The following is a 54727-nucleotide window of genomic DNA, read 5'->3' on the forward strand; positions in this document are numbered from 1 at the left end:
TATCGATCCCCCACGACCAAAGTGCGAGGGCGACCAGCGGGACGGTGAGCATCAACGTCCGATTTCGGCGGCGGCTTGCTGGTCTGGCGGCATGCTTCGTCATCGAATTCTCCTCCCGTTTAAGTTGGGAGCAATATTCGACACCTCCATTTGGGCCGAAGATGGGTCATCCTGCCGCTTATGGCTGCGGGTTGTCGCGCCGCGGCAAAAGATGGTCGAGCAGGCCCATCGGCAGCGGAAAGACGACGGTCGAGGACCGTTCGCCCGCGATGTCGTGCAGGGCCGCGAAATAACGTAGCTGCATCGCCTGAGGCTCCTGCGCGAGAATCCGGCCGGCCTCGACGAGCTTTTCGGCAGCCTGCTGCTCGCCCATCGCATTGATCACCTTGGCCCGCCGCAACCGCTCCGCCTCGGCCTGCTTGGCAATCGCGCGCACCATGGTTTCATTGAGATCGACGTCCTTGATCTCGATGCCGGTGACCTTGATGCCCCAGACGTCGGTCTGCTTGTCGAGGATCTCCTGAATGTCCGCGTTCAACCTGTCGCGCTCGGCAAGCATCTCGTCGAGCTCGTGCTTGCCGAGCACCGAGCGCAACGTGGTCTGGGCGAGCTGGCTGGTGGCGGCCATGTAATCGCCGACCTTGATGATGGCCCGTTCGGGGTCGACGATGCGGAAGTACAGAACGGCGTTGACCTTGACGGAGACGTTGTCCCGCGAAATCACGTCCTGCGGCGGCACGACCTGCACCATCACCCGCAGGTCCACCTTCACGAGTTGCTGCACGATCGGAATGAGGATGATGAGGCCCGGGCCCTTCACGCCCGTAAAGCGGCCGAGCGTGAAGATGACGCCACGCTCGTATTCGCGCAGGATTCGAATAGCCTGGGACAGGAACATGATGACAAGCAACGCGAGCGCCGCATAGGTCAGATATTCCAGCATCATGATGTACCTCCATCGCCTGTTGGTGCGCGCCGTATCAGCAGCGTCAGGTCGACGACGTTGGCGACTTCGGCCGTCTCTCCGGGCTTGAACGTTTCGGCGCCGCGCGCCTGCCAGCGCTCACCATGGGCGAAGACATGACCTTCGTTCCCATTCCAGTCGAGAACCTCGGCGGGCAGACCTCGCATGGCCTGCGCACCGACCAGTGCAGGGGCCCTGCCGACGCGCCGAAGCGAACCGAGCACGACGAGCGCAAAGCCGGCGAACACTGCCGCAGTGATGCCGATCACCCACCACGACAGCTGGTAGCCCGGCGCCTCGCCCCTGAAGAGCATCAGCGCTCCCAGCACGAAAGCGATGATCCCTCCGAGCCCGATCACCACGGTCGGGTTGAAGGCTTCGATGGTGAGAAGCACGAGTCCAACCAACATCAGGGCGAGGCCGGCATAATTGATCGGAAGCAGATTGAGCGCATAGAGGCCGATCAGCAGGCAGATCGCGCCGACGACGCCGGGGGCGACGGCACCGGGAGACATGAACTCGAAGATCAAGCCGTAGATGCCGACCATCAGGAGAATGAACGCCACGTTCGGATCGGTGATGACCGCCAGGAAGCGGGATATCTGTCCGGGATCGATGGCTTCAACGACGGCATCCTTCGTCACCAGGCGTTGCGTCTTGCCGCCTGCAACCTCGACCACGCGACCATCGAGCTGCCTCAGCAATTCAGCCTGATCGCGCGCGACGAGATCGATGGCATGAGCCTCCAGCGCGGCGTTGGCAGAGAGCGTGGCAGCCTCACGGACCGCCTTCTCTCCCCAGTCCGCATTGCGGTTGCGCAGCTCCGCAAGGCTGCGGATGAAGGCAACCGCATCATTGGTCGCCTTGGCCGTCATCGCATCCTTGGGCTGATCCTTGAGCTGATCCTTGGACTCGCTCTGCTGGTCGCCGTCCTTCTTGTCCTTGCCGCCCTTGTCCGCTGGTCCGCTCGGAAGTCCCGGCACCGGCCCGCCAATCTGCACCGGCGTCGCGGCGCCAATATTGGTGCCCGGCGCCATCACCGCGATGTGGGTCGCATAAAGGATATAGGTCCCCGCGCTCGCCGCGTGGGCGCCGGAGGGCGCGACGTAACCGACGACAGGGATCGGCGAGGCCAGCACATCCGCGATGATCTCGCGCATGCTGGAATTGAGACCGCCGGGCGTGTTCAGTCTCAGAAGCACCACCTCGGCGCGCCGTTCGCTTGCCTTGGCCAAAGCCTCCTTCACGTAGCTGGCGGACGCAGGGCCGATGGCTCCGTCTATCGAAACGATCAATGCAAGACGGCCGTTCTCCTCCGCTGAGCTGGGAAGGAGGCAGCAGATCAAAGCCACGACGCCAATCGCCGCAACGAGGGCCGCCTTCATGGTCTGCACGGCAGGGCTCCCTTGCAGAGCATATGGTGCGCGTCTTGCGAACCTCAATGTGGCTGCGTGCAGGCCATGGTCGTGATTGTGCGATGCAATGGAAATCGCCCCGCAGATCGATTGAGCACAGGGCGGTGGCGAACCACGCCCTTGGGCTGGTCCGCCCGCGCTCGCTGCGCTGCTACGGCCGCGGGACCCGCACGCCATCCGTGCCGATCGTGCCGAACATACCGGCGATGATCTCAGGCGTCGGCTGCATGCCGCCGAGCGACCAGTGCGCCGGCTCCTGCTCCTCGATCCTGACCCAGACGTTGCGGCGGAAATCCGGGTTGCCCTGCCCTTCGACCTCGACCAGGAGATCGGTGACGCGCTCGAGCAGGGTCTTCTTTTGCGCGGCATCCAGGATGCCGCGGACGGTGGAAATGGTGACGTAAGGCATGTCTCTCTCCAATCATGTCGTGTGACGACGGCACGAGACTGGACCTGATAGCGCCGGCAAGGCAGTGGCGGATGAGACAGAGATCGGGCAATTTCCGCCACGCAGCCCCGCGCCGATCGGATAGGATCGCCGCGCTGTCCTGGAGGTCTCATGAAGCTCGCAATTCTCGCGCTTGAAGGCTGCATGCATTCGGCGATCGCCGGGATCGCCGACATCCTGTCGCTCGCCAATCACGTGATGCAGCAGAGCGGTACGAAAACGCGCTTCGCCTGGGAGGTGCTTTCGCTCGACGGCAAGCCGGTGCGCGCCGGCGGCGGCCAGATGGTCGCCGTCGATGGCGCGGTCGGCAAACGCGGTCGCTTCGACGCGATCCTCGTCCCCGGCAACCTCGTCGATCACGTCACGGCGGAACGCCTGCAACCGCAATATGCCCGCGCTGGCGCATGGCTTCGTCAGCAGCATGCGAGCGGCCGGCTGATCGGCGCGTTCTGCAGCGGCGTGTTCCTGCTTGCCGGCAGCGGCCTGCTCGACCACCGCCGCGCCACCATCACCTGGTGGCTGCAAGGCGAGCTGCGGCAGCGCCACCCTACCATCGACCTCGCTGCCGACGCCGTCATCACCGTCGCGGACCGCATCGTCTGCGCGGCCGGACCGATGTCGTGGGTCGACCTCCTGCTCAGGCTGATCGAGATGGTCGACGGCAAGGCGATTGCGAAGCTCTGTGCGGATTACGTCGTCATCGACACCGCGCAACGCACCCAGTCGATCTTCATGCCCGTCGGCTATTTGCTGTCGCAGGACCCGCTGCTGACCCGGGCCGACCTGCTGGTTCGCCGCACCGGCAAGAGCCCGATGACGGTCAAGCGCCTCGCCGATGCGCTCGGCCTCAGCGAGCGCACGCTGAACCGGAAGTTCCAGGGCCTCACGCGCGAGCCGCCGCAAGCCTTCATCATGCGTCGCCGCGTCGAGCACGCGCGCACGCTGCTGGAGACGACCGCGCAGCCGATCAAGACCATCGCACGCACGGCCGGCTATGAGGACGAGAGCAGCTTTCGCAAGGCCTTCCGCAAGCTGACCTTGATGTCGCCGCAGGCCTATCGCGCGAGACGAATGGAGCGGACGGCGTAAGCTGCGAAACCACGGCGCCGTTCAGTGGAGAGGTGCGAGCGAGCTTCTTGTCACACCGTCGCACGCTGGCGTACGACCATCGCCTCGCCGAACGCTTCGAACAGCTTGCGGTTGATCGGATTGCGCTGCGGGTCGTATTCGGCGTGCCATTGCACGCCAAGCGCGAAGGTCGGGGCTTCGGCGATGCGGATCGCCTCGATGGTGCCGTCCTCGGCGATGCCCTCGATCAGCACGCGCTTGCCGGGGTCGAGAATGCCCTGGCCGTGCAGCGAATTGACCCTGATCTTCTCGCAGCCGAGCAGCTGCGCGAAGGCGCCTCCGGGCGTGAGGTCGACGTCGTGACGGTCGGCGAACACCACGGTCGGATCGGGATGAATCTCGCCGTTCTCAAGCCGCGGCATCCGATGGTTCATGCGACCGGGGATTTCGCGGATCTCCGGATGCAGCGAGCCGCCGAAGGCGACGTTCATCTCCTGCAGGCCGCGGCAGATGCCGAACAGCGGAATACCGCGGGACACGCAGGCGACGGACAGCGCCAGTGCCACCTCGTCGCGGTGGATGTCGTAGGGCTCGTGCCGCTCGCACGGGTCGACATTGAAACGGGTCGGATGGACGTTGGCGCGGGCGCCGGTGAGCACGATCCCGTCGACCACGTCGAGCAGCGCGCCGATATCGGTGATGTCGGGCGCTCCCGCAAACATCATCGGCAAGCCGCCCGAGACCTCGGCCACGGCGCGCAAATTGCGCTCGCCGACCATCTGGACCTGAAATCGATTTTCGACGCGATGGGCGTTCCCGATCACGCCGACGACCGGCTTTCTCATCTCCCGTTCCGACCTCCCGCGTAAGAACATTCTCCAAACATGCCCTTGGGATGGAACAAATTCAACAGAAGGGATCGCGGGACGGCAATGCTATTTTCGCGCAAATGCCTCCCCGGCGTCGGTTGTCCCCACGAGGGGCAGGCCGGCGGCCTTCAGCGCGGTTGCCGCCGGATCGTCCGGCGTGGCCAGCCAGGGCAATTTCGCCTCGATTCCGCGCGTCACGGGCTCCCCGAGCACCCCGCCGAAATCTATCGGCCAAAAGCCGTTGGGCACCACCTCGGCGGTGAGGCCGCGGATGGCGTAGCCGTCACCCAAGACCGTATCCGCATGGTCGCCGGCGACAAGGCGCGCGGTCCGGGGATCTCGGGGATCGCCAAAGCTCACGAGCAGGGGGATCAGCTCCCCCTGCACCGGGACAATGCCGGCCTGCCGGCTGATATCGTTGAACGAGACGCGGTTGCCGCGCGCGGCGCCATAGGCACGGAGCGCGACATAGTTGATGTCGTCGAGGTCGAGCTTGCCGCCCTGCTGATGCGCCAGCAATGCCACCAGGTTCTTGCCTTTGCCGTGGTCTTGGCCGAGATCGACGAACACAGCCTCCCCGCGCATCGTGGTGCGGCCGCCACGGTTATAGTTGCGGTCGGGCACGACAGCGAGAACGCCGGACCCGGTTTTGATCCCGTCAGGCGTCGTCACCTCGACCGTGAGGCGGTATTTGTGGCCGGGCCGGTTGATCCGGATCTGGTCGCCGATCACGATCACGGCCAGAAGCCCGAGCAGACCGGCCCACTTGCTGATGAAACTCAAGCGCCCCCCACCTGTTTTCTCCTCATCGCTCTGCACCGTTCGCGCGACAGCGTCAAACCAGCGCGTTGACGCGGTCTTGATCGAAAGCGCGTTTGTCGAAAGAGTGCCCCGCCCGCAGCCGCCGAAAAGGACATGATGTGACCATCCGCGCAGACCAACGCCCCACGACCCGCACCGATCTGGCTTGGGCAATTTCGGTCGGTGGCATCGGCGTCGTGCTGTTCACGGCGATGCTGGTCTTCACCTGGTATTTTGCGACCACGCTGCTGCTGATCTTCACCGGCATGCTGCTCGGCGTCGGCCTCAATGCGCTGACCAACGCGCTCGGCCGCCGCGTGCACCTGCCGCATCCGGTCCGGCTCGCGATCGTCTGCGTCGTGCTTGCGATGCTGCTTGCAAGCGTCGCCTATCTCGGCGGCGCCACCATCGCCGAGCAGGCTTCGGTGCTGAGCAAGACCATCAAGTCGCAGATCGGCAACGTGAAGACCTTCCTGGACAGCCACGGGATCGACACCAGCTTCTTCGATCTCGGCAACGCTGCGTCTGACGCCTCGACCAATCCGCCATCGGACTCGACACCCTCGCCAGCAGCGCCCCCGCGCGGTTCCTTGCCCGGCGCCGGCGCGCTGGCCTCCAGCGGTGGCGCGATCGTGAGCCAGACCTTCAAGCTGCTGCTCGGCACCATTCACGGCGTGGGAAACATCTTCATCGTGCTGTTCCTGGGGCTGTCCTTCGCCGCCCAGCCCAGGGTCTATCACGACGGCCTGTTGTTCCTCGCGCCGGCGAGGCATCGCACCCGCGTCACCCTGATCATCGACCGGACAGCTGAGACGCTGGAACGCTGGCTGATCGCGCAGATCGTCGTGATGATTGCGGTTGGCATCGTGACCTGGATCGGGCTTGCCATCATCGGCATCCCCGGCTCGTTCATCCTGGGGATTCAGGCGGGCCTGCTCGCCTTCATTCCGACCGTCGGCGCCATCATTGCCGGCGTCGTCGTGGTGCTCGCGAGCCTCGCCTCGGGCTGGATTCCGGCGCTGTCGGCCTTCCTCCTCTTCATGGGCGTGCACGCGATGGAGAGCTATGTGCTGACGCCGATCCTGCAGCGGCAGGCGCTCGACATCCCGCCGGCCACGCTGTTCGCGTTCCAGATCCTGCTGGGCGTCGTGTTCGGTATCTGGGGCCTGGCACTGGCGCTTCCACTGGTCGCCATCGCCAAGGTCATGATCGACCATTTCAAGACGTATGAGGCGCCGCCCCTGGCAGCATGATCCGGAAAAGTGCGCAGCGGTTTTCCGAAAAGATCATGCTCAAACGACAAGAGGCGGCGTAAGGCGTCGTGCAACAGCTCAGGTCGTCAGCACGGTCTCGGTGTGCTCGACCTCCGGGGGCGAAGCAAAATACTGGCCGACGAGGCCGCGCCATTCGGTGAAACTCTCCGAGCCGCGGAAATCGACGGTGTGGTTCTCCAGCGTCGCCCACTTCACCATCAGCCGGTAGCGCTGCGGCTTCTCGATCGACTTGTGCAGTTCGAAGCCATGAAAGCCCTTGGAACCGCCGAAGGCAGCCTTGGCCTTGGCGACAGCCGCCTCAAAGTCCTTCTCGCTGCCCGGCTTGACGTCGATTTGCGCGATCTCGGTGATCATCGGTTTCCACCCTGTTTGTTTGATGGATGTGTCTAGCGTAGACCGCAACGAAGAAAAAGGCACCGAATCGGCGCCCTGACCGGTCAAAAATGCGTGCTCTCAGGCGAACAGCAGAGCGGTGCCTGCCACGATGAGCGCGCAACCGATGAACAGCGCGAGCGGCCAGTAGCTACGGCTTTGCGTGTAGCGCCCCTGGGCGCGGCGCTCGGTGATCAGCGCGCGCTCGTATTCATCCGCGGTGGAGAACACGCAGGCGAAGCCGCCGCGTGCCGAGGCCGCAGCGGCTTCGAGCGACATCAGGGCAGCCTGCGGGTTCTGTCGACGGATCGATTCCATGACCGCAATGGTAGGGATCGAATGGTAAACAGCGGATTACCGAAGGCGCCCCTTGAGGCCCCTCCTGGCTTCAGGCGGTGGCCGGACGCGCCTGCGGCGCACCGACCCGCGCCGCGCTCTGGCGGCGCCAGTTCTCCAGCGACAGCGGCAGCTCCTCCGCCGCCTCGACCCGGTTACGGCCACCGCGCTTGGCCTGGTAGAGCGCGGTGTCGGCCGAGGCCAGCAGCACCTCGAGCTCGGTGCCGGCCGGACCGCCGGCGACGCCGATGCTGACGGTGGTGTCGACCGGGCCCTCATCGACGACGACGCCGGAGGTCTCGAACGCCTCGCGCACGCGCTCGGCAACCAGCACCCCCTCCTCCAGCGAACACGGCAGCAGCGCCGCGAACTCCTCGCCGCCGATGCGGCCCGACATGTCGGTCATGCGCAGGTTGCTGACGACGACGGTCGAGAACAGTTTCAGCATCTCGTCGCCGGCGGGATGGCCGAAGCGGTCGTTGATCGACTTGAAGTGGTCGATGTCGAAGATCATCACGGTCACGGGACGGCCGGCCTTGGCTTCACGCTCGATCACGCGCCCGCAGGCTTCCGAGAAGCCGCGGCGGTTGAGCATGCCGGTCAGGGGATCGGTGGACGCGGCGGTCCGGTGCGCCGTCACCGTGCGCTCCGACACCAGCATGAAGATCACGAACACGGTGCCGACGGCATAGAGGATGAGCTCGACCGCAAACACCGTGACCCAGATGCTGCCGGAGAAGCCGGCATCGTTGGGTCGCAGGAAGCTGCCGAGCACGATCGGCAGCATCAGCACGCAGCCGTGCATCACCGGCACCACGAAGGCCGGCCAGCGCCGTTGCAGGCTCTTGCGCCGCTCGACCCAGAGCTCGCTGGCGGTCAATGCCGCATAGACCGAGACGATGCCAGCGCCGACGATCATGCGCAGCATGGACGCGGCGGGATCAAGCAGCGTCACGGCGGCGGCCCAGGCCAGCGCGCCGACGAGGAGACCCGGCCAGTTCGGCTTGCGGCCGTGGAAGACGCGCGCCGCATTCCACACCATGCCGCAGGCGACGAAGCCGACCGCGTTCAGCGCAAGGTAAAGATGCGGGCCGAGCTTGTCGCCGGCCGCGGTCCATAGCGCAACGGATGCTGCACCGAGGAGATACGCCGTGCCCCACCATTTCAGCGCGGGGCTGTTCTCCTGCGTGCCGAAAAACACCATCATGGCGCCGAGCAGTGCGGCAACCATGGTGGCGACCAAATAGAGCGTGATGCTATCGAGCGACATCATGTCGGCCCCCTTCTAGACATAGCAAGTTACGCGATCGGCCCAGCCGACTTGCGCGCCCTTCCAGATGCGACGCTATGTCCCGCGAGTTCCATTCAGGTTTTCATGCAGGGCCAAGTTTTCGGGAAACACGCCATCAATTTGCATACAAACGAACAACAAAAAGGGCGCTGAAATCAGCGCCCTTTTGCATCTCATTGAAGCCGCTTTCGCGGCGAATGTGACCGAAGCGATTAACGCTTCGAGAACTGGAAGGACCGGCGGGCCTTGGCCTTGCCGTACTTCTTACGCTCGACCACGCGGGAGTCGCGGGTGAGGAAGCCGCCCTTCTTGAGCACGGTACGCAGCTCCGGCTCGAAATAGGTGAGCGCCTTGGAGATGCCGTGACGGACGGCACCGGCCTGGCCGGACAGACCGCCGCCGGCAACCGTGCAGATCACGTCGTACTGGCCGGAACGCGCGGCCACGGAGAACGGCTGCTCGATCATCATCCGCAGCACGGGACGGGCGAAATAGACCTCGACCTCGCGCGAATTGACCGTGACCTTGCCGGCGCCCGGCTTGATCCAGACACGGGCGACCGCGTCCTTGCGCTTGCCGGTGGCGTAGGCGCGGTTGAACTTGTCGACCTTCTTCTCGTGCTTGGGCGCGTCGGGCGCCGCCGCCGTCTTGAGCTGCGAGAGCTGGTCGAGCGACTGGATGGATTCGGCCATGTTATGCGGCCCTCGTGTTCTTGCGGTTCAACTTGGCGATGTCGATCTTCTCGGGCGTCTGGGCCTCGTGCGGATGATCGGCGCCGCCATAGACGCGGAGGTTGCCCATCTGCACACGACCGAGCGGACCACGCGGGATCATGCGCTCGACGGCCTTCTCGAGCACGCGCTCGGGATGCTTGCCCTCGAGGATCTGGCGCGCGGTGCGCTCCTTGACGTGGCCGACGTAACCGGTGTGCTTGTAGTAGGTCTTCTGCTCGCGCTTGCGACCGGTGAGGACCGCATGCTGCGCGTTGATGATGATGACGTTGTCGCCGCAATCAACGTGCGGGGTGTAGGTCGGGAGGTGCTTGCCGCGCAGGCGCATGGCGACGATGGTGGCGAGACGGCCGACGACCAGACCCTTGGCGTCGATCAGGACCCACTTCTTCGTCACCTCAGCCGGCTTTGCCGAAAAGGTTTTCATATCGGAGTTTCCGTGGACGGGAGATATCGGCGCGAACACCGCACCGGACTGGCGGTTTTCTAGAGAAGAGACGCGCAACGGTCAATGCCCCAGAGTGGGAATTAAAATAGCAAAATCAATATCTTAAAAATATGGTGCTATATTACCTGCCAAAAGATCAAACATTTGGAATGGAATAGGTGGAGGTGACATGGGCGATCGGATCGGGCGAGGTGCCGGACAGCAGCTTCACCTCGCCGACCGCCAGGCGCTTGCCGAGCTTGAGCAGCCGTGCCTCCGCCAGCACGTCCTGACCGGGCTGGCCCTTGCGCAGGAAGTTGATGTTGAGATTGGTGGTGACCGCGAGCCCGATCGGCCCGATCGCGGACAGCAGCACCACGTACATCGCGAAATCGGCCAGTGCCATCAGCGTCGGGCCGGACACGGTTCCACCCGGCCGCAGCATCCTTTCGCTGTAGCGCTGGCGCAAAAGGCAGGTCTGGCCGTCGGCGCTCTCGATCGTGATGTCATCGCCACTGAAGGCCTGGGGAAACTCGTCACGCAGAAACTGCTCGACCTCCGCCACGCTCATTTTCGCTAACGCCATGCTTCGCCTCACCCTCGCTTCACGTCCCCTGTTACATTAAGTTATCTGCGTCATCCAATTGCAAGAATCCAACCGGAAACGCTTCGATGTCCGCCCAGGCCGCCCACGCCCCCTCCCCGCAACCGTCGATCCTGCTGCGCGAGACCGTAGGCCCCATCGCGGTCCTGACGCTGAACCGCCCGGCCGCGCGCAACAGCCTGTCGGCGGCGATGATCGCAACCCTCCATGCCGAGCTCAACGAGATCCGCGACGACAAGGCGGTCCGCGCGGTCGTGATCGCCGCTAACGGCCGTGCCTTCTCCGCCGGCCACGACATGAAGGAGCTCACCGCGCGCCGCACTGACCCGGATCGCGGCCGTGCCTTCTTTGCCGAGATGATGAACGCCTGCTGCGCGATGATGCAGGCGGTCGTGCACCTGCCGAAGCCCGTGGTCGCGGCCGTCCAGGGCATCGCGACCGCGGCCGGCTGCCAGCTCGTGGCAAGCTGCGATCTCGCGATCGCCTCGGAAGCGGCGAGCTTCGCCACGCCGGGCGTCGATATCGGGCTGTTCTGCTCCACGCCGATGGTGGCGTTGTCGCGGAACGTGCCGCGCAAGCAGGCGATGGAAATGCTGCTGACCGGCGAGCCGGTCCCGGCCACCCGCGCCCGCGATATCGGGCTCATCAATCGCGTGGTCGCGGCCGGCACCGAGCGCGACGCCGCAATCGCACTCGCCGAACAGGTCGCGCTGAAGTCGGCCTACACCGTCAAGCTCGGCAAGGAGGCGTTCTACCGCCAGGCCGAGATGAGCCTTGCGGACGCCTATCGCTATGCGGCAGAGGTGATGACCGAGAACATGATGGCGCGCGACGCCGAGGAAGGCATCGGCGCCTTCATCGAGAAGCGCACGCCGACATGGCGGGATGAATAGAATTCGTCATTGCGAGCGAAGCGAAGCAATCCAGAATCTTTCCACCGAGGTAGTCTGGATTGCTTCGTCTCTTCGCTCCTCGCAATGACAGCAAAAAGAAGAGCCAATGAACCACGACGCCTATCCCGACAATTACATCCGCGGCATCCTCAACAGCGTGAAGTCGATCGCGATGGTCGGCGCCTCGCCGGTCAATGTGCGGCCGAGCTATTTTGCGTTCAAATATCTGGCGCAGCGCGGCTATGACATGATCCCGGTCAATCCCGGCCATGTCGGCAAGGATCTGCTCGGAAAGCCGTTTGTCGCCTCGCTCTCCGACATTGGCCGCCCCGTCGACATGATCGACATCTTTCGCAACTCCAGCCACATCATGCCGGTGGTGGAAGAAGCGCTCACGCTCGATCCGCTGCCGAAGGTGATCTGGATGCAGCTTGGCGCGCGCGATGACGCAGCCGCGGCGAAGGCCGAGGCGGCCGGGATCAAGGTCGTGATGAACCGCTGCCCCAAGATCGAATATGGCCGCTTGTCGTCCGAGATTTCCTGGATGGGCGTCAATTCACGCACGCTGAGCTCCAAACGGCCGCCGGCGCCGACGCAAGGCATGCGGCTATCCCTCAATCGGATGAGTGTCGGCGGCGGCGACACCGCGGCATCGGATCGCGCCGCCAAAAACAAGAGCGAGCAAAGCTAACGCAAGCGCGAAGGATTCATTTCGCTCACGCGACAACGCGTAGCACGATCGTTCCGATGTGACGCGGCGCCTTGACGGCGGGCCCGTCGCCGATCAGCATGCCGCGCGATTTCAGATCACAAGAACAGGACGCCCTCAATGAGCGATCGCCTTCCGGGATTTTCAACCCTCGCCGTGCATGCCGGTGCACAGCCCGACCCCACCACCGGTGCGCGCGCGACCCCGATTTATCAAACCACTTCTTTCGTCTTCAACGACGCCGACCACGCCGCCTCGCTGTTCGGCCTGCAGGCGTTCGGCAACATCTATACCCGCATCGGCAACCCCACCAACGCGGTGCTGGAAGAGCGTGTTGCCGCACTCGAAGGCGGCACCGCCGCGCTTGCGGTCGCCTCGGGCCACGCCGCACAGGTCGTGGTGCTGCAGCAATTGCTCCAGCCCGGCGACGAGTTCATCGCCGCGCGCAAGCTTTATGGCGGCTCGATCAACCAGTTCTCGCATGCGTTCAAGAGCTTTGGCTGGAACGTGGTGTGGGCCGATTCCGACGACATCGCTAGCTTCGAGCGCGCGGTGACGCCGCGCACGAAGGCCATCTTCATCGAGTCGATCGCCAATCCCGGCGGCAGCATCACCGACATCGAGGCGATCTCGACGGTGGCGCGCAAGGCGGGCGTGCCGCTGATCGTCGACAACACGCTGGCCTCGCCCTACCTGATCCGCCCGATCGACCATGGCGCCGACATCGTCGTGCACTCGCTGACGAAATTCCTGGGCGGCCACGGCAATTCGCTCGGCGGCATCATCGTCGATGCCGGCACGTTCGACTGGTCCACGGGCGGCAAATATCCGATGCTGTCGGAGCCGCGGCCGGAATATCACGGCATCCGCCTCCAGGAGACCTTTGGCAATTTCGCATTCGCGATCGCCTGCCGCGTGCTGGGCCTGCGCGACCTCGGACCGGCGCTGTCGCCGTTCAACGCCTTCATGATCCTGACCGGCATCGAGACGCTGCCGCTGCGCATGCAGAAGCACTGCGACAACGCCAAGGCCGTCGCAGAATTCCTCGCCGGCCATCCGGCAGTGGCCTCGGTGAGCTACGCGGGCTTGGCAAGCGACAAGTACAATCAGCTCGCGCGCAAATACGCGCCGAAGGGCGCAGGCGCCGTGTTCACCTTCAGCCTGAAGGGCGGCTATGATTCCGGCGTCAGCCTGGTATCAAAGCTGCAGCTGTTCTCGCACCTCGCCAATGTCGGCGACACCCGCTCGCTGGTCATCCACCCGGCTTCGACGACGCACAGCCAGCTCGACGACGCCGCCAAGGTGAAGTCCGGCGCCGGCCCCGACGTGGTGCGGCTCTCGATCGGCATCGAAGACAAGGAAGATCTGATCGCGGACCTGGAGCAGGCGCTGGGGGCGTAGCTTTCCTGATCATTCCGGGGCGTTGCCTCGCCCCGGAATGACGGCCCAGTTAACAGTCGTTAACCATATCTGCCGCATACATCGTCCTTGGATCGCCCCTTTGATTCGGAGCCGACGATGCTGCGCTGGATGGTGCCTGCCCTTGCGGCCATGCTGACGGTCTCAGCCGCCGTTGCCGCCGATCTGCCGGCCACAGCGAGACGGCGCGCTGCCGCGCCGCCGCAGGACCCGCCACAGGTCTATGTCGAGACCGATCCGGATGCGCTGATCTCGCCGGCCTATGGCATCGGCAGCTACATCCGCAACCTGCCGGGCACGCCGCTGCTGCCAGGCTCCAACACCTTGCCGGGCTATTACGGCCGGCCCTGGAGCTACGATTATCAGGGCCCGTACTACGGCGGACCGCAGGTCGGCTATTTCTGGCGCCTGCCCTACGCCTGCGGCGTCTACGGCTATTGCTGACCTGATCAGCCGGCCTGACCGACCGGAACCGCGCGCGGCTGCGCCTGTGCAGATTGTCGCGAGGCCAGCCGCTCCACCTGCATCACCGCAAGCGCGAGCACCACGATCGCAACCGCTTGGTGCGAAAGCGCGAGATCGATCGGCACCTGGTTGAGCAGCGTGAGGATCCCGAGCACAGCCTGCAGGCTGACCGCGGCGAACAGCCAGAGCGCACCGCCGGCCGCCGTGCGCGAACGCACCGCATCGAACGCGTGCAGCGCCGCCAGCACGAACAGCGCATAGGCCGTCATGCGGTGCTCGAACTGCACGGTCAACACGTTGTCGAACATGTTGCGCCACCACGGCGTCTCGAACCATAGCCGCTCAGCCGATGGAATGAACGCGCCGTCGATCTGCGGCCAGGTGTTGTAGGCGCGCCCGGCGCGCAGGCCCGCGACCAGCGCACCGAAATAGATCTGCACGAAGGTCACGACGAGGAGCAGCACGCTTGTGAACCTCAGCCGCGCGGGAGCTGCGATCTGCGGCCGCTCTTTGAGCCGCCGCACCGTCCAGACGATGCCGGCGAAGATCAGCAGCGCCAGCATCAGATGCGTCGCGAGCCGATATTGCGAGACCTCGACCCGTTCCGTCAGGCCGGAGGCCACCATCCACCAGCCGACGGCGCCCTGGAGTCCGCCAAGCGCGAACAGCAGCCACAACCGCCGCTTCAACTCACCCGACAGGCCGCCGCGCCACAGGAAGAACAGGAACGGCAAGAGATAGGCCACGCCGATGAAACGGCCGAGAAAGCGGTGGCTCCATTCCCACCAATAGATCTCCTTGTACTCGGACAGGCTCATGCCCGCATTGAGCTCGCGATATTGCGGAATCTTCTTGTAGGCCTCGAACGCCTCGTTCCACGCCGTTTCTGTCAGCGGCGGAACACTGCCCGTGACCGGCTTCCACTCGACGATCGAAAGGCCGGACTCCGTCAGACGCGTGGCACCGCCGACCAGCACCATCACCGCGATCAGCGCGGCCACGGAAATCAGCCACCAGCGCACGGCGCGATGCGGGTTGGTCGGAGCGAAAATCGTCGTCATTTCAGGGGCAAAACCAAGCCTTGTTGCAAAGAGACTTGAACCGGACTGCGTGCCCCTTATAGTCCCCCGCTCCCGCAGCGCAAGTTACGCGAAGGCCGCAGCATTCCGCCATGACGATCCGCACCCGCAAGTTCCTCGGCGCCATCCTGCTCCTGGTGCTGGCCACCGTCTGGGCGCTGCTCGGCATGGCGCTGGCGCAGATGCCGTGGATAGCCGAATCCGGCTGGCGGCAGGCGATCTACTACGTGGTGGTCGGCATGGGCTGGGTGCTGCCGGCGATGCCGATCGTGAGCTGGATGCAGCGGCCGGACCGGGTCAAATCTAATTCGTAGCGCTGGCGGTCGGTTTCACCGGCGCGAAGGCAACACCGGAGACCAGCACGCGCAGCATGCGCAGTGATTGTATCCGGCCGTCCCAGGAAATCCGCGGCAGCGCGCGCAGATTGGTGCGCCCCTCCGCATCCACGATGCCCGGGATGGTCGAGACGGCGCTGGCAAAGCCGGCCTCCTCCGCCATGACGACGTGGCTGCGCCGGAAAGACGAGCGATCGCCGAACGGAAAGGCCAGATGCCTGATCTCGCGGTCGAAGGCCGCTTCCGCGACCGCCTTGCCCATCGTCATCTCGCGCAACGCGGCGGCGTCCTTCATGTTGGCGAGAACGGGATAGTTCACGGTCGCGCTGCCGACCGTGACCAGCGAATCCGCCGCAAGCCTTGCCAGATCCTCCCAATCCATCGACGCTTCGCGCGAGAGCGCGGCGAGATCGACCCGGTAGCGCGTGCAGAGATCGGCGATCGCAGCCGACAAATCCGCCTGCGGCAACGAGCGCAGCCAGCTCTCGATGAACGAAAACAGCGCCCGCTTCTCGGCGTTGCCTGTGACGGTGAACCGCTGCTCCTTCTCGCCCATCATCAGGTTGATGCGGTTCTCGCGCGCGATCATCCGCTCGAGCCCGAGCCACCAGGCCTCTCCGACTCCATCGGGGAACGCGGTGGGCACATAGATCGTGAACGGCACGGCGTGGCGCGCCAGCACCGGATAGGCGAAGCTGATCAGGTCCTTGTTGGCGCCGTCGAAGGTGAGCGCCACGAAGCGCCGCTTCTCTGGCAGCGTCACCGCGCGGCGGCAGACATCGTCCATGCCGAGGAAGTCATACCCCCACCGCTTCAGCGCACCAATGGCGCGATCGAGAAATTGCGGGCTGATCTCGTTTTCACGCAGCGGCTGAAACGCGCCGCGCCGCCGCGGCCGCACGTGTTGAAAGCGCAGGATCGCGCCGGCGCCGCGGCTGCGCAGCACAGCCTGGCCGGTGAACCAGGCCAGCTCAAGCCGCAAACGCTCCAGCCATCTATCGTCGGATGCCAATATCCCACCTTCGCGTTCGCCTGATTGTCATTACTCTTTGTTGACATTTCTTTGCAAAGGTCGGCCACAGGCCGAACTACGCAAATTTTTCGTTTCTCGACAGGTTTCGTGAATGACCATGGCTGCGGCGATGCAAAGCCGGACGGCAGAATCGCCAGCGCGGTCGAAAGCGAACCGTATCGCGCATGTCGATATCGTCACCGATCTGGCCGAGGCCGAGACGGTCTGGCGCGCGTTCGAGGAGAGCGGCCACCTCTTCACGCCATACCAGCGCTTCGACCTGCTCAGCCCATGGCAACGGCTGGTCGGCAGCCATGAAGGCGCCAGCCCCCTCATCGTCATTGCCCGCGACGCCGAGCGCCAGCCGCTCCTGCTGCTGCCGCTCTCGCTGCGGCAAACCCACGGCGTGCGCACCGCCTGCTTCATGGGCGGCAAGCACACGACCTTCAACATGGGCCTGTGGAACGCCGAGTTCGCAGCCCAGGTCGCCATCGCCGATCTCGACGCGCTGCTTGCGCCGCTGCGCGAGCATGCCGACGTGCTCGCGCTGACGCAGCAGCCGCTGCGCTGGCACGACCAGCACAATCCGTTCGCGCAGCTGCCGCGGCAGAGTGCGATCAACGGCTGCCCTCTCCTGGCGATGGAGCCGGGCGGGGCGCCCGCATCGCGGATCAGCAACTCCTTCCGCCGCCGCCTCAAGAGCAAGGAAAAGAAGCTCCAGGCGCTTGCCGGCTATCGTTATCACCTCGCCACCACGGACGCGGACGTCACCCGCCTGCTCGACTGGTTCTTCCGCGTCAAGCCGGCGCGAATGGCCGAACAGAAACTGCCCAACGTCTTTGCCGAACCCGGCGTCGAAGCGTTCGTTCGCAGCGCGTGCCTGTCGGCGCGCGGCGAAGGCCGCGTCATCGACATCCATGCGCTCGAGTGCGACGAGGAGGTGATCGCGATCTTCGCCGGCGTCGCCGACGGCCAGCGCTTCTCGATGATGTTCAACACCTACACGATGTCCGAGCACGCCCGCTACAGCCCCGGGCTGATCCTGATGCGCTACATCATCGACCGCTACGCCGAACGCGGCTACCGCTCGCTCGATCTCGGCATCGGCTCGGACGATTACAAGCGGATGTTCTGCAAGGACGACGACGACATCTTCGACAGCTTCGTGCCCCTGACCGCGCGCGGAAAACTCGCGGCGATGGCGATGTCCTCGCTCAGCCACGGCAAACGGCTGGTGAAGCAGAACCAGATGTTGTTCGATCTGGCGCGGCGGCTGCGGCAGGCGTTCGGGTAGGCGTACCCTTCTGCGAATATCTAACCACTCGCGGAGCTGCCCCTTACCCTCCCCTGGAGGGGGAGGGTCGTTGCGCATGGAGCGCAGCGCAATGCGCAACGGGGTGGGGTGACGGTCCCTCCACAATCAGTAGTGCCCGTGAGGAGAGATCACCCCACCCCGTCTCGCCCCGCTGACGCGCCGCGAGCCGACCCTCCCCCTCCAGGGGAGGGTAAGAGGCGGCACCGATGTCGCCTTCAACTGAACGATAGACTGAGCCCGCGCCCTCGCCTACGCCGCCACGACCCGCGGCGTCTCCACCGCATTCGACGGCTGCACCGGCCTGCTCAGCATCGTCACCTCGCTGAAGCCGACCGCCCTCAACTGCTCGCACATCAGCGTGCGGGCATCCGCCGCCATCGAAGCATCGGGCACCACGACGGCGCGGGCATGCGCCGTGAGCAGTTCGGCCGGGAGGTCCGAGGCGCTGCCGGCGTCCACCAGCACGTGGTCGTAGGCGCGGAGCAGCGCATCGATCGCGAGCGTCACCCGCGGCGATTGCAGCAGGCTGCGGTCGAAGCCGGGACGGCCGGCCATGACCAGATGCAGCCGCGAGAGCTTGTCCCGGGTGATGATTTGCGCGAACGAGGCCTCACCCTGCATCAGCTCGGCGAGGCCGGGAGCCGAAGCATCGACGGACACCGCGGCTATGGTCGGCGAGGATGCGGCGAGATCGACCACAACGACGCGCGCATCGCGCGCCAGGTGCCGGGCCAGCGTCAGCGTCGACAGCGTGATGGCTTCGCCGGCCGCGGTGCCGAGCACCGTGACCTTCTTCGCCGCCGGTCCTGCAGCTCGCAGGCTGTCGGCGAGATGCTCGATCTCGGCGAATTCAGTGACGTCGGCATCGGCCGTCATCTCGGGCTGAAGCGGCGTAAGCTCTTCCACAACCGGATCGAGCATCGGTTCGGCCACCGGCTGGACCGCCAGCTGGACTACCGGCTGGACTACCGGCTCTTGGCGCACCGGCGCCTGCGCCGGCGTGAACACGGCCACCGCGCGCGGCGCGGTCTGGCGCAGCAGCTCGCCTGTGACGACGACGCCGGACGAGAGCAGCAGCGTCGCGATCGTCGCGATCAGCACGATCGGCAGCTTCTTCGGATAGGCCGGCGTATTCGAGACGATGGCGCGCGAGATGATGCGGCCTTCCGCCGGCGCCGTATCGATGCTCTCGCGGGTGCTGGCCTCGCGATACTTCCCAAGATACGTCTCGAGCAGGTCGCGCTGGGCCTTGGCTTCGCGCTCGAGCGCGCGGAGCTGGACGTCCTGACCGTTGGTCGAGGTCGCCTGCTTCTTGAGCTGATCGAGGCTCGCCGTCAGGCCGTCGACCCGGCCACTGGCGATCCGCGCATCGCTTTCGAACGAGCGAGAGATCTTGGCCGCTTCGTCGCGGATCTGGTTGTCGAGGTCGCCAAGCTGCGCCTTCAGCTCCTTGATCCGCGGGTGATTGCCGAGCAGCGTGGACGATTGTTCGGCGAGCTGCGCCCGCAGCGTCACCCGCTGCTCCGACAATCGCCGCATCAGCTCGGAGTTTACCACCTCGGACGCTTCGATCGGCTTGCCGCTCTGGAGCATCTCCTTGATCAGCCTTGCCCTGGATTCAGCATCCGCCTTCATCGAGCGTGCGTTGTTGAGCTGGGTATTGACCTCGCCCATCTGCTGGTTCGAGAGCGTGGTGTTGTTGGTGCCGACGAACAGCGACGACTTGGAACGGAAGTCCTCGACCTTGGCTTCGGCGTCGGAGACTTTCTTGCGCAGATTTTCGATTTCGCCCGAAAGCCACTGGCTGGCGCTGCGGGCCTGATCCTGGCGCGCATTCTGCTGGAGCACGAGATAGCCGTCGGCGATCGAATTGGCGACGCGCGCGGCAAGGTCCGGATCGGCGGACTGGAATTCGACCACGATCACGCGCGACTTGTCGACGGCGTAGGCCTGGAGCCGCTCGTAATAGGCATCCAGCACCCGCTCTTCCGGCGTCATCGAGAACGGATCGCGACCGATGCCGATCATGGCCGCGAGCGACTTCAGCGGCGAAATGCCTTGCAGCACCGGATCGAATTCGGGGCGTTCCGCGAGCTTGTTCTTTTTGATGATCTCGCGCGCGAGATCGCGCGACAGCACGAGCTGCACCTGGCTGGTCACCGCCTCGGGGTCGAGCGACTGCCGCTCTTCGGTGCTGCGGTCGCTGCTCGGCCGCAGGAACACGTTCTCGCGGCCGTCGATCAGGATGCGCGATTCCGATTTGAAACGCGGCGTCACCAGGTTGACGGCAGCGACGGAGGCGACCAGGGCCAGCACCGTCGGCACGATGATCCAGCCGCGCTTGCGGGCCAGCGCGCCGCCGAGCGCATGGAGATCGATGTCGCCGGATTCGACGGGTGCCTGCTTCGGAGCAGCGGATGCAGGCTTGGCTTCAACCTTGGGCGCGGCTTCGATGACCCTGGCTTCGCCCTTGAGCCTCGAAACAGCCCGCTCGACCACCGCCTTGTCCTTGCCGGCACGCCAGAACGCTAAACGCATCGAACACTCCCGCAGGGCAACGCTGCGACTCTACCTCAACCGGGGCGATTACACTCCATTAAGGTTGCCGCTGGGTTAATCGCCCCTGCCGCAACGAGCGCGCACGGCGCCGACACCGTTTGTTAACCACGAGGGCTCTTAATCCATCTCGATATTTCGAGAATTGTTCGAGCATTCGCCGTCGAGCGCTGGTTCTGATCATGCCCCCCTCTCCCGACCGGCCGCTCCGCATCCTGCACGCCGTGCGCGCTCCCGTGGGCGGCATCTTCCGCCACATCCTCGATCTCGCCAACGGTCAGGTCGATCGCGGTCATCACGTCGGGATTCTCGCCGACAGCCTCACCGGCGGCGAGCGCGCGGACAAGGCGCTGGCCGAGCTCGCGCCGCGGCTGAAGCTCGGCGTGCACCGGCTGGCGATCCGCCGTGAGCCGTCGCCTGACGATTTTCTGGTGTGGCTGCGGATGCGGCGCCTGATCGCCGCGCTCAAACCCGACGTCACGCACGGCCACGGCGCCAAGGCCGGCGCCTTCGTCCGCATGCGGCGGCGATCCAACGACACCATCCGCATCTACACCCCGCATGGCGGCTCGCTGCACTATCCGCTCAACACCTTCAAGGGCGAGTTTTACGCGCGGCTCGAACGCACGCTGATGGACGCGACGGACTTGTTCCTGTTCGAGAGCGCGTTTGCGCGCGACACCTATCAGCGCATCGTCGGCACGCCCAAGGGCGTGGTGCATTGCGTCTTCAATGGCGTGACGCCGGAAGAATTCGAGCCTGTTAGCATCGCCGACGATGCCACAGATCTCGCCTATGTCGGCGAGTTCAGGCACATCAAGGGCGCAGATTTGCTGGTCGATGCGGTGGCGCGCCTGCACGAGGGCGGCAAGAAGGTCACCCTTACGCTCGGCGGCGACGGCGAGGAGACGGCGGCGCTGAAGGCGCAGGTCGACAAGCTCGGCCTCTCCAGCGACATCCGCTTCATCGGTCACGTCAAGGCACGCTACGGATTCTCCAAGGGACGGCTTCTGGTCGTGCCCTCGCGCGGTGATTCCATGCCCTACGTCGTGATCGAGGCCGGCGCGGCCGGCATTCCCATGATCGCGGCCCGCGTCGGCGGCATCCCCGAAATCTTCGGGCATGACAGCCCGGCGCTGTTTGCGGCGAGCAACGCCGAGGCCATGGCGGAAGCGATCGCGGCCGCACTCGACGATCCGCAGGCGACCGCGCAGCGCGCATCCGCCCTGCGCGGGCGCATCTCCGCGCACTTCTCCCAGCAGGCGATGGTTGACGGCGTGCTCGCGGGTTATCGCGACGCATTTGCCAATCATTAACCATCCTTAAGACCGCTTTAGAGAATCTTCCGATTTGTCCGATAATCGACCTGCCAGGGGATGCTCGCCCGGGGCGCAACGCTGCGACCCGCGGGTTGTTTGGAATGGACGTGGACGCCCGTGGAACCGCTCAACGCACGCTCGATGCTCGACGCCGCCACAAGCGCCGCGGCGAAGCCGGCTGACCAACCCTTTGTGGAGCGCCGTCGCCGGCTCTCGCCCGCCGCGCTCGAAATCGTCAACCAGAAGGTCGCCCGCGCCTATTCGCCGATTGTGATCACCGGCTTCGTCCGCTTGGCCGATTTCGCGCTGCTGAGCCTCGTCGGCATCGTGCTCTATGTCGGCTATGTCATGCCGCTCGCCGGCTCCTTCAGCTGGGTTTATCCCGCGGAGATCATCGCCGTCGCGGTCGCCGCCGTGATCTGCTTCCAGGCCGCCGACATCTATCAGGTGCAGCTGTTCCGCGGTCAGATCCGGCAGATGACTCGGATGATCTCCTCCTGGTCGTTCGTCTTCCTGCTGTTCATCGGCGTATCCTTCTTCGCCAAGTTCGGCAGCGAAATGTCGCGGCTGTGGCTTGCCGCCTTCTACTTCCTCGGCCTCGCCGCGCTCATCTGCGAACGTCTGGTGCTGCGCTCGCTGGTGCGCGCCTGGGCACGCCAGGGCCGGCTCGACCGCCGCACCATCATCGTCGGCTCCGACAGCAACGGCGAGCAACTGGTCGAGGCGCTGAACGCCCAGGAGGATTCCGACATCCACGTGCTCGGCGTGTTCGACGACCGCAACGACAGTCGCGCGCTCGACACCTGCGCCGGCGCGCGCAAGCTCGGCAAGGTCGACGACATCGTCGAATTCGCCCGCCGCACCCGGGTCGATCTCGTGCTGTTCGCGCTGCCGATCTCGGCGGAGACGCGCATCCTGGAGATGCTGCAGAAGCTCTGGGTGCTGCCGGTCGACATCCGGCTCTCCGCGCACACCAACAAGCTGCGTTTCCGTCCCCGCTCCTATTCCTATCTCGGCGAGGTGCCGACGCTCGACGTGTTCGAGGCGCCGATCACCGACTGGGACCTGGTGATGAAGTGGCTGTTCGACCGCATCGTCGGCGGCCTTGCGCTGCTCGCAGCCCTGCCGGTGATGGGACTGGTGGCGTTGGCGGTGAAGCTCGACAGCCCCGGCCCGGCGCTGTTCCGTCAGAAACGCTTCGGCTTCAACAACGAGCGCATCGATGTCTACAAATTCCGCTCGATGTACCACCATCAGGCCGACCCGACCGCCTCCAAGGTCGTCACCAAGAACGATCCGCGCGTCACCCGCGTCGGCCGCTTCATCCGCAAGACCAGCCTCGACGAGCTGCCGCAGCTCTTCAACGTGGTGTTCTCGGGCAATCTGTCCCTGGTCGGCCCGCGTCCGCACGCGGTGCAGGGCAAGCTCCAGAGCCGCCTGTTCGACGAAGCCGTCGACGGCTATTTCGCGCGTCACCGCGTCAAGCCCGGCATCACCGGCTGGGCCCAGATCAACGGCTGGCGCGGCGAGATCGACAATGAAGAGAAGATCCAGAAGCGCGTCGAATTCGATCTCTACTATATCGAGAACTGGTCGGTGCTGTTCGACCTCGTCATTCTCCTGAAGACGCCGGTCTCGCTGCTGACCAAGAACGACAACGCGTATTGAGATGAGTTCCTCCGTCATGCCCCGGCTTGACCGGGGCATCCAGTACTCCGCAGCGCCAGCCGTCTTCTGCAACGCGCGCCGCGGAATACTGGATCGCCCGGTCAAGCCGGGCGATGACAGCGTGTTTGTGGCGTACAAGTTGCGTAAGCGTATGGGCATGTGATGGCGTATGCGGCGACAGCCGGTGGAGTGAAATTGGCCGCGCCGGCTGCGCCCGGCGTGCTGGCCATCCAGCGCGCGCTGGTGTGGCTGGTCGGCGCCTCCGGCGCCATCGTCTTCATCGAGCCGAGCCCCTACGAGATCGTGACGCTGCTGGCCGCCGTCACCTTCTTCGCGACCGGCCTGCGCCTGCGGCTCGTGCTGATGCCGCTGATCCTGATGCTGGTCCTGCTCAATGTCGGCTACACGATCAGCGCGGTCCCGCTGTACGAACAGTCCGAGGTGGCGAGCTGGATTGCGACCTCCTGGTACATGGCGGTCACCGTCGTGTTCTTCGCGATGGTCACCTCGGAAGACACCGCGGCCCGGCTCGACATGCTCCGCCGCGGCCTCGTGGTCGGCGCGATGGTCGCCTCGCTGTCGGCGGTCGCCGGCTACTTCCATCTGGTTCCCGGCGGAGACGATCTCCTCACCCTCTACGGGCGCGCGCGCGGCACGTTCAAGGACCCGAATGTGCTCGGCGCCTTCCTGATCCTGCCGGCGCTGTTCGCGCTCCAGAGCGTGGTCTCCGACAAGTTTGCCAAGGCGTTCCGCAACGTCATCGCCTTCGGCATCATGTCGCTGGCGATCCTGCTCGCCTTCTCCCGCGCCGCCTGGGGCGGACTGGTGCTGACCTCCGCCTTCATGCTGGCGCTGATGGTGCTGACCAGCCGCACCAACGCGCAGCGCTCGCGCATCGTCGTCATGGCGATTGTCGCCGCGGTGCTGGGCCTCGCGCTGATCGCGGTGCTGCTGTCATTCGATTCCACCGCCGAGATGTTCAAGCAGCGCGCGAGCTTCGACCAGAGCTATGACGAAGGCCGCTTCGGCCGGTTCGGCCGGCACATCCTCGGCGCGGAGATGGCGCTCGACCTGCCGTTCGGCATCGGCCCCCTGCAATTCCACCGCTTCTTCCCCGAGGACACCCACAACTCCTATCTCAACGCCTTCATGTCCGGCGGCTGGCTCTCCGGCGTCTGTTATCCCGCGCTGGTCTTCACCACGGTCATCATGGGTATCAGGCACATCTTCGTCCGTGTGCCCTGGCAGCGCGCTTATCTCGCGATCTTCTCCGCCTTCGTCGGCACCGTCGGCGAGAGTTTTGTAATCGACACCGACCACTGGCGGCATTTCTGGATGATGCTGGGCGCGATGTGGGGCATGATCGCAGCGGCCCAAATCTACAAGAAGCCTACCGACGAAGCTTCTTCAGTTTGAGATCCGGCCGCTTTTCCGGCGGCGTGTCGAGCAGTCCCTTCAGCGCCTCGGTTGCCGCGAGCACGCCCTTGTAGCCCTCGGTCGCGAAGCGCAGCAGCAGGCGCAGCTCTTCGTCGGAATAGGCGCCAAACACCTTCTCCATCGCCTGCTGCATCGGCACGTAGAGCTGGCCGATCTTCATCGCCGTCTCCGGCACGACGGAAATGAAGACCTTGCGGCGGTCTTTCTCGTCCCGTTCGCGGCGCACAAGCCCGGCCTTCTCGAGCCGGTCGACCACGCCGGTGATGGCGCCCGTCGTCAGCCCCGTGACCTCGGCGAGCCGGCCCGCGGTGACGCGGCCCTCGAGATAGAGGATGTCCATGCATTCGAGGTCGGAATTGGCAATTCCGGCAACGTTCGCAACCGTTTGGCCATAGAGCACGCCCTGCGCGGACGACCGCCGCATCGCCTCCTCGAGCTCCTGCAACAGCGCCGCGCGCGCCTTCGTCCTTGACAAGGTCGGCTCCTTATCTTACTCGATATATATCTTAGTTGCTAAGAGATTTAGCAATCGTAATTTTTCCTAGCACCACGGAAACGTCGGGAGCAAGCCATGTCCAACCGTCCCCGCAAGGCCCTCATCATCGGGGCCGGCATCGCCGGGCCCGTCACCGCGATCCTGCTGCGCCGCGCCGGCATCGAATCCGCGATCTACGAGGCCTGGCCTTATTCGAAAGGCATCGGCGGCGGCCTCCAGATCGCACCGAACGGCATGCATGTCATGGACGAGATCGGGCTCGCGAACGAGCTGATCAGCCGCGGCTCGATCGCCGAATCCTTCGATTTCTATTCGCAGAGCGGCGAACGGCTCGGCTCGATCAACCGCGACATGGCGCGGCGCTTCGGCCAGCCGGCCGTCAATGTCTGCCGCGCCACGCTGAACGAAATCCTGATCGACAAGGCCTGGTGCGCCTGCGTCTCGCTCTATTTCGAGAAGCGCCTGATCAAGATCGAGGACCGCGGCGACCAGCCGATCATCGCTTACTTCTCCGATGGCAGCACGGCCGAAGGCGACTTCCTGATCGGCGCCGACGGCGTGCACTCGGTCGTGCGCCGCCAGGTCGTGCCGGACGGTCCGCAACCGTTCGACACCGGACTGATCGGGTTCGGAGGCTTCGTGCCGCACGCCGTCCTCGATGGCAGGCCGATCGGCCGGCACGTCGAGACCACGTTCGGCAAGAGCGGCTTCTTCGGCTATGGCTATTGCAGCCCGGATCCGAACGACGGCGTGATGTGGTGGAGCACGCAGCCCGCGCACGGCATGGACGCGGCGATGTTCCGCGCGCTCGACCACGCGACGCTAAAGCAGCATCTGCGCGGCTTCCATCACGGCTGGCACGATCCGATCCCCGATATCATCGACGCGGCCGAGAACATCGTGGTCACCGACACGCTCGACGTCGCGACCTTGCCGACCTGGTCGCGCAAGCGCTCGCTGCTGATCGGCGATGCCGCGCATGCGACCAGTCCCCACGCGGGCCAGGGCGCTTCGCTCGCGCTCGAGGATGCGATGCGGCTCGCGCGGCTGATGCAGGAGGGCCAGGAGCTCGGCGCCACTTTCCAGGCCTTCGAGGCCGAGCGGCGTCCGCGCACCGAGAAGATCGTCGCAATGGCCCGCCGCAACGGCAACAGCAAGCGCGAATTCAGCGCCACCGGCGCCTGGGTCCGCAATCAGATGATGAAATGGCTGTTGCCGCTGGGATCGAAGAGCATGGAGTTCATGTACGCGTATGACGCGCGGGCGGCGTAGCGATAAACACTGTCATGCCCCGCGAAGGCGGGGCATCCAGTACGCCGCGACCTCTCACTCCATCACGGCTGTCTCTGGAATACTGGGTCGCCCGGTCAAGCCGGGCGACGACACCGTCATTTAACCGCGCAAGCGCGCCTAACTCTCCACTCCGAACGTCAGCCCAGCATTTTCGCGCAGCCGCTTGATCAGCTTGTGCTGCATCGCCGCGCCCGGTGTCCAGAATCCTGCCGGGACGTCTGTCACATCGCGCAGCATGCACATCGCGCATTCGGAAATCATCTTCGAGGTCGAGCCGTAGCCGGGATCGCGGTCGCCGGTGACGCCGGCGCGAACCATGCGGCCGTCGGGCGCGATCGCGACATAGAGCAGGTCGAAGCGGCCGTTCTCCCGCTCTTCCTTCGACGGCCCCTCGCCCGGCTTCGGCGCGTTCGGACCGGTCTTCTCGGCGTTGGCGGCCACCACGCGCTGCGCGTTGGCTTCGCCCTTCTCGCCGGGACCCGTCAGAACCATCTCGTCGTAGACGAAGTCCTGACCGTAGGGAAAGCCCATCAGCATGTTGGAGCGATGGACGTTGCGCGTGTTGATCAGTGCCATCATGAACGGCGCGGCCCAGGACTGCAGGTCCTCCTCGAGCAGCGACCTGTTGCCCTTCGGCTGCTTCGGGCCGGTGAAGCCCGGCGTCAACGCGAACGGATCGTTCAGGATCGCGATCAGGCTGATGTCCTTTGCGACCGCATCGAAGGTCGCCTTGGCGCTCGCCGCGGTGCCGCCCGAGAGCGTGCCGCGCATGTCGCGCACGCGGCCTTTCACACGCGAGGCCGGAGCGCCGAACGCGCGCTTGGCCTCTTCCTGCACGAAGAACGCACCGAGCTCGAACGGCACGGAATCGAAACCGCATGAGAACACGATACGCGCGCCGCTCTCTTTGGCGCCCGCCTCGTACTTGTCGATCATCTGCCGCATCCAGATCGGTTCGCCGCAAAGATCGAAATAATCGGTGCCGGTGGCGACGCAGGCCGCGAGCAGTTCCTCGCCATAGAGCTGATACGGGCCGACGGTGGTGATCACCGACATCGTCTGCTCCGCCATCGCCTTCAGCGAGGCCGCGTCCGACGCATCCGCGACAATCAGCGGCGTATTCCCGGGCGCGCCGATCGCATCGCGTACCGACTTGAGCTTGCCGAGGCTACGGCCTGCCATCGCCCATTTGAGCGTGTGGTCGCCCTTGTAATGCTGAGTCAGATATTCGGCGACGAGCTGGCCGGTGAAACCGGTCGCACCGTAGACGACGATGTCGAATTTTGCTGAGCTCATGGTCGACCTTTACTTCTTCGCGTAACTCACGCCCATGCCGGCGCGGACGTCGCTTTGAATCCCATAGGGCGGAATCGGATAGCGCAGGCCGTTCTTGGCCAGCGCCTTCATGCCCTCGATCGCCTTGGCGAGATGCGAGGGCTTCAAGGCCATCAGCATCTCCTCGTCCGGCACGCCGCCATAGCGCCGTTCGGCATAGCATGGCAAGGACAGGCTGGGTTCGCCGGTTTTCAGCGCCCGCCCCCAGGAATCCGCGCAGGCGGTCTCACCGACGACGCCCCATTCGAACTTCTTGTAGCCGGTATATTGCAGCCCGTTGATCAGGATGATCATCTGCCCCGGCGTTGCATAGACCAGGCAAATGTCGGGCGGATCGAGCCGCCCGCTCGCGAGCGGACTGACCGCAAGCGCCTGATACTGTCCGAACGGAACCACGTCCAGCGCCTCCTGGCGCTTGCGCGCGTCCTCGGCGGTGCCGTGCCAGACCCCGACATAGTTTTCGCCGGCGAGCCATTTTTCGTCCTGCGGCGCAAGCCCGATCACGGCGCGACACTGCGCGCCGACAAGATCGTCGGCGGTGATGCCGACCGTCCAGCCCAGACGTGCAGCCATGCTGACGATCTGGTCGGTGGTATGGACCGCGTTCGGCCGCCGGATTTTCGGGATCGCCTCCATGTCGGCGGTGCGCGGGAACAGCTTCATGCCGATCACAGTCGTCTTCAGCCGCAGCAGGCTGTTGAGATCGGCGACGAGGCCGGCAAGATCGATCCTGTCTGCGCTCTGCTGTTGCATGGCGTCCTCCCGACCGGCGATCGCGCGCCGGTACTCTGTTCTTGTTTTGCGGCTCTCGTTTTAGTCCTTGCCCGGTCCCGGAAGCAACTCGCCGGTCCGCCCCATGATGCGATAGGCCAAAAGGCCGATCCATTCGCGCACGGCGACGTCGGTCTTGCCGAGACCATCGGCCCCGTTGCGGGTGAAGGCGAAGAGCCCGTCGCGCCCGCCCATCCGCCAATCCACCGGATAGGCTTCGACGTCAAATCCGGCCTTGCGGAAGATCCCCATCGCGCGCGGCATGTGGAAGGCCGACGTGACCAGAAGCCAGCGTTCGCCCGGCTTCGGCGTCACCAGCTGCTTTGTGAAGATCGCGTTCTCCCAGGTGTTGCGGGAGTCGCGCTCGAGGATCAGGCGCTCCTTCGGTATGCCCAGGCTTTCCAGGATCGGCGCGGTGTAGTCGGCCTCCTTCGCCTCCGTCGCGACCAGGTTCGCCGAGCCGCCGGTGAAGACGATACGCGCGTTCGGATAGCGCCGCGCGAGGTCGGCCGGCGCCAGCATGCGATCGGCCGCGTGCGCAACCACGGGCGTGCGATGCGCCGCCGACAGATCGGTGTCGATCGAGCCGCCGAGCACGATGATGCCGTCGGGGGCGCCCCGCGACGGGTCCCACGCCGGGAAACGCGACTCCAGCGGATAGAGCAGAAGATTGCCGATCGGCGAGAACGCGACCAGCGCCAGCAGCACCAGCGTGGCCACGGCGAGCTTGCGGCCGACCGCAGCAAACCGCGTCGCCATCAGCAGCAGCGACAGGATTCCGAGCTCGATCAGGAGATTGATCGGCAGCAGAGCGATGCCGAGGGTCTTGGAAAGAACGAAATACAGGGGAGCCTCGCTGAAATGATCGTGCCGGGCTTGACCGGCCCGTCCATCTTCAGAAATCTTCTTGAAAGAGGATCGATCGCCCGGTCAAGCCCGGGCATAACAGGTTCTCATGACGAGTTCTGATGAACCCGATTGGACGCGGCCAATGACCCATCACCACCTGCATTCAAGCCCCGAGACCTGCCATTGGGGCTTCTTCGAAGCCGCGCTCAAACCCGTCCTCACCGTCAAAAGCGGCGATGAGGTGACGGTCGACACCATCAGCGGCGGGCCCGACATGCTGCCCGACCGCAACAAATTTCACATTCCGCCGGAGATGTTCGAGGTTCACGCCAAAAACGAGCGCATGCTGCCCGGTCACATCCTCACCGGCCCGATCGCGGTCGAGGGCGCCGAGCCCGGCGACGTGCTCGCGGTCGAGATCCTCGACGTCCAGCTCCGGCAGGATTGGGGCTGGAACATGATCAAGCCGCTGTCCGGCACGCTGCCCGACGATTTCCACGAGACGCGCATCCTGAACATCCCACTCGACCGGTCGCGGATGGTCGGCCGCATGCCCTGGGGCCTCGATCTGCCGCTCAAGCCGTTCTTCGGCGTGATGGGCGTCTCGCCGCCGCCGGCCTGGGGCCGCATCTCCTCGCTTGTGCCGCGCGCAATGGGCGGCAATCTCGACAACAAGGAGCTCGGGGCCGGTGCGACGCTCTTTTTGCCGGTGTTCGTCCCGGGCGCGATGTTCTCCTGCGGCGACGGCCATGGCGTGCAGGGCGACGGCGAGGTCTGCGTCACCGCGATCGAGACCGCGCTCCAGGGCCGCTTCCGCCTGACGTTGCGCAAGGACCTCAGGTTCGACTATCCCCGCGCCGAAACGGCGACGCATTACATGACCATGGCCATGGACCCCGACCTCGACCAGTGCGTGGTGCGCGCGCTGCGCGACATGATCGTGCTGCTCGGCGAGACGCGAAACCTGTCGCGCGAGGACGCCTACACGCTGTGCAGCCTGGCCGCCGACCTGCGGGTGACGCAGACCGTCAACGGCTGCAAAGGCATCCATTGCATGATCGAAAAGGCGATCGTGCACGGCTAGCCGCACCCGCCTGCCCGGCCTCGTCTCCGCTCCACCACCGCTCGGCATCCCGCGCGGCGCGCGGAGCTGCGCCTGATTTCCGTAGTGATTCCAATGAGCTAAAACACCGGTCTCGCCCGGATTTGACTCCCACCCCCGAACCTAAATAGAGTCTTAATCGTTACTTTTATGTACCCGAGTAAGAGGCTAGCGTTCGGGCCATGGCCACCGAAAAAGCCGAGACTGACCGCATTCCCGTAACCTTGGCGCTCTCGACCATCACCTATCTGGAAAAACTGGTGAGACAGGGCACCCACGGCACCAGCGTTCCCGGCGTCGCACGCACACTGATCGAGGAAGGCATCCGTCTCGCCATCAAGGACGGGCTTCTGTCGATTCGCGACAACGGCAGAACGTGAGCGCGCGCCGGACGTGAGGCGGACGGATCTCGAGAGGCGGATGGCCGACATCTGCAACCTGGGACCGTTACAATGCCTGTTCTCTCACCAACTTCTTCACCGACTGCTTCTTCACCGACCTGGACCAACGAACGAATTGAGCTTCTGAGGCAGCACTTCGAGGCCGGCCTCACCTGCAGCGAGATCGCTGCCGACATCGGCGTCAGCCGCAACGCGGTGATCGGCAAGCTGTCCCGGCTCAATCTCACGCGCGGCAGGACAAGCGACGAGCGCAAGCTCGAGCGGAGCCTCGCGCCGCGGCGCGGGACGAGAGCCGTACCGCGGCTGCAATATGAGATGCTCGCCACGATCTACGGTGACACCGACACACCTGTGGTCGCGGGTCCGATCGACGATACCAACCGCTGCTCGCTGCTGGAGCTCGCCGAGAATCGCTGCCGCTGGCCGATCTCGACGCCGGGCGCAGACGACTTCTGCTTCTGCGGCAATACCGCGCCCGACGGCCAGTCCTACTGCGTCGGCCACAGCCGCCTCGCCTACCGGCCGAACTCGCGCGCCCGTGTGATGCGCGGCTGAAGGAAAATCCCAAAACGAAAAACCTCCGGCGGGGCATCACCGGAGGTTTCTGGAGGCTTAGCATGAAGCTAAGAGCCGTGACTTTCGTAATCGGCTGAAAACAAGATAGCTGATCAACTCAGGTAAGTAAATAAGTTTGAGGGCGATCGATTCGCATAGCTCGTCTTCGTCGTTTGCAACGTGTTGCCGGATTTTCCGAAGGCCGCTTTCATGAAAAAGCCCCGGCGGTTTCCCGCCGGGGCTCTATCAGATCGGAACGGTCTTCAGCTTACCAGTTGCGCTGGGCGCGCAGCAGCAGGCTGTAGGTGTCCTGGTCCTTCAGCTCGTAGGTTGCCGCAGGCTTGGCAACCGACGCCAGCGCCGGGGTGGTGATCACGCCCGAGTACTTCTGGTCGAGGTGGCTGTAGACGAAGTCAGCCGAGAAGGTCAGGTTCTTGACCGGCGTCCAGCGGGTGATGACGCCGATCTGGCCGATGTTGAAGTCCGGGTTGCAGGTGCCGGTCAGCGAGGCGAACGCAGCGCTGCCGCAGATCAGGCCCTTCGCCGTGCCGCTGTAGTTGACCGCAGCCCACGCGCCGTAGAGCGCCGTATTCCAGTACGGGTTCCAGTTGTGGGTGTAGGCACCACGGAAACCGTAGGTCTTGGTCAGCTCGAGCTGGCCGTTGGGACCGAACACCGCGTCAGACACGCCGGCAAAGCCGATGCTCTGATACGCGCTGCCCGAACCGCCGAACATCGAGTAGCTGGTCGCCGCCAGCGACTGGAAGTTGTAGCGGCTCGCGCCGTCGGTATAGACGCCCGAGATGTTGATCACGTCGCCAGCACCGGTCGGGATGTTCTTGATCTGCAGAGCGAGCTGAACGGCCCAGCCCCACTTGTCTTCCGGATGACCGGTGACTTCGGACGCGCCGTAGTAGGCGACGTGGTTGTCGTGCGCAGCCACCGACGCCTGGAACAGGCCCCAGGCCTGGTCGACACGAACCATGCCGACGATGTCGGGCGACCTAGTGCCGCCGATATCGTTCGAGCCGTAAGCACCGCCGAGGACGCCGCTGGTGGACATGCCGGCGGTGTTCCAGATGTTGGTCGTGAAGAACTGGGTCTGGTCCTGCGCCGAAACGGTCGCGGTCACGCCCTGGCCGAAATCGGCCGTGTAGGTGAACTGGGCGACGCCGTTCACGGAGCCGCTGCCACCAACGAGCTGGTCGAAGTTGTTGCCGGGATAGTTGGTCCAGGGCGCGTCGAACTGCGACACGGACTTACCCATGGTGAAGCCGGCGAACTGGATGAACGCATAGTAGACGCCGAGCGTACCACCCGAGATCGTGCCCGAGCTTGCGTTGTTCGGCGCAGACACGCCCGTGCTTCCGAGTTGCGAGTAAACGGTCGCGCCTGTTGCCGAGCCGCTTCCCGTATAGTTATCGGTCGTCCAGGTGAACACCGCGTCAAAGTAAGTGCGAACCACCCCGTACTCAGTCGCGGTACGGGTATCGATGTTGAGGTCCTCGCGAGCGCGCGCCAAATAGTAGTTCGACAGGCGGTTGTTCGCGCCGGAAACACCGTTGTAGGCGGCGCTGTAGTTGCCGCCGGCATTGAGCGCGACTTCAGCACGCAGATAGCCGCCGAGCTTGATGCAGGTGTCGGTGCCCGGGATGTAGTAGAAGCCCGCGCCGTAGAGCGAGCAGATCTTGACGTACTCGACCGCCTTGGCCTTGACCGGAAGATCGGCCGCTTGTGCTCCGCCGACGGCGATCAGACCCGCCGCAGTGCCGAGCAAAAGGCTCTTCACCACTTTCATATAAAACCTCCAAGTTGCTCATTTTACGGAGACCGGACCGTGAGGCCCCCCAGATCCCCGTCTTTTCAAATCCGCTCGGCCGCTTCGCGCTTTTGGACACACCCGCATCGACGCGAGGGACGTGAGCGAACCACCTGCAACGGGACGATTGAGTACCCCCCACCGTCACGGGCCAATATGCCTGCGCCGTTCCGCTAATCAAAATAGTTTATTTAGTCAGCTTTGTTGTTTCACTAAACCTGTGCCCCGCGCGCAACACCGCGAGCGAGGGAATATGCTGAGCTGATCATCTTTGTAGTTTTAGTGACAAAATTACCCTGCTCTGCACTTGCGTCAGGGCAGACTTGCGTGGACTATGACCGTGCAAGACACCGGCCGGAAAAGAATCAGATCACGGGAGTGACGCTGTGTCAGCGACGAGGAAAGAAGGGGCGCGCCTCCGCTCCATCGGCAATCTCGATATCATCAGGCGTTTCACCTGGGAAATATCGTCGATCAACATGTATCTGGAGGAGTTGCGTCAGTTCTGGGCGAGAACGCTGGGCATCAGCGGTCCGCAATGGCTGATCCTGATGGCGATCTCCGACCTCGACAAGGACGACGGCGTGCCCGTCAACGTGGTCTCCAAGCTGCTCCACGTCGATCCGTCCTTCGTCACCACCCAGTCCAAGCTGCTGGAGAAGAAGGGCCTGCTGCGGCGGCGGCCCTCGCCGACCGATGCCCGCGTGGTCCGGCTGTCGCTGGTCGAGAAGACGCAGAAGCACATCGCAAGCCTCAACGAGCAATACAAGACGATCCGCGAATTCGTCTTCCAGGAATTCGACGAGAACGAACTGACCGAATTCACCGGCAAGCTCGCGACGCTGAAGACCCGGCTCGAAAAGGCCTGCGTCAGGATATCCCTCGACTACTAAAGCATGATCCGGACCCGAATGGCCGCGTTAGCGCAAAGTGCGAAGCGGTTTTCCGAAAAGATCATGCCCGAACGACAAACCTAAAGCGCGATGACGATTCATCCCAATCTCATCGCGCCTTAAGACAGCCGGCGGCGTTCAGATCCGCCGCCCCGTGGCGCCCAGTTGCGATTCCAGCCAGTCGAAGATGTATTCGTTGGCAAGGCTGGGATTGTCCGCGTGGGCCTGTGCCGCGCCGGTCTCCTGCGCGGTGAACACCTTCAGCACGATGTCGGAGCTGCCGAGTCGCGACTTCTGCACGATCTGGCGCGCCCGGTCGGCCTTGAGCCAGCCGTCCTCGCCGAGTGTGATCAGCACCGGACAGTCGACGCTCGAGGCCATCAGCGGCGCCGACGGCACCGGGACGATGCTGAGGTCGCTCATCGCGAAGCGGCTGGCGAAGAAGGATCGTTCGTGCAGGTCCCACAGACCGCCATCGCAGACGGCCGCGGCGAGCCTCGGCTCCTGCAACACCGCGCGCGCGACGAAGGAAGAGCCCCACCCGTCGGCCACGATGGCGACGCGATCGAAATCGACGTCGCCGCGCGTCTCCAGATAATCCATGACGCTGGCAATCGAGCTCTCGAGGTCGCGGCGCTGCAAGAGCGTGTCGGTATAGTCGTCGCGCTGGTCGCCGAGCAGGTCCAGCGCAAGCATCGACAATCCGCGTTCGCGCGCATGCGGCGCGAGCTTGAACAGGAATTCTTCCTTGCGGTGTCCGGGCTCGCCGATGCAGATCACGGTCGGAGTCCGCTTGCCGGCCGGCGACGCAGGCAGGAAATAGCCTTGCAAAACGTGTCCGTCATCGGCCCAGGGAATCGTGACGACCTCGCCAGCCGGACCGCGCGCAGTGAGGAAGCGGCGCGCACATTCCTGCATGGCGAGCACCGCGACCCAGCGACGCTCGTCGGCCTGGTCCAGCGGCATCGCGGCCGCGCCGTAGTAGTTCATCGCCCGCAGCCAGTTGCGCTGCGCGGTCGCCATGTGGCCTTCCGCGAACGCCGCCTCGGCTCGTTGCCGGTTGGCTTGCGCCAGCCGCTTCCACTCGCGGTGCCAGGACTGCTCGCCGCCCTGCTTGAGCTGCCGCGCGATCATCAGGCATTCTGCGATGGTGGCGCCGCCCTCCTGCGCCGCGGTGAGGAGCCGCGTGAATTCAGCGGAAATATCCTCTCTCTCCGGGCAGAGGATCCAGTCGTCGGAGAGGCATGCGGGTATCATCGGAGCTACGCTTTATGATGGCGTTACCCCTGATTGACTAAACTATTTTGGTTCACCAACCAAGCTGCCGTGCGCCGAATGAGACCCGTTTCACATCACCATCACTTGAACATTGCTTGAACGATGGAGCATGTCGCATGCGTGACATTCCAAATCGTCATAAGGCGTCGGAAATTGGCAAGAGGTGGCACGTAAAGTTACCAGCGTAACATGTAAATTACCTGCGTAATAATACGTCCGCACCTCTTGCCATGATGGTCGTCATACCTACATACGCGGACGTTCGTTGACAGTCTCAGCCAAACCGACTCAACCGAGCCGCCAGCCAACTTCCTGCGTAAAGCTTTCATAGAAGGCGCGGTCATAGGCCTGCTCGGGCGTTGCGCGCACGCGTTCGTCAAGGCGCTTTGCGTCTTCGCCCACAAGAATTCGCCACCGCTCCGCCTTGACCCCGTCGAGTATGATCTTCGCGGCCTGCGCAGCCGTCGTCGGCGCGTCCTCGAGGAAGCTGCGGGCGCGTTCGGCGAACGCAGCCTGGATGTCCTCGTCCGACATCTTGTCAGCATCCGGCACGCCGGCCGCGACCATGCGCTTGCGGGTCAGCGCGACCTCGTCGGCATTGAGCCGCTCCGACCCGTCGGCGCTCTGCACCTTGCGCGAATTGGAGACGATCGAGGTGCCGATATGGCCAGGCATCACCACCGAGCATTTGACATGCGGCGCGTGCAGGCGAAGGTCGTTGATCAGCGCTTCGGTAAATCCTTTCACCGCGAACTTGGCCGAGCTGTAGGCGGTGTGCGCCTGCCCCATGCCAATCGAGGCCCAGAAGCCGTTGACGCTCGCGGTGTTGACGATGTGGGCCTCGTCCGCCGCTACCAGCATCGGCAGGAAGGTCCGCGCGCCGAGATAGACGCCGCCCCAGCAGATGTTGAAGGTACGTTCCCACTGCTCGCGCGTGTTGGTGAACAGGCTGCCGCCGCCACCGATGCCGGCATTGTTGAACAGGAGATGGATCCGATCGGTCTTCTGCTGCTCCGCGAGCTCATCGCGAAACCGCTTGAGATGGTCCTCGATCGAGACGTCGGCGACATGGGTCGTGACCCGCAGGCCCTGCGGCAGCTTCTCGACCTCGCACAGCCGTTTGGTCTCGGCCATCGCGGCCTCCGAGACGTCGCACATCGCGACATTGCAGCCCTCGGCGACGAGCTGCCGTGCGAGCTCGCGTCCCATCCCCGTGCCGCCGCCGGTGATGACGGCGATCTTTCCTGCAAAATCCTTCATGGGACTTCGGTCCCTCCCCTTGTCGGTATGTTTCTTCACAGCTAGCGCCGCGCATCGGGGCGCGCGCAAAATGTAGCAGCGCCGCATCCGCAGGTAAAAGCGGAACGGCGCTGCCATTCGACATCAGTAATTTCGGCTGGCGGACTATTCGGCCGCTTCGACGCGCGCCCCGTTCAACGCGCCGAGGGCCTCCAGCGCCTTGCGGGTGGCGGCCTGCTGCGTCGGCGAGGCCTCCGGCATCGGTGCGCGCGGATAGGTCCTGGGCAAGCCCTGGAGCGTCTGGGCGTAACGCGTGCAGGCCGGCAGATTGTCGGCGATAACAGCGTTCCACAGCGTCAACAGCTTCTTGTGCAGCTCGAGCGCGCGCGGATGGTCGCCCGCCTTCACCGCATCCCACAGCGCGACGGAGGCATGCGGCGCCGCGGTCAGGATCGCGGCGATCGAGCCATGGGCCCCGAGCGTATAGGACGGATACATGAGGGCATCGACCGCGCTGTAGATCAGCTTGTCCGGCGCCATCATCATGAGATCCGCGAACAGCTTGAGATCGCCCGCGCTCTGCTTGACGCCGACCACCAGCGGCACCTCGGTCATGATCCGCACCAGCAGCGCCGGCGACAGATAGGACCACGGCACCACGTTGTAGATGATGATGGGCATGCCGGTCTCGTCCGCCATGGCGCGGAAGTGCGCGACCATCGCCTCGTCGTCGGGCTTGAACAGATAATGCACCGGCGTGACCTGGAGTGCGGCGACATTCATGTCGCGCACGAGCTTGCCGCGGCGGATCGCATCGCGCGTGGAGTCCACGATGATGCCGGCGATCACGGGAATGCGTCCCTTCACCGCCTCGACCGTCGCGGCCATCAGGTCGCGATACTCCTCGTGATCGAGCGTGTGTCCCTCGCCGGTCGAGCCGCCGGCCGCAACGCCATGCGCGCCGGCGCCGATCATCCAGTCGACCTGGGGCGCCACGAGCCCAAGGTCGATCTCGCCGTCCTTCCGGAACGGCGTCGTCATCGGCGGGATCACGCCGGTCGGTCGTGCCTTCATGGTCTGCCCTCGCGTTTCCTTTGGTTCTGTGGCGGTCCCGCTCTTTTGACGAGTATCCGCCCGCTTCCGACCCTATCGGCTGCGCAGGCCTTGTGAAGGGGCGGTTCGCGCGGCGCTGCCCCCACAATCGCTCATTACTGCGATCCTTCCGCGCCCCTTTTCCTTGGGGATTACCCGTATTTGCCCGGCTTCGGTTTAGGGGCAATTTTTTTACAATCCGAATCATCGAATGGAGATGGACGCTGGGTCGAGTCGGCCAGGCCAGCGTGTTGTTTGTGTCACAGGCTCTGGCACTCCGCTTGCATCCTCTTCGTGGTCTGAAACTACCGATGAGGTGACAGGAATGTTCGTGACCGTGGTTGCCGTGCTCTGCCGGCTGAGCGCAGCCAGCTCAGGCAGTTGCATCGAGGAAATCGTGACCGACAGCAACATGACGCCCGAGATGTCGATGATGCAGTGCGCGATCGGCGCACAGGCCCCGCTTGCCAAATGGATGGGCGAGCACCCGATCTATCACGCCAATTGGCGACTCGAGCGCTACAAATGCGTGCCGGGTCACTACGAGATCAAGGGCCACGCCTAAGGCCCCGCAAGACTACGGATGAGGAAACGCCCCGGAGGTAGCCTGGTCTCTCCGCGCGGGCACCGCTAGCGCCAGCCCCCATTGCGGCGGCATGCCCCAGTGACGACGATCACGCCTTCCCTTTAAGCCACTGCACGCAGAATGATCGCACGCGCCTGTCGCCCTTCCGGCGTCGGCATCAGCGCGAAATTGTGCGGCTGGTCACGGAGCAGATGCAGCTCGATCGGCACGCCCGCCGCCCTCGCTCGCTCCGCGAGATCGACGCTATCAGGGTAGAGAAGGTCGTGCGTGCCCGAGAAGATCGTCATCGGCGCGAGCGAACGGAAGGCGCCGTTGAGCGGGCTGACGAAGGGATGGCCGACATCGAGCTCGCCGGCATAGAGCCGCCCCGCCTCAAGTATCCCCGCAATGTCCTGGATCGGATCGCGCGCCGCGATCTCGACCTGCTCCGGGCGGCTGACCGAGGCATCGGCCGCGGGCGAGATCAGCATCAGCCGGCCCGGCTGCCGATGCCCGCGGTCGCGCAGCCACTGGCATGCGGCGAGCGCGAGGCCCGCGCCGGCGGAATTGCCGACCACCGTGACCTTTGCGGACCCGACATCCTCCAGCAGCATCCGCAACAGCTCGGCCGTCGCCGGCACGAGATCCTTGGCGGTGGCACGCGGTGCGAGCGGATAGATCGGCACCACGCAGACGACGCGCGCCTTGCGCGTCATCTGGCCGACGAAACGCCAATGCGCCGGCACGATCTCGTTGATGAAGCCACCGCCGTGCAGGAACATCACGTGGTTGCAGCCCTCATGGCCCGAAGATGGCGCCGTGTAATAGACCGGCCATCCGCCCATCTTGGTCAACGTCACCTCGACGCCGCGGCCCAGATTCGGCGGCTCGAACGAGACCGGCTGCACGGCGAGCTTCTGGACATGCGCCTGCACGGCCCCGGCGGACGCGAGCTGTTGCTTGTACGGAAGCTGCCGCAGGAGCAGGTTGAGGGCACGGCTTTGCAGGCTTGGCGCAGGATCGCGCCGGGCCGGGGCGCCGAAGACGCAACCGCCCGGACAGAACTGCAAGGCCGACACGATTCTGGCAACGCTCATGGCCACATCCCCATCTGGCTCTTTCGACACGGCGACAAAGAGGCTTGCCGACCCGCCGCCACTTGCGGATATAATGCGAGCATTCACTCGCTTTTCCTACTCGCATTCAGATCACAAGGCCGTGGCCCGCCAAACCGCCGACAAAACCCCGGAAAAATGCCTTGCAGGCGCGATCCCGCGCCACCGTCGACGCGCTGGTCGAGGCGACTGCTCGCATTCTGGTCCGCGAAGGCTTTGAGAAAGCCAGCACCAACCGCATCGCCGAAATCGCCGGTGTCAGCGTCGGCTCGCTCTACCAGTATTTTCCCAGCAAGGAGGCGCTCGTCGCCGCCGTCATCGACCGTCACAACGAGGAGATCATGGGCATCGTCCGCGCCGCCCTCACCGAGGTCGCCGACCTGCCGATCGACAAAGCCGTGCGCCGCCTCGTCACCGTCGCGATCGAAGCCCACCGCATCGACCCCAAACTACATCGGGTGCTCGCCGAGCAGATCCCGCGCACCGGCCAGCTCAAGGACGTCGAAGCCTTCAACCGCGAGGTCCACACCCTCGTGCGCGCCTATCTCGAAAGCCGCCGCAACGAGATGCGCAAGATCGACCCGGGACTAGCCACCTTCATCTGCGTCAGCGCGATCGAGGCGGTCGCGCACAACACAGTGCTGAACCAGGCCGAGATGCTGTCGGAGAAGACGGTGAGGACGCTGGTGGATGAGACGACGCGGATGGTGGTGGGGTATCTGAGGTAGTTTGCGAAAACGTCGCCCGTGAGCCCATGGCCATGAGTTTTCCATTTTTGATGGCGATCAATTCAGCTTTCCCTATTGAGGACAAAACATATGCCCAAGGAAAATTGCCTGATAGTCCAAGCCGCCGGAAGACAGCTCGACCTACTGCGCGGAGAGGCTTCCCGCATTGCTAAGGGGAACAAGGTCGACTGGTGGATCGATCGTGCCGACGTCGGCACACTTTTTTGCTTTGAAGACGCAAATGCTACAGATGCCTTCGCTCGCACCTGCGACAACCTAGGAGTCCGATACCAAGACGGCTAGCTCAAAAACCCCGCCGACTTTGTGAGCCGGCGGGGTTGAGTGAATACCTACGAAAACCGGCCCATCGCCAAACGCGCGTCGGACGGTGGGGCCGTTCCGGGTGGATGGCGAGACCTTGAGGAGGTCCAGATTCGCCACAGACCGATTTTTCAATCTCTCCCCTGGAGAGTCGTTCCTTCGCCGTGATGCCAATATTTTTGTGATCTGGCGCAAAAGGAAGGCCCCAGCCAATGGGGAAGACTGGGGCCTTTACAGGCCTTGCGATGGATCACACGCAAGACCGATCGCTGGATAGCTGCAGGAGCGCTCGCTCCTCCTGCGAAACCAATCTCGGACCCAAGTTGGCTGCAACTCCAGATGAGTCGCGAGTTTCGCCAGCATTCCAGCAGCCAAATAGGGGCTAGAGTGTGTCCGAAGTTGGAGTGGACGCGGGCGAAACCAACGCGCTGAAGCCGCTATCCAACTCGAGTGTTTCGCAAATTATCGATTCTTCGAAGGTCGAACCCGCGGCGAGCGACTAGGGCGCGTGGGTGAAGATATCCACGCGTCGATTTCGTCTGGCTCTACTCGCCACGAAGGTGAGACGCCATCGGCTGTCCGGGCTGTGACACGGTATCGGCGCTTATGCAGCTTGGCTGCCACATCCTTCGCGCCATCTTCGTCTCGACATTCAATAGAGAAATTACCGTAACAAACAACCCAGCGCCTTCGACGTACTTTTCGTTTAGATCGCGCTGAACGCTCCATCTAAGGGACCCCGCGAGTCCCCAAGCCCGTCCCAGTATCAAGACTCCATTCTTACCAAACCGTTTAAAGCTGTCCGCGACCTCTAGCGGACTACCTACCCATCCTAGCACCCCCCGACGCAAGACATGAGGTCTGGTGAACTTCATCTTCAGCAAGATGTCATTCAATCACCTCGTCTGCGCGGCTCAGAACGGACGTTGGAAGCACCAGGCCGAGCGCCTTCGCAACCGGGAGGTTGACTACCGTGAAACTCGCGCGGCGCGGACGCTACTTGCTTGCCGCCAGGACAGGTTACACATCATAGCGCGGGGAGAAGGCAACTCCGCTCCGGACGTCGCGCCTCCCAAGTCCCTGCGACGCAATGCATTGAAGCAGCTGTCGTGAATATTCCCCCGTCCCACAGGCTTACATGGTGACATCATGCTCCTGTTTTGCCCGACGCGTTAAATCGCTTCGGAAAAACGTCATTCCACCAATGGCTTCGCTCCCGCTACCGGTCGTCGCGCATGCGTCGCGCAGCGGGAGCAGGCTCCACGCCCCCGGTCGATCCACCCGATGATTTGGAAAAAATGGTCGGAGCGAGAGGATTTGAACCTCCGACCCCTAGTCTCCCAGACGAAGGTGATAGGGTAACGAAGCGTAACGAGACTGAACGTCCCTCACCCGAAATACGGCTGATATTCATTGATTTTTTGCGATTTATAGGGCATGTTACGAACACGGGGTAACAGCCACTAACAGCACTAAGGCGTTACCCCACAGCACCTTGGGGTAACGGCATGCCAAAGACTAGGGCGCTATCCAATCTCGCGATCGAAGGCCTTAAACCGCGCGCCGTTCGCTACGAAAAGTCCGACGGCGGCGCCGCCGGCCTGTTCCTAGTGGTGCACCCCTCGGGCGTGAAGTCTTGGGTTTTTCGGTTCCGCTCGCCGGTTGAACGCGACGAGGTCGGTCAGCGCGCGCCCAAGAAGCTGACACTGGGATCTCTGGCGCTCTCGGCGTCCCAGGCCGAGCCGCAAATCGGCCATCCCCTGACACCCGGGCAAGCCCGAATGCTCGCCACGGCCGCCGCGGAGGACGTCCGGCGCGGCATCGACCCCACCCACGTTCGGCGCCAAGACAAGGCCGAAGCCAAGCGCGAAGCCGTCCGCGACAACACGATCGACTGGGCCATGGTCGAGTTCCTCAAACGGTACAAAGGGCGCAAGCGCCAAGGGCTGAGAGAATCGACCCGCTTGCTCACCGCCCACTATTTTGGTCTGAAGCCTGATCCCGAGCAGCCCGGGGAATGGCAGGCCACCAAGAACGGGGTACTTGGCAAGTGGACAGGCCGCCCCCTCTCCTCCATCACCAAACACGACGCAATCGTGCTGCTCGATGCCTTGGTGGATTCCGGGCGCGGTGTGACGGCCAATCGCACCCTGACCACCCTCAAGACGTTTTTCGACTGGTGCGTCGACCGGGACATGCGGGAATCCTCCCCGGTTGCCTCGCTCGATGCCTTCGCGCACGAAACCGAGCGCGAGCGCAAGTTGACCGCCGCCGAACTGGTCGCCGCCTGGAAGGTCGCCGATCGTGAGGGCTACCCCTTCGGTCGCCTTGTGCAATCCTTGATCCTGCTTGGGCAACGGCGCGACGAGCTTCGCGAGCTGCCGCGGGCCGAATTGGACATGCAAGGCACCTCCGTAGTTCTCGACGACGGCAGCCGCTGGAACGAGCCGTTGTGGACGATCCCGAAGGACCGCACGAAGAACGGACGCGAGCACCTCGTTCCGCTCAGTCCCCAAGCCGTCGTCCTGTTCAAATCTCTTCCCACCATCAAAGGTAAAGGTCTGCTATTCACCACGACCGGTCAGACGCCGATTAGCGGGCTCTCTAAGGCAAAGAAGCGTTTCGACGAGGCAATGCTTGCCGAGCTGCGGAAGGCCGATCCGACCGCGCAAATGGAGCCTTGGACGCTGCACGATCTGCGGCGGACTTTCTATTCCGGCTTGCAAGCACTCGGGTTCTCAATCGAGATCGCCGAGGCGTGCGTCAATCACTCGTCGGGCGCTATCCGCGGTGTCGCCCGGGTCTACGCTCGCCACAAGTATTTGCGTGAAAAGACCCAAGCCTTCGCGGCGTGGGCACGATATGTGGACGATCTGGTGAACAACCGTCCCGCCAGCAACGTCTTCCAGTTTCAGAGGGAGCCGGCATGAGCAAGCGACGACCGGGACGGCCCTCCCAAAACATAATAGTGCCGCATCCGCTCAAAGGCGATGAATGGCTCCAAGTCGGCAAGTACGACAAGAACTGGCCAGCAGCAAACCGATACTGGATTCTGGTGCGCGAAGGCATGTCTCGCGCCGATGCCCTGACCACGGCCGCGACTGAGTTCGAAGTCGAAGAGCAAAGCCTTGTCGAGTGGTTGAGGCGCGCCCGCAAGCGTGGGCCGATCGGCCACTACGAAGGCGGTCCTGACGATAATTAACTGCTGCTAAAACGATAATTAGCTGTCGGCGCTTTTCATTGTGGAACGTGAGACCTTGTGACCAACAAATGAGGTCACGATGTCCGCTGACGATCCCAACGCGCTGATCCCCACGTCGCAGCTCCGCGCCCGCTACGGCGGCGTGAGCCATATGTGGGTTGAGCGTCGCCTGAAAGACGATCCCGCCTTCCCTCGCCCGCTTTACATCGCGAAACGTCGCTTCTGGCGCCTCGGCGAACTCGCCACCTGGGAGCGCTCTGTCGCCGCGCGTCGGCAAGTGGCGGCGTAATGTTGACAATCAACATTCGTGAAAACTGACAGCATAGGCGCCTCTCTTGTCTAACAAACTCAAATCGATCGTTCTCGATTTCGAAACCGAGCTGCTGAATGGCGTTCGCAGCGGCGCAGACGAAGCCGCACTGAAAAAGATCCGTGACGAGGCCTTCGATCGCCTGCGCGCGGTCAAGGAAGGCCCGTCGCCACCGTGCCTCGAAACGATCTTCGATGTTGCCGGCGAAATCGGGATCAAGCTCAACATGGCGTTGGAAGCGATCCGGAAATGACGGCCAACAATCTCATTGCGTCCAAAAAGCACAACCGAATCTGGATCGCGACGGACGCGGCCTCCTATGACGATGCGGGCTTTGTTTGCACGATCAGTTCGAAGATCCGCGCCGTTCCGGAGTGGCCAGCGGTGATCACCGGCCGCGGCAACACGTTCGGTTTGGATACGGCAGCTCGTGAATTGACGCGCCGCGCTGCAAACTTCGACGAGTTGGTCGGAATTGCCTCACGCGAACTGCCCCTGATCGTCGATGAATTCAAGCTGGATCGGCCTTTCGAACTCATTTGCGCTGGCTTCTTTTGTGGCCGCCCGATGATCTTTTTCATCCGGACGCCTAGCGACCACAACAGCCCGCGCGATTGGCCTCCCTACCTCGTTTGCCCTGTCGGCCCAACGATGTTTGGCCCCTGGCTAAGCGACGAATTGATTTCGGCGTCAGGCTTCGTCGGGCCAGATCCGGACGACGCGCCCGAGAACATCGTGCGGGGCCTGCGTGAACTGATCAAATTGCAGCGTCGTGTGCCGGCGGATGACGGATTCTCGCGGGTCGGCGGCTTCGCCGAATTGACCACGGTGAGGCCGGACGGGATCGAACAGAAGATCGTGCATCGCTGGTCAGATCGTGTGGGCGAACGTATGCCGCTCAATGGGGAGCACTGAGAGATGGCGCAGATCGGCATTTTCCGGACGTCCGACGCCGCCAAGGCGATGGGCGACAATTTACAGAGCCTGGTTGCACGCGGTCTTTTAGACCCGAAGAACGCCGATGAATGGGCCGCAGCATTGAACAATTCCGCAAAGGCGATGGAAGATGTCGCCGACCAAGCGAAGGTCGCAGGCGCCGCTCTGCCGCAATTCCAGCAAGCCATGAACGACACGAACAACGCGCGGAAGCAGCTCGATGGCCTCGCAACCGAAGCCATGAGCGTCAACCGCGGCTTTTTCACCACGTTCAGCCAGCAAATTCACCAGGGTGCGAGCGCGTGGGACGCGTTCAAGTCATCCGGCCTCGATGCACTCGGGAAGATCAGTGACAAGCTGATGTCCATGGCGGCGGACAAGCTGTTCGCATCCGCCTTCGGCGGCTCGGCGGGTGGTCTCGCGTCTCTGTTCGGACTTGGTGGCGGTGGCACCATGAGTTTCGGCGGCGATCTCGGCGCAGGTACCGGCGGAATGGCGTTCCCGAAATTCGCCAACGGCGGCACGCTGGCCGGCGGCTGGGGCGTGGTCGGCGAGCGCGGCCCCGAACTGATCAACGTCCACAAAGGGGGCGTGACCGTCATTCCGAACAACGTTTCAAAGCCGTTCCTGCCCGGTTTCGCCGACGGCGGAAATCTGGACAGCAACGGCGGCGTGCGGCGCCTGCCGCTCTCGCAGGGCGCCGACACTGTCAGTGCGCCTGTTTCGATAAATATCGATGCGCGCGGAGCAGACGCCGAAGGCTTGGCGCGGGTCGAGGGCCAGCTTCGTCAGTTGAAGGCGGAATTGCCGGGTCGGATTGTCTCGACGGTCGAGGATGCGCGCAAAAAGCGGGTTCTTCGATGACGACTAAGCGAGCGCGGCAGCGTGACCATCGCGACGAACAACGGCCTCTGCCCGGCGACATGCTGACGCTCGACCCGGAGTTCGACGATCTTGACCAAGCGGATGCGGAGTTCTGCGCTTGGCGCTGGCCCAATCGGGAGCGAAACGAATGAAGGACCACGGAATGAAAATCGAACTTCACAACCTACCGCCCGAGATGACCGAGCCACCACCCGAGAGACGCGGCTGGCTCGCTTGGCAACCTTCGATAGGCAAAGCCTGGCGCAAGGTCGATGGCAAATGGCTGCCGATCGCAGAAGCAAATGCAATAGCCAACGCTAGGAAACAGAAATGACCGCACTTGTCAGTTACTCCACCGGCACCATCTCCGTTGCGGCTGACGGGACCACCGTCACCGGCACGGGCACCATCTGGTCGGGGACGAACGTCAAGCCGGGCGACCGATTGGACAGCGGTCATTTCTCCGCGCTGATCGTCGACGTCGTCGACCCCACGCATCTGACGATTACGCCATGGCCCGGATCGACGATCAGCGGCGCGGATTACGATATTTGGCCGAACTACCCGCTGCGCGTGGCTGGCGCGCAGGCAATGGCCACGGTCAACCAACTAGTCGCGGCGTTTCAGACGTCAGGCTTTTTCGTGTTTGTGGACATCGACGCGACCGAGCCGGACCCGTCGCTCGGAGACGATGGTCAGTATGCGTTCCAGCCGACCACCGGCAAGACATGGGCGAAGGTCGGCGGCGTCTGGACGTATCTTGGCATTTACAAGGCGTTTCAGCTTAAGGGCGCATGGAGCGGCGCGACCGCTTACACCGTCAACGACGTCGTGACGCTTGGCGGGTCGAGCTATGCCTGCGTTCTCGACCACACCAACCACACGCCGCCGAATGCGACCTACTGGCAATTGCTGGCAAGCATCGGCGCGACGGGCAACACCGGACCGACGCCGTTGCTGCCGATCGCGACATGGACGACCGCGACCGCTTACGTGGTCGGGCCGCCGGCCAGCTACGTCTCGAACGGTGGTTCGTCCTACATGTGCTTGGTGGCTCACACCTCGGGCACTTTCGCTACCGATCTCGCGGCCGGGAAATGGGGACTGGTCGCGCAGAAGGGCGGCGGTGATCTGTCGAGCACGAACAACCTCTCCGATCTGGCGAATGCGCAGACGGCGCGCGCTAACTTGGGAATTCGGATTACGCCGCAGGGACGCTTGACCGTGACCACTGGCGTTCCGGTGCTGACATCTACGACAACAGGAAATACTGCGGTCTATTACACGCCGTATGTCGGCGACATGGTAGCGGTCTATGACGGCACTAACTATGTGCCGACGATATTTACCGAACTATCCCAACCCCTGACCGACACCACGAAGTCGCCGGCCGCCGCCACCAGTAGCACTAACTACGACCTATTTGTCTGGAATGATGCTGGCACGCTCAGGTGCACGCGCGGGCCAGCGTGGTCATCCGGCACGTCGAGGGGAACGGGTGCGGGCACGACCGAACTTGTACGCGTCAAGGGACTCTTGCTCAACGCACAAGCGATCACCAACGGCCCGGCAGCGCAGCGCGGAACATATGTCGGCACGGTTCGGACAAGGGTTGCAGACGCAACGATTGATTTTTCGCTCGGAAGTGCAACATCTGGTGGCGGAGCGGCAACGATTGGTGTGTGGAATGCTTATAACCGCGTCACGGTGTCGGCGACAGTGGAAGACACGTTTTCAAGCAGCAACGTTAGCGCGGGGACTACCGTTCCGCTTAACAACGGAGGAACCGGAAGCGGACTGAATAACAGAGTCAGCTATGTTGTTGGTTTGCCGGAAGACGTGGTTGAGGCGTCCATGATCGCAAGCGCTTCCTGCGCAGGTTCTGCGGCGGGAGGTGTGGGCATCGGTTACGACAGCACGTCGTCATACTCGAGTCTCAACGGCTCTACTCAGCAAACCGGCCTCACATGTGTATCGGCGTCCCTAGATGTCAACGGAGGCTTGGGATTCCATTTTATGCAGGCGATGCAGTTTTCATTCACCGCGACGACAACGATTTTTGGCTTTGGTGTGGGCACCGGAAATCACACCGGCCTAAAGGTGAAAATGCGAATGTGAACGCGCCAAGGCGGAAAATCTACGCGTTGGTTGACTTACTCAACAGTGCGTCAAACCGATTCACTTTCTTTTCCTCAGGTAAGTCGGTGAACGCCGCCTCGACCCGCAGCCGGTCCCAAATCACCCGGCCATCGATTTTCTTTGGTCGGGGCATGCGACCGTCGCCAACCATCTCGTCAAATTTTGTCGTCCCCACGCCGACGTAGCGGGCCGCTTCGTCGCGGCTCATGCCGCGCGGAGGGTATGAGATAGGATCTGGTCGGAGCGACTTCACGTGGCGGGCTTGCTTTGCTTTCGCGCCGCGACGGGCGGCGGCGCTGGGGTCGGCGGAGGTGCCTCCATACTCAACTTCAATTCATCGAGCGTCCGCTGTGTCCGCACGGCGCCATCACCGCCGTTTACCGGGGTTATGCGCTCGAACGCTGAGCCAGGGTTGGTGACGAACATGCCGGCCGCGACGACGCGCGTTGTGTCGCCGATAGGCGCAAACGTGAACACGATTCGTTCGGCCGGGATGCCGTCATATTTGGATCCGAGTAACAGAGCTGCGCCGAAGTTCTCGGATGGCTTTTCAACCTGCAAAAGGTACTCGGTGTCCTTCGTCACGTTGAAGCGCTTGTCCATGGCAAGGGATAACAGCCGGGCCTTGATTGCGGCGGTTGTGGCGCGGATCGTGACTTCCGGTTTTCCGCTGGCCGTGGCCGGCGCTTCGGCGGCGGTCTGACAGCCGGCGAGAGCGACGGCCAGGACGGCCGCCATTGTGCAATTGCGAAGAAACATAAACGCCCCCTAATCCGCCCATGAAAGCGCAGCCGGGCGGAAAGCACAACTATAAATTTTCTGTGCAAACAGATGCTTATGTAGATTGTCAACATAAGCCGGTCTGGGAGCGTGCTATTCGCCCGCCATGAGCGCACCTGAACCACGTTTGATGACCGGAAGGGAAGCCGCCGCCTACTGCGGTGTGACCGTGGCCACGTGGGCGAAGTGGGTAGCGCTTGGCATCGTGCCGCCGCCGCTCCCCGGGACACGCCGATGGGATCGGAAGGCGCTCGATCTGGCCTTGGACAAGATGTCGGGGATTGAGTCGGCGATAGCGCCTCAAGAAGAGGATCCGCTGGAGAAGTGGATACGCAAGGATGCGGCTAAGCAGGCAAGAACTTCCATTAACGATCGTCTAAGGCCGCGCTACCGTTGGGAAGACGACTTCGACGCCGCATGGTCCGAGCACTTGGCTGAATACGCAGCGTCTTATGCCAACAAGCCAGCGACTGAAACGGAGAAGCTGAGGCAAGGTCTTTGGGACATCTGGAAAGACCTGAAAGGGACCGCGCTCGCTGCAAACAAGAAAAAGCCAACACGATGACCGATGATGACGTCCTGATCACCCTCGACGAAGCGGCCAAGCTTATCCCTGGTGCCGACGCTGACACCCTGAAGCGCATGCACCGAGCCGGAAAGCTGGTCTGCTACCGGCCGGGAAAGAAGCTCCTCACGACCGCGGCGAACGTCATGGAGGCGGTTCGGACTAACTATCGGGTAACGAAGGTCACACCGACGGGCCGGCCGGACGCGGCATCTATGGAGCGATCGCGCGCGGCACTTGAGCAGGTCCGCACCGAACTGAGAACAACGCGCAAATAGGCGGCACGAGCAAAAGCCCGGCCGCCGTCCACCGAGAAGCCCGATTAATGTGTCCGGCGCTTGCGCAACTCATCCATGAAGTGGAAATGGCGGTCGCGCCGGCCGCGGCGGGCAGCATGCCACCGGATCTCGCTTTCGCCGTACCCGAGCGCCGCGAGTTTCTCGCCCAGCGCGTCCGCGGCAGCCTCGCGAGCGTCAGCCCTGGTCTGCTTGAAGCCGTGGCGCCGGGCTACCGCAATGGACTCGCTAATCGCCTCCGGGCTTGCTTCAAGGGCGAAGGTCTGCACTGCCGCCTCGTACTGGCGGCGTTCAAAAATGAATTCCACGAAGGCGCCGGGGTTCGAGAAGAAAGCACCCGGGAGAATGTGGACGTGCGTGCTGCGGGAAAGGTTGATCATGTCGGGCGTCCTTGGTTTTGCGATGTGTCTAAAGTAGAGATTCGCCCACCAATAGTCAACCAAAATCATTGACTATGAGCCGCTAGGAGTTATGTTGAAAGTCAACATTGTCAAAGGAGACGGAAAATGCGGATCACCGGGGCTCAGATACGTGCGGCGAGAGCGTTTCTTAGGTGGACAATCGCAGATTTGGCCAACGCGGCCGCCGTCGGAAATTCAACCGTTCAAGAAATCGAAAAGATAGATGGCGAACCGACGATCGAATCTAGCTTGCAGTGGCGATCGCAGGCACGCGTCGAGGCTCTCGAAAAGATCCAGCGTGCCCTTACCGACGCCGGGATCACCTTCTTGCCTGCAAATACTCAAGGGGTGGGGATCCGAGGGGGAGTTGACATTAAATGAATATCATATAATGTACGTGGATGGCGAGTACAACGGTATACGTCGACATTCTGAGCCGGTTCTTAGGAATCCCTGCACCGACAGTCACGACTTACATTCAGCGCTTGCGCGAAGATGAGACAGTCTTTCGCCGCGGTAAACAGGGACAAGGCGCAATTGAGCCCACCGCAGCGGAAATCGCTAATCTCTTAATCGCGCTCTGCGCTACACCCTCAACAGGGCGTCGAGGTCCCGATCCATTGGAAGTCGTGAGGATCGCACGGGCCGCAATGCGGCTCGCAGATTATGCACCTCACATAAGGAATGATGCCATCGACTGCCTGGCTGTCTCGCGTGCGGCCACCTTTGGCGGAGCAATCGAAGCGCTGATGGCGGACATGCGCAGCGGCGTCTATGCAGCTTGGAAAGGTGAGCACTATCCGCTCGCGACGCTTCGATTTTACGATCATGGCGGACGAATTTTTGTGAACTTGCAACGAGGTGCAGATCCGATGTCGGTTCTGCTCTTTCGCAATGAGAGCGGCGACTTCGGCGGCCCCTGTCTGAACCAGATTGCGGAACTAGACTTGTTCGCGCTCGAAGCTGTCGCCCAAGCCATGGGGTCGGTCGTGCCAAAGCCCGCCACATAACGAAACGGCCCCGGATCAGGACTGATCGCAGGGCCGCGGACGTCTTTGGTAAATCGCTTGGCGGCATTTACTTAGCACACTCCGCGATTTTTGCAATCAATTCTTGGTTCGGTGCTCTCAACATAGGAGTACCCGATAATGCTTTCTTGTCGCGAACAGCGTGAGCGCGAATATTCTGCCGACGATCTTATCCCTACCGAAATGCGTTTGCGCGTTTCGTTACCCGACGACGATGTCTATTCACTAATCGAGTTTCTGGCCGCAGAAGCTTTCTGGCGCCGCGTTTCCGTCGATCAAATCGGTTGGGACATCAGGCGCGTCGGCAAGGGCAACGAATGCGACTTTGCCAACCTGGAGATCGCCCTGTGCCTGTTTGATGATCCGGATTACGAATACCGCCGCCTCAAGGAAGCGGTCTACAAGATCGATCCCGAAACCCAACCGGCACTGCGACAGACGGCAGAACTGGAACGCGCCTCGTACATCGAACGACGATTAGCCTCGTACGACCGCGAACGGCAGCCGACCGACCTCTTGTTGATCGATCTTATGGACGAGGCCCGGCATAAAGACTGGACCCCCTCCGATCAGACCGCGGGCGAACTCGAACGGTTGACTTCGATCGCCGATGCAGCGCGCGACAGACTGCACGCCGAATGGATCGCCAAAGACGAGGCAGAATCGGACGCTCGATATCAGCAGTGGCTTACCGAGAAGGCACAAGCTGAAACAGAGCGTGAGGCTATCGACAAAAAGTTGAGCGCCGCCGACGCCTGGCCGATGGATACCGACGAAGAAATCGAACGATATCGCGCGCTTGAAAGCGAGTGCGATGCCGAAATGACCGCGTGGGCTGAGAAGCAGGGCAAACGCTTCTGGCCAGAAATCTACGACCCGGCGACAGTCGCAGCACGTGACAAATGGCACGATAGCCAAATGGAAAAGCTGAAGAAGAAACCATTGCTCGCGATCACCGAGGAGGATCTGTCCAGGTTAAGAATTCGCGATCGTTTGCATGTCGAGCTTGAGATCATGGCGGCGCGACGTGCCCCCGCCGTCGCGCGACTCCCCCTCCCCGAGCACCCGAACCTGACCGCACAGCAAGCCGTTGCGCTTGAAGACTTCTACGCCTGCCTGCCGGCCGGCGCATTCATCTTCACGCCCACGCGCGAAATGTGGCCCTCTACCAGCGTGAATTCGCGAATTGGGCTCGTCCACGTTCCGATGCGCGAAAAGCCTATACAAGCCTCCGCCTGGCTTTCGATGCATCGCGCGGTCGAGCAGATGACTTGGGCGCCCGGCCGGCCGATGGTCATCTCAGACAAGCTGATTGCAGACGGAGGGTGGATCGACCGTGCGGGCTGCAGCGTATTTAACCTGTACCGCTCGCCCGTAATCAAGGCCGCTCCGGGGGACGCTTCGCTCTGGACCGAGCACATCGAGCGAATTTTTGAGGCCGACGCAGCGCACATCACCCGGTGGCTTGCTCATCGAGTGCAGCGCCCCGAACAGAAGATCAACCACGCGCTCGTCCTTGGAGGTCCGCAAGGTATCGGCAAGGATACGATGCTCGAACCGGTGAAACAGGCGATCGGGCCATGGAACTTCACCGAGGTTTCGCCTGTGCAAATGCTCGGGAGGTTCAACGGATTCGTAAAGTCTGTGATCCTGCGCATCAGCGAAGCTCGCGATCTCGGCGACGTCGATCGGTACGGCTTCTACGAGCACATGAAAACGCTCACTGCAGCACCGCCGGACGTCCTTCGTGTCGACGAGAAGCATCTGCGGGAGCACGCGGTGCTAAACGTTTGCGGCGTGATCATCACGACGAATAATAAAGACTCGATGCATTTGCCGGCCGACGACAGGCGTCACTTCGTTGCCTGGTCCGCCCGCACTAAGGACGACTTTGGACCAGACTACTGGAACAAGCTCTACGCCTGGTTCAGCCATGGCGGCGCGGAGATCGTGGCTCACCACCTCGCAACGCTCGACCTTGCCGATTTCGATGCGAAGGCCCCTCCGCCCAAGACGCGAGCCTTTTGGGAGATGGTGGACAGTTCCCGCGCCCCGGAAGATGCGGAGATGGCTGACGCGCTAGACGCGCTCCGGAGACCCGACGCGGTGACCTTGGCAAACGTTCTCGTGAGAGCCGCACCGAGCTTTGCCGAATGGCTTCAAGACCGCCGCAATCGTCGTAAGATCCCACACCGCTTCGAGGAATGCGGCTATGTCGCGGTTCGCAATCCGTCGGCCGCCGACGGCTATTGGGTGGTCAACGGCAAAAGGGCACCCGTTTATGCCAAACGGGAATTGTCGGCTAGAGATCAACTGTCGGCTGCGGAAAAGCTGTCGTCGAGCGGCTTGCCAGTGCCGCCGCTGCCAAGCCGGTAGGTGGAATCGGTGGAGTCGGTGATCCGCCATTGCACTCCTTTTCCCATGTCAAACTACTCTGCTTTAGTAGGTCTAGTTCAAATTGAAGTGGAATGACGAAATGGCGTTGGTGGGCAAAGCTATAAACGATAATGGCGGATCACCGACTCCACCGATTCCACCTATTGGCCCCACCTCAAAACTTGTGTGCGAGCCCACTGGAAAATTTCTAACGTCGCTTCACGGAGATCGGCCGAGCATGGCGCTCCAGTTCTACGGACTAGCGCCCCATTCTCGTTCACGACTGAATCTGTTCCACAATTTGCCATTTACCGATCTTTCGGTAGGCAGGGGTAAACTTCAGGGTATCGAAAGCAGCACGTTTAAAATGTCCGCAGATCCTCGACCGATAACCGCCCCTCTTCCGTTGAGTAACGGAAAAGTACGCCTCCTAACGCTGGGCGATCTCGACGGCCGTACACTTGCGGCCAAAGCTGCACGTGCGCTCATCGCCGACCTGGAGAATGACCTGGGCAGCTCCGATTGCCTCTCTGCCGGCCAGCGGGCCCTCGTGATGCGCGCCGCGGTCACGGGTGCCATGGTCGAGCATCTGGAAGCGACTTGGCTATCGGGTGGCGACTACGACGTGATGGCGTATACGGCGCTGACCAAGCTACAGCTCCGGCTGTTGACCGCCCTTGGTCTGGAACGCCGGGCCCGAGAAATCGACATGAAGCCAACCGTGATCACGATCAACCGCACCATTGTCGATCCGAAAGCGCCAGGCGAGGAACGGCCGGAGTCGGATGAGCAGGCTATCGTTCGTCGGATCGTCGATGCGGAGGTAATAGCGACACCGCCCCCCTGCCCTGTGGGATTACCGAGCAGGCCGAGGCCTTAAGCCTACTAGCACGCTGTCCTGCCGCGCCCCGTGTTGCATTCGCGGGCGCTCTTCGCTCTGGTCGACCGGCGAGTGAGCGATAAAAGCGATGACCATGGAGCTTGTGAAGTAGTTCACAGATCGGAACAGCAAAGCGCACTACCGTGAACGAGAGCGCGGGGCATCGTCATTTCGGGGACTTTTTGTTTCTGTTATCTGAATCCGTCAGAAATTAGATGGCCGGGGCCGCCGGGTATGCCGGCTTCGAGAGCGAAGATACTCCGCTCAATGTTGCCTCGGGGTCGCTTCACC

The 54727-nt window shown here is 63.3% G+C and carries 59 protein-coding genes (1 of these 59 running past the window's edge); 32 read left to right on the top strand and 27 right to left on the bottom strand.

All coding sequences use genetic code 11. The features are described from left to right. From OWC48_RS31380 to OWC48_RS31395, 4 genes are all read right to left on the bottom strand, one after another. Positions 1 to 103 carry the beginning of an asparaginase gene (locus tag OWC48_RS31380; RefSeq protein ID WP_282523452.1) on the bottom strand. Its footprint begins 1034 nt before the window's first position, so 103 of the gene's 1137 nt are visible here — the first part of the coding sequence; it begins with the start codon at positions 101 to 103; its stop codon lies off the left edge, out of view. A gap of 75 nt (positions 104 to 178) precedes the next feature. Further along, the gene (locus OWC48_RS31385; protein ID WP_282523453.1) at positions 179 to 946 is read right to left on the bottom strand and encodes a slipin family protein; all 768 of its coding nucleotides are present in this window, start codon (positions 944 to 946) and stop codon (positions 179 to 181) included. Next, positions 943 to 2358: a nodulation protein NfeD gene (locus tag OWC48_RS31390; RefSeq protein ID WP_282523454.1), complete on the bottom strand. Its 1416-nt coding sequence runs from the start codon at positions 2356 to 2358 to the stop codon at positions 943 to 945. The genes OWC48_RS31385 and OWC48_RS31390 overlap by 4 nt, the downstream gene beginning before the upstream one ends. A gap of 172 nt (positions 2359 to 2530) precedes the next feature. Then, positions 2531 to 2788: a tautomerase family protein gene (locus OWC48_RS31395; RefSeq protein ID WP_282523455.1), complete on the bottom strand. Its 258-nt coding sequence runs from the start codon at positions 2786 to 2788 to the stop codon at positions 2531 to 2533. 150 nt (positions 2789 to 2938) lie between these two features. Between OWC48_RS31395 and OWC48_RS31400 the strand changes: the two genes are divergently transcribed. Next, positions 2939 to 3916 (top strand): GlxA family transcriptional regulator, encoded by a 978-nt coding sequence (locus OWC48_RS31400; protein WP_282523456.1) that lies wholly within the window; start codon positions 2939 to 2941, stop codon positions 3914 to 3916. A gap of 50 nt (positions 3917 to 3966) precedes the next feature. Here OWC48_RS31400 and OWC48_RS31405 read toward each other — a convergent pair whose 3' ends face one another. Beyond that, a complete protein-coding gene (locus OWC48_RS31405; RefSeq protein ID WP_282523457.1) occupies positions 3967 to 4740 on the bottom strand; it encodes a gamma-glutamyl-gamma-aminobutyrate hydrolase family protein in 774 nt (257 codons plus the stop codon). Between the two features lie 90 nt (positions 4741 to 4830). Next, positions 4831 to 5547 carry a hypothetical protein gene (locus OWC48_RS31410; protein ID WP_282523458.1) on the bottom strand — a complete coding sequence of 239 codons (717 nt, stop codon included), beginning with the start codon at positions 5545 to 5547 and terminating at the stop codon, positions 4831 to 4833. A gap of 137 nt (positions 5548 to 5684) precedes the next feature. On the opposite strand from OWC48_RS31410, the gene OWC48_RS31415 reads away from it, so the two are divergent. After that, positions 5685 to 6818 carry an AI-2E family transporter gene (locus OWC48_RS31415; RefSeq protein WP_282523459.1) on the top strand — a complete coding sequence of 378 codons (1134 nt, stop codon included), beginning with the start codon at positions 5685 to 5687 and terminating at the stop codon, positions 6816 to 6818. A gap of 78 nt (positions 6819 to 6896) precedes the next feature. Here the strand turns inward: OWC48_RS31415 and OWC48_RS31420 are convergent, their stop codons facing one another. The 6 genes from OWC48_RS31420 to OWC48_RS31445 form a co-directional block, all read right to left on the bottom strand. Then, the gene (locus OWC48_RS31420; RefSeq protein ID WP_131868129.1) at positions 6897 to 7193 is read right to left on the bottom strand and encodes an antibiotic biosynthesis monooxygenase; all 297 of its coding nucleotides are present in this window, start codon (positions 7191 to 7193) and stop codon (positions 6897 to 6899) included. 99 nt (positions 7194 to 7292) lie between these two features. After that, on the bottom strand, positions 7293 to 7529 hold the full coding sequence (locus OWC48_RS31425) for a hypothetical protein (protein ID WP_014494818.1): 237 nt from the start codon (positions 7527 to 7529) through the stop codon (positions 7293 to 7295). 70 nt (positions 7530 to 7599) lie between these two features. Further along, complete coding sequence (locus OWC48_RS31430; RefSeq protein ID WP_071913313.1) at positions 7600 to 8820, bottom strand: GGDEF domain-containing protein; 1221 nt, start codon at positions 8818 to 8820, stop codon at positions 7600 to 7602. 230 nt (positions 8821 to 9050) lie between these two features. Beyond that, positions 9051 to 9530, bottom strand: coding sequence for a 30S ribosomal protein S9 (gene rpsI, locus OWC48_RS31435; protein ID WP_007611021.1), 480 nt, complete (start codon positions 9528 to 9530; stop codon positions 9051 to 9053). Between the two features lies 1 nt (position 9531). Further along, positions 9532 to 9996 (bottom strand): 50S ribosomal protein L13, encoded by a 465-nt coding sequence (gene rplM, locus OWC48_RS31440; RefSeq protein WP_008137961.1) that lies wholly within the window; start codon positions 9994 to 9996, stop codon positions 9532 to 9534. 157 nt (positions 9997 to 10153) lie between these two features. Next, positions 10154 to 10582 (bottom strand): PaaI family thioesterase, encoded by a 429-nt coding sequence (locus OWC48_RS31445; RefSeq protein ID WP_039147848.1) that lies wholly within the window; start codon positions 10580 to 10582, stop codon positions 10154 to 10156. An 86-nt stretch (positions 10583 to 10668) separates the two neighbouring features. Between OWC48_RS31445 and OWC48_RS31450 the strand changes: the two genes are divergently transcribed. The 4 genes from OWC48_RS31450 (at position 10669) to OWC48_RS31465 (ending at position 14065) form a co-directional block, all read left to right on the top strand. Further along, entirely contained in the window at positions 10669 to 11493 is an 825-nt protein-coding gene (locus OWC48_RS31450; protein ID WP_282523460.1) for an enoyl-CoA hydratase, read from the top strand. 106 nt (positions 11494 to 11599) lie between these two features. Continuing rightward, positions 11600 to 12184, top strand: coding sequence for a CoA-binding protein (locus OWC48_RS31455; RefSeq protein WP_028149016.1), 585 nt, complete (start codon positions 11600 to 11602; stop codon positions 12182 to 12184). 138 nt (positions 12185 to 12322) lie between these two features. After that, entirely contained in the window at positions 12323 to 13603 is a 1281-nt protein-coding gene (locus tag OWC48_RS31460; protein WP_282523461.1) for an O-acetylhomoserine aminocarboxypropyltransferase, read from the top strand. Positions 13604 to 13720: 117 nt separating this feature from the next. Beyond that, positions 13721 to 14065, top strand: coding sequence for a hypothetical protein (locus OWC48_RS31465; protein WP_282523462.1), 345 nt, complete (start codon positions 13721 to 13723; stop codon positions 14063 to 14065). Positions 14066 to 14070: 5 nt separating this feature from the next. Here the strand turns inward: OWC48_RS31465 and OWC48_RS31470 are convergent, their stop codons facing one another. After that, on the bottom strand, positions 14071 to 15147 hold the full coding sequence (locus tag OWC48_RS31470; protein WP_282523463.1) for a COX15/CtaA family protein: 1077 nt from the start codon (positions 15145 to 15147) through the stop codon (positions 14071 to 14073). Positions 15148 to 15257: 110 nt separating this feature from the next. Here OWC48_RS31470 and OWC48_RS31475 point away from each other — a divergent pair, with 110 nt between their 5' ends. After that, positions 15258 to 15479 (top strand): DUF2842 domain-containing protein, encoded by a 222-nt coding sequence (locus tag OWC48_RS31475; protein ID WP_208087159.1) that lies wholly within the window; start codon positions 15258 to 15260, stop codon positions 15477 to 15479. Here the strand turns inward: OWC48_RS31475 and OWC48_RS31480 are convergent. Further along, complete coding sequence (locus tag OWC48_RS31480) at positions 15469 to 16512, bottom strand: polysaccharide deacetylase family protein (protein WP_282523464.1); 1044 nt, start codon at positions 16510 to 16512, stop codon at positions 15469 to 15471. The genes OWC48_RS31475 and OWC48_RS31480 overlap by 11 nt on opposite strands. Positions 16513 to 16624: 112 nt before the next feature. Here OWC48_RS31480 and OWC48_RS31485 point away from each other — a divergent pair, with 112 nt between their 5' ends. Further along, positions 16625 to 17806, top strand: coding sequence for a GNAT family N-acetyltransferase (locus OWC48_RS31485; protein WP_282523465.1), 1182 nt, complete (start codon positions 16625 to 16627; stop codon positions 17804 to 17806). A 270-nt stretch (positions 17807 to 18076) separates the two neighbouring features. On the opposite strand, the gene OWC48_RS31490 is transcribed toward OWC48_RS31485, so the two are convergent. Then, entirely contained in the window at positions 18077 to 20365 is a 2289-nt protein-coding gene (locus tag OWC48_RS31490) for an exopolysaccharide transport family protein (RefSeq protein ID WP_282523466.1), read from the bottom strand. A 200-nt stretch (positions 20366 to 20565) separates the two neighbouring features. Here OWC48_RS31490 and OWC48_RS31495 point away from each other — a divergent pair, with 200 nt between their 5' ends. The 3 genes from OWC48_RS31495 (at position 20566) to OWC48_RS31505 (ending at position 24786) form a co-directional block, all read left to right on the top strand. Then, on the top strand, positions 20566 to 21699 hold the full coding sequence (locus OWC48_RS31495; protein ID WP_282523467.1) for a glycosyltransferase family 4 protein: 1134 nt from the start codon (positions 20566 to 20568) through the stop codon (positions 21697 to 21699). A gap of 120 nt (positions 21700 to 21819) precedes the next feature. Next, entirely contained in the window at positions 21820 to 23370 is a 1551-nt protein-coding gene (locus OWC48_RS31500; RefSeq protein WP_282523468.1) for an undecaprenyl-phosphate glucose phosphotransferase, read from the top strand. A gap of 162 nt (positions 23371 to 23532) precedes the next feature. Continuing rightward, positions 23533 to 24786 (top strand): O-antigen ligase, encoded by a 1254-nt coding sequence (locus OWC48_RS31505; protein WP_282523469.1) that lies wholly within the window; start codon positions 23533 to 23535, stop codon positions 24784 to 24786. Here OWC48_RS31505 and OWC48_RS31510 read toward each other — a convergent pair. Beyond that, entirely contained in the window at positions 24761 to 25231 is a 471-nt protein-coding gene (locus tag OWC48_RS31510; RefSeq protein WP_049803079.1) for a MarR family transcriptional regulator, read from the bottom strand. The two genes, OWC48_RS31505 and OWC48_RS31510, sit on opposite strands and share 26 nt — an antisense overlap. A 147-nt stretch (positions 25232 to 25378) precedes the next feature. Between OWC48_RS31510 and OWC48_RS31515 the strand changes: the two genes are divergently transcribed. Further along, on the top strand, positions 25379 to 26575 hold the full coding sequence (locus OWC48_RS31515; protein WP_282523470.1) for an FAD-dependent monooxygenase: 1197 nt from the start codon (positions 25379 to 25381) through the stop codon (positions 26573 to 26575). A 138-nt stretch (positions 26576 to 26713) separates the two neighbouring features. Here OWC48_RS31515 and OWC48_RS31520 read toward each other — a convergent pair whose 3' ends face one another. Genes OWC48_RS31520 through OWC48_RS31530 form a run of 3 tightly spaced genes read right to left on the bottom strand, consistent with a single transcriptional unit; the run spans position 26714 to position 29461 of the window. Continuing rightward, on the bottom strand, positions 26714 to 27892 hold the full coding sequence (locus tag OWC48_RS31520) for a trans-acting enoyl reductase family protein (protein WP_282523471.1): 1179 nt from the start codon (positions 27890 to 27892) through the stop codon (positions 26714 to 26716). A gap of 9 nt (positions 27893 to 27901) precedes the next feature. Next, a complete protein-coding gene (locus OWC48_RS31525) occupies positions 27902 to 28684 on the bottom strand; it encodes a DUF169 domain-containing protein (protein ID WP_282523472.1) in 783 nt (260 codons plus the stop codon). Between the two features lie 60 nt (positions 28685 to 28744). Further along, positions 28745 to 29461 (bottom strand): YdcF family protein, encoded by a 717-nt coding sequence (locus OWC48_RS31530; RefSeq protein WP_282523473.1) that lies wholly within the window; start codon positions 29459 to 29461, stop codon positions 28745 to 28747. Positions 29462 to 29693: 232 nt separating this feature from the next. Here OWC48_RS31530 and OWC48_RS31535 point away from each other — a divergent pair, with 232 nt between their 5' ends. From OWC48_RS31535 to OWC48_RS31545, 3 genes are all read left to right on the top strand, one after another. Continuing rightward, positions 29694 to 30635, top strand: a complete 942-nt coding sequence (locus tag OWC48_RS31535) for an acetamidase/formamidase family protein (RefSeq protein ID WP_282523474.1) — start codon at positions 29694 to 29696, stop codon at positions 30633 to 30635. Between the two features lie 200 nt (positions 30636 to 30835). Continuing rightward, a complete protein-coding gene (locus OWC48_RS31540; RefSeq protein WP_007603456.1) occupies positions 30836 to 31033 on the top strand; it encodes a hypothetical protein in 198 nt (65 codons plus the stop codon). A 72-nt stretch (positions 31034 to 31105) separates the two neighbouring features. Then, positions 31106 to 31609: a GcrA family cell cycle regulator gene (locus tag OWC48_RS31545; RefSeq protein WP_282523475.1), complete on the top strand. Its 504-nt coding sequence runs from the start codon at positions 31106 to 31108 to the stop codon at positions 31607 to 31609. A gap of 268 nt (positions 31610 to 31877) precedes the next feature. Here OWC48_RS31545 and OWC48_RS31550 read toward each other — a convergent pair whose 3' ends face one another. Then, positions 31878 to 33407: a porin gene (locus OWC48_RS31550; RefSeq protein WP_063982925.1), complete on the bottom strand. Its 1530-nt coding sequence runs from the start codon at positions 33405 to 33407 to the stop codon at positions 31878 to 31880. Positions 33408 to 33814: 407 nt separating this feature from the next. Here OWC48_RS31550 and OWC48_RS31555 point away from each other — a divergent pair, with 407 nt between their 5' ends. Then, positions 33815 to 34321: a MarR family winged helix-turn-helix transcriptional regulator gene (locus OWC48_RS31555; RefSeq protein WP_028152624.1), complete on the top strand. Its 507-nt coding sequence runs from the start codon at positions 33815 to 33817 to the stop codon at positions 34319 to 34321. 138 nt (positions 34322 to 34459) lie between these two features. Here OWC48_RS31555 and OWC48_RS31560 read toward each other — a convergent pair whose 3' ends face one another. From OWC48_RS31560 to OWC48_RS31570, 3 genes are all read right to left on the bottom strand, one after another. Further along, positions 34460 to 35578 carry a S9 family peptidase gene (locus OWC48_RS31560; protein WP_282523476.1) on the bottom strand — a complete coding sequence of 373 codons (1119 nt, stop codon included), beginning with the start codon at positions 35576 to 35578 and terminating at the stop codon, positions 34460 to 34462. Between the two features lie 309 nt (positions 35579 to 35887). Then, the gene (locus tag OWC48_RS31565) at positions 35888 to 36859 is read right to left on the bottom strand and encodes an SDR family oxidoreductase (RefSeq protein ID WP_282523477.1); all 972 of its coding nucleotides are present in this window, start codon (positions 36857 to 36859) and stop codon (positions 35888 to 35890) included. A gap of 144 nt (positions 36860 to 37003) precedes the next feature. Next, positions 37004 to 37912 (bottom strand): dihydrodipicolinate synthase family protein, encoded by a 909-nt coding sequence (locus OWC48_RS31570; RefSeq protein WP_282523478.1) that lies wholly within the window; start codon positions 37910 to 37912, stop codon positions 37004 to 37006. Positions 37913 to 38255: 343 nt separating this feature from the next. On the opposite strand from OWC48_RS31570, the gene OWC48_RS31575 reads away from it, so the two are divergent. After that, entirely contained in the window at positions 38256 to 38495 is a 240-nt protein-coding gene (locus tag OWC48_RS31575; protein ID WP_028152628.1) for a hypothetical protein, read from the top strand. Positions 38496 to 38617: 122 nt separating this feature from the next. Here the strand turns inward: OWC48_RS31575 and OWC48_RS31580 are convergent, their stop codons facing one another. After that, complete coding sequence (locus OWC48_RS31580) at positions 38618 to 39592, bottom strand: alpha/beta hydrolase fold domain-containing protein (protein WP_282523479.1); 975 nt, start codon at positions 39590 to 39592, stop codon at positions 38618 to 38620. 161 nt (positions 39593 to 39753) lie between these two features. Here OWC48_RS31580 and OWC48_RS31585 point away from each other — a divergent pair, with 161 nt between their 5' ends. The 9 genes from OWC48_RS31585 to OWC48_RS31625 all read left to right on the top strand — a co-directional run bounded on the left by OWC48_RS31585 (position 39754) and on the right by OWC48_RS31625 (position 48089). Beyond that, positions 39754 to 40338 carry a TetR/AcrR family transcriptional regulator gene (locus tag OWC48_RS31585; protein WP_282523480.1) on the top strand — a complete coding sequence of 195 codons (585 nt, stop codon included), beginning with the start codon at positions 39754 to 39756 and terminating at the stop codon, positions 40336 to 40338. Positions 40339 to 42167: 1829 nt separating this feature from the next. Continuing rightward, the gene (locus OWC48_RS31590) at positions 42168 to 43589 is read left to right on the top strand and encodes a site-specific integrase (RefSeq protein ID WP_282523481.1); all 1422 of its coding nucleotides are present in this window, start codon (positions 42168 to 42170) and stop codon (positions 43587 to 43589) included. Continuing rightward, positions 43586 to 43861 carry a hypothetical protein gene (locus tag OWC48_RS31595; protein WP_282523482.1) on the top strand — a complete coding sequence of 92 codons (276 nt, stop codon included), beginning with the start codon at positions 43586 to 43588 and terminating at the stop codon, positions 43859 to 43861. The genes OWC48_RS31590 and OWC48_RS31595 overlap by 4 nt, the downstream gene beginning before the upstream one ends. 79 nt (positions 43862 to 43940) lie before the next feature. Beyond that, complete coding sequence (locus OWC48_RS31600; RefSeq protein WP_282523483.1) at positions 43941 to 44150, top strand: hypothetical protein; 210 nt, start codon at positions 43941 to 43943, stop codon at positions 44148 to 44150. A gap of 46 nt (positions 44151 to 44196) precedes the next feature. Next, entirely contained in the window at positions 44197 to 44424 is a 228-nt protein-coding gene (locus tag OWC48_RS31605) for a hypothetical protein (protein WP_282523484.1), read from the top strand. Then, entirely contained in the window at positions 44421 to 45086 is a 666-nt protein-coding gene (locus tag OWC48_RS31610; RefSeq protein ID WP_282523485.1) for a hypothetical protein, read from the top strand. The genes OWC48_RS31605 and OWC48_RS31610 overlap by 4 nt, the downstream gene beginning before the upstream one ends. A gap of 3 nt (positions 45087 to 45089) precedes the next feature. After that, positions 45090 to 45971 carry a hypothetical protein gene (locus OWC48_RS31615; protein ID WP_282523486.1) on the top strand — a complete coding sequence of 294 codons (882 nt, stop codon included), beginning with the start codon at positions 45090 to 45092 and terminating at the stop codon, positions 45969 to 45971. Between the two features lie 163 nt (positions 45972 to 46134). Further along, on the top strand, positions 46135 to 46305 hold the full coding sequence (locus OWC48_RS31620) for a hypothetical protein (protein ID WP_282523487.1): 171 nt from the start codon (positions 46135 to 46137) through the stop codon (positions 46303 to 46305). Continuing rightward, positions 46302 to 48089, top strand: a complete 1788-nt coding sequence (locus tag OWC48_RS31625; protein ID WP_282523488.1) for a hypothetical protein — start codon at positions 46302 to 46304, stop codon at positions 48087 to 48089. Before OWC48_RS31620 ends, OWC48_RS31625 begins: the two co-directional genes overlap by 4 nt. Before the next feature lie 19 nt (positions 48090 to 48108). Here OWC48_RS31625 and OWC48_RS31630 read toward each other — a convergent pair whose 3' ends face one another. Then, the gene (locus OWC48_RS31630) at positions 48109 to 48318 is read right to left on the bottom strand and encodes a hypothetical protein (RefSeq protein ID WP_282523489.1); all 210 of its coding nucleotides are present in this window, start codon (positions 48316 to 48318) and stop codon (positions 48109 to 48111) included. Between the two features lie 41 nt (positions 48319 to 48359). After that, positions 48360 to 48869 carry a hypothetical protein gene (locus OWC48_RS31635; protein WP_282523490.1) on the bottom strand — a complete coding sequence of 170 codons (510 nt, stop codon included), beginning with the start codon at positions 48867 to 48869 and terminating at the stop codon, positions 48360 to 48362. Positions 48870 to 48996: 127 nt separating this feature from the next. Here OWC48_RS31635 and OWC48_RS31640 point away from each other — a divergent pair, with 127 nt between their 5' ends. Together OWC48_RS31640 and OWC48_RS31645 are read left to right on the top strand one after the other, a co-directional pair. Continuing rightward, complete coding sequence (locus OWC48_RS31640) at positions 48997 to 49455, top strand: AlpA family transcriptional regulator (protein WP_282523491.1); 459 nt, start codon at positions 48997 to 48999, stop codon at positions 49453 to 49455. Beyond that, complete coding sequence (locus tag OWC48_RS31645; protein WP_282523492.1) at positions 49452 to 49733, top strand: hypothetical protein; 282 nt, start codon at positions 49452 to 49454, stop codon at positions 49731 to 49733. Before OWC48_RS31640 ends, OWC48_RS31645 begins: the two co-directional genes overlap by 4 nt. 44 nt (positions 49734 to 49777) lie before the next feature. Here the strand turns inward: OWC48_RS31645 and OWC48_RS31650 are convergent, their stop codons facing one another. Then, entirely contained in the window at positions 49778 to 50131 is a 354-nt protein-coding gene (locus tag OWC48_RS31650; RefSeq protein WP_282523493.1) for a hypothetical protein, read from the bottom strand. Between the two features lie 126 nt (positions 50132 to 50257). On the opposite strand from OWC48_RS31650, the gene OWC48_RS31655 reads away from it, so the two are divergent. The 4 genes from OWC48_RS31655 to OWC48_RS31670 all read left to right on the top strand — a co-directional run bounded on the left by OWC48_RS31655 (position 50258) and on the right by OWC48_RS31670 (position 54436). Further along, entirely contained in the window at positions 50258 to 50533 is a 276-nt protein-coding gene (locus tag OWC48_RS31655) for a transcriptional regulator (RefSeq protein ID WP_282523494.1), read from the top strand. Positions 50534 to 50802: 269 nt separating this feature from the next. Then, on the top strand, positions 50803 to 51162 hold the full coding sequence (locus OWC48_RS31660; RefSeq protein ID WP_282523495.1) for a hypothetical protein: 360 nt from the start codon (positions 50803 to 50805) through the stop codon (positions 51160 to 51162). A 138-nt stretch (positions 51163 to 51300) separates the two neighbouring features. Beyond that, on the top strand, positions 51301 to 53556 hold the full coding sequence (locus OWC48_RS31665; protein ID WP_282523496.1) for a primase-helicase family protein: 2256 nt from the start codon (positions 51301 to 51303) through the stop codon (positions 53554 to 53556). A 238-nt stretch (positions 53557 to 53794) separates the two neighbouring features. Further along, complete coding sequence (locus OWC48_RS31670; protein ID WP_282523497.1) at positions 53795 to 54436, top strand: hypothetical protein; 642 nt, start codon at positions 53795 to 53797, stop codon at positions 54434 to 54436. Positions 54437 to 54727: the final 291 nt, after the last annotated feature.

Origin of the sequence: Bradyrhizobium sp. Arg816, from assembly GCF_029989365.1 — a bacterium.
Lineage (GTDB): Bacteria > Pseudomonadota > Alphaproteobacteria > Rhizobiales > Xanthobacteraceae > Bradyrhizobium.

Bases quoted from the DNA above. Each gene is read 5' to 3' on its own strand.
- OWC48_RS31520 (WP_282523471.1), bottom strand. From the start codon at position 27,892: ATGAGCTCAGCAAAATTCGACATCGTCGTCTACGGTGCGACCGGTTTC.
- OWC48_RS31575 (WP_028152628.1), top strand. From the start codon at position 38,256: ATGTTCGTGACCGTGGTTGCCGTGCTCTGCCGGCTGAGCGCAGCCAGC.
- OWC48_RS31655 (WP_282523494.1), top strand. From the start codon at position 50,258: ATGCGGATCACCGGGGCTCAGATACGTGCGGCGAGAGCGTTTCTTAGG.
- OWC48_RS31450 (WP_282523460.1), top strand. From the start codon at position 10,669: ATGTCCGCCCAGGCCGCCCACGCCCCCTCCCCGCAACCGTCGATCCTG.
- OWC48_RS31395 (WP_282523455.1), bottom strand. From the start codon at position 2,788: ATGCCTTACGTCACCATTTCCACCGTCCGCGGCATCCTGGATGCCGCG.
- OWC48_RS31645 (WP_282523492.1), top strand. From the start codon at position 49,452: ATGACCGATGATGACGTCCTGATCACCCTCGACGAAGCGGCCAAGCTT.
- OWC48_RS31515 (WP_282523470.1), top strand. From the start codon at position 25,379: ATGTCCAACCGTCCCCGCAAGGCCCTCATCATCGGGGCCGGCATCGCC.
- OWC48_RS31620 (WP_282523487.1), top strand. From the start codon at position 46,135: ATGAAAATCGAACTTCACAACCTACCGCCCGAGATGACCGAGCCACCA.
- OWC48_RS31470 (WP_282523463.1), bottom strand. From the start codon at position 15,147: ATGACGACGATTTTCGCTCCGACCAACCCGCATCGCGCCGTGCGCTGG.
- OWC48_RS31460 (WP_282523461.1), top strand. From the start codon at position 12,323: ATGAGCGATCGCCTTCCGGGATTTTCAACCCTCGCCGTGCATGCCGGT.
- OWC48_RS31625 (WP_282523488.1), top strand. From the start codon at position 46,302: ATGACCGCACTTGTCAGTTACTCCACCGGCACCATCTCCGTTGCGGCT.
- OWC48_RS31535 (WP_282523474.1), top strand. From the start codon at position 29,694: ATGACCCATCACCACCTGCATTCAAGCCCCGAGACCTGCCATTGGGGC.
- OWC48_RS31430 (WP_071913313.1), bottom strand. From the start codon at position 8,820: ATGATGTCGCTCGATAGCATCACGCTCTATTTGGTCGCCACCATGGTT.
- OWC48_RS31640 (WP_282523491.1), top strand. From the start codon at position 48,997: ATGAGCGCACCTGAACCACGTTTGATGACCGGAAGGGAAGCCGCCGCC.
- OWC48_RS31610 (WP_282523485.1), top strand. From the start codon at position 44,421: ATGACGGCCAACAATCTCATTGCGTCCAAAAAGCACAACCGAATCTGG.
- OWC48_RS31595 (WP_282523482.1), top strand. From the start codon at position 43,586: ATGAGCAAGCGACGACCGGGACGGCCCTCCCAAAACATAATAGTGCCG.
- OWC48_RS31490 (WP_282523466.1), bottom strand. From the start codon at position 20,365: ATGCGTTTAGCGTTCTGGCGTGCCGGCAAGGACAAGGCGGTGGTCGAG.
- OWC48_RS31560 (WP_282523476.1), bottom strand. From the start codon at position 35,578: ATGATACCCGCATGCCTCTCCGACGACTGGATCCTCTGCCCGGAGAGA.
- OWC48_RS31630 (WP_282523489.1), bottom strand. From the start codon at position 48,318: ATGAGCCGCGACGAAGCGGCCCGCTACGTCGGCGTGGGGACGACAAAA.
- OWC48_RS31540 (WP_007603456.1), top strand. From the start codon at position 30,836: ATGGCCACCGAAAAAGCCGAGACTGACCGCATTCCCGTAACCTTGGCG.
- OWC48_RS31525 (WP_282523472.1), bottom strand. From the start codon at position 28,684: ATGCAACAGCAGAGCGCAGACAGGATCGATCTTGCCGGCCTCGTCGCC.
- OWC48_RS31670 (WP_282523497.1), top strand. From the start codon at position 53,795: ATGGCGCTCCAGTTCTACGGACTAGCGCCCCATTCTCGTTCACGACTG.
- rplM (WP_008137961.1), bottom strand. From the start codon at position 9,996: ATGAAAACCTTTTCGGCAAAGCCGGCTGAGGTGACGAAGAAGTGGGTC.
- OWC48_RS31425 (WP_014494818.1), bottom strand. From the start codon at position 7,529: ATGGAATCGATCCGTCGACAGAACCCGCAGGCTGCCCTGATGTCGCTC.
- OWC48_RS31545 (WP_282523475.1), top strand. From the start codon at position 31,106: ATGCCTGTTCTCTCACCAACTTCTTCACCGACTGCTTCTTCACCGACC.
- rpsI (WP_007611021.1), bottom strand. From the start codon at position 9,530: ATGGCCGAATCCATCCAGTCGCTCGACCAGCTCTCGCAGCTCAAGACG.
- OWC48_RS31530 (WP_282523473.1), bottom strand. From the start codon at position 29,461: ATGGCGACGCGGTTTGCTGCGGTCGGCCGCAAGCTCGCCGTGGCCACG.
- OWC48_RS31475 (WP_208087159.1), top strand. From the start codon at position 15,258: ATGACGATCCGCACCCGCAAGTTCCTCGGCGCCATCCTGCTCCTGGTG.
- OWC48_RS31405 (WP_282523457.1), bottom strand. From the start codon at position 4,740: ATGAGAAAGCCGGTCGTCGGCGTGATCGGGAACGCCCATCGCGTCGAA.
- OWC48_RS31465 (WP_282523462.1), top strand. From the start codon at position 13,721: ATGCTGCGCTGGATGGTGCCTGCCCTTGCGGCCATGCTGACGGTCTCA.
- OWC48_RS31635 (WP_282523490.1), bottom strand. From the start codon at position 48,869: ATGTTTCTTCGCAATTGCACAATGGCGGCCGTCCTGGCCGTCGCTCTC.
- OWC48_RS31660 (WP_282523495.1), top strand. From the start codon at position 50,803: ATGCGGCTCGCAGATTATGCACCTCACATAAGGAATGATGCCATCGAC.
- OWC48_RS31650 (WP_282523493.1), bottom strand. From the start codon at position 50,131: ATGATCAACCTTTCCCGCAGCACGCACGTCCACATTCTCCCGGGTGCT.
- OWC48_RS31615 (WP_282523486.1), top strand. From the start codon at position 45,090: ATGGCGCAGATCGGCATTTTCCGGACGTCCGACGCCGCCAAGGCGATG.
- OWC48_RS31445 (WP_039147848.1), bottom strand. From the start codon at position 10,582: ATGGCGTTAGCGAAAATGAGCGTGGCGGAGGTCGAGCAGTTTCTGCGT.
- OWC48_RS31590 (WP_282523481.1), top strand. From the start codon at position 42,168: ATGCCAAAGACTAGGGCGCTATCCAATCTCGCGATCGAAGGCCTTAAA.
- OWC48_RS31510 (WP_049803079.1), bottom strand. From the start codon at position 25,231: ATGCGGCGGTCGTCCGCGCAGGGCGTGCTCTATGGCCAAACGGTTGCG.
- OWC48_RS31385 (WP_282523453.1), bottom strand. From the start codon at position 946: ATGATGCTGGAATATCTGACCTATGCGGCGCTCGCGTTGCTTGTCATC.
- OWC48_RS31570 (WP_282523478.1), bottom strand. From the start codon at position 37,912: ATGAAGGCACGACCGACCGGCGTGATCCCGCCGATGACGACGCCGTTC.
- OWC48_RS31485 (WP_282523465.1), top strand. From the start codon at position 16,625: ATGACCATGGCTGCGGCGATGCAAAGCCGGACGGCAGAATCGCCAGCG.
- OWC48_RS31600 (WP_282523483.1), top strand. From the start codon at position 43,941: ATGTCCGCTGACGATCCCAACGCGCTGATCCCCACGTCGCAGCTCCGC.
- OWC48_RS31400 (WP_282523456.1), top strand. From the start codon at position 2,939: ATGAAGCTCGCAATTCTCGCGCTTGAAGGCTGCATGCATTCGGCGATC.
- OWC48_RS31455 (WP_028149016.1), top strand. From the start codon at position 11,600: ATGAACCACGACGCCTATCCCGACAATTACATCCGCGGCATCCTCAAC.
- OWC48_RS31495 (WP_282523467.1), top strand. From the start codon at position 20,566: ATGCCCCCCTCTCCCGACCGGCCGCTCCGCATCCTGCACGCCGTGCGC.
- OWC48_RS31550 (WP_063982925.1), bottom strand. From the start codon at position 33,407: ATGAAAGTGGTGAAGAGCCTTTTGCTCGGCACTGCGGCGGGTCTGATC.
- OWC48_RS31505 (WP_282523469.1), top strand. From the start codon at position 23,533: ATGGCGTATGCGGCGACAGCCGGTGGAGTGAAATTGGCCGCGCCGGCT.
- OWC48_RS31665 (WP_282523496.1), top strand. From the start codon at position 51,301: ATGCTTTCTTGTCGCGAACAGCGTGAGCGCGAATATTCTGCCGACGAT.
- OWC48_RS31420 (WP_131868129.1), bottom strand. From the start codon at position 7,193: ATGATCACCGAGATCGCGCAAATCGACGTCAAGCCGGGCAGCGAGAAG.
- OWC48_RS31580 (WP_282523479.1), bottom strand. From the start codon at position 39,592: ATGAGCGTTGCCAGAATCGTGTCGGCCTTGCAGTTCTGTCCGGGCGGT.
- OWC48_RS31565 (WP_282523477.1), bottom strand. From the start codon at position 36,859: ATGAAGGATTTTGCAGGAAAGATCGCCGTCATCACCGGCGGCGGCACG.